Below are 56,848 nucleotides of genomic sequence, written 5' to 3'. Positions count from 1 at the left end.
TTTACATCATCAGAATCAACAACCTGATTGGAAAACAGTGCCTGAAATTGTACAGAATTACCCAAATACACCGATTGAGCAGATTCCGGTTCTCGATATCCAATTGACATATGTGCACAGAAGAAATATTAATAATTTTGTAAATCACTTGAGATCAGCTCTCAATGTGAAAGAGTTTATTGATTCAGAAAAAAAAATAGTCAAAAAGACACAAACCAAATACCGTGAATATGGGAATTACATTGATGAGTTGTTTCATCAAAATGGTGATTTGACATTTGTTTGTTTAGAGTTTGGTTTAGTTAGTGGTGCACTGCAAATTACTTTTCCAGACCAAAAGACCATGAGCTTAGTAGAGCTCAAAACCAAATTTCTCAACAATGCGAGAAATGTAGACCCACTGAGACGAGCAATCGGGTATATTGGTAAGTGGGAATGGTCAAATGCAAAGAGTGGGTTGTATTATCGAATCATATTTATTTTTCCAACCCAAGATGTCGGGGAGATGAATGCTCTTCAACACGCTTTAAACTTTTATTGGTGTGAAGAGATTACGCATGGACAAGGTCTATGTCACCATGCTCATATTGCAACTGCCCCAGCAAAATTTAAAAAAAGTTTTTGTCATATCAAAGCAAGTAACGACAAAGAGCGAGAGCAGTTTAAAAAAAGGGTGATTGGTTATCTGACCAAATCTGAAAAATATTATGATCCGCCTGAGTTAAAGCAAACGTTGAAAAGTCTATTGGTCAATAAGACTTCAGATCGAGATATTAGCTTAACGTTTAAATCGAAGTCCAGAAAATAAATTAACTTTAGCTGATCCATGTTGAGTAATTTACTGTAATTCAGGCTATGCCAGTCTTGTCGATTCGTTGTTGAGTCGTGGATCTGGCTTAACAGGTTATTAATATTATTATATCTAATATTAATTATATAATTATCAATATCTTATTTTTATATTGAGTGATTCTTTACTCATATATATGGGTGAACAATTAAAAGATTACAGACATGGTTGTGATATGAATCCTAACATGATGAGTATCACGACATGAATTTGACTACAGTTATCTGGAATGAATCTAATCTTTGCACTGCGATTGAAGACTTTGTCTATGACGTCTGTTTCGAACAGATGAGTGAACAACAGTTCAAACAGTCACTCAGTATATTATATGAAGCCTTTCAACACTTCTATTCAGTACAGCTTCACTACGTTGAATCCATCCAATATTTTATTCAGTGTAAGTACTGGATTGATTACTTTCTGAATGGGCAATCTGCGTCATACATCTTAAATTTTAATATTCAGCAAGTTCAAACCCTATGGTGTGTACTCAGCCAATATCGAAATGAATACTGGAAAGAGCATGCCCGTTTTATCCAACAAGAAGAGCAGAATCGAAATTCACTACATCAGTATCTGACTAAACTCATTACCCACTATTCTGAGCTATTATTTGTACGTGTCGATTTAGGTTATCTCAAAGAGCAACAGGTTGATATTGGTATTGAGAATGTTCAACAGCATATGAGTATTTTAAGAAATCGTATCGCAAATCAAGATGGATGTTTCATGGGTTTACGGGGTTATGCATGGGCATTAGAGCAGGGGGGAGATAAAGGCTATCATTGCCACTTATTGCTGATCTATGATCCATCTAAACGTCAGAATGACTGGTATCTCGCGGATCAGGTTTGGCAAATGTGGAACAGTATTACGGGCAATATTGGCGTGCACTTTAATTGTAATACTACGGAGCATAAGCAGAAGTTTATGCGGAATGATCGTTTAGGGGTAGGACCTATTCGATGCAGTAATTCCGTGGAGGTAGCGAATGCACTGAATGCAGCCATGTATCTGGTCAATCCTGAAAAGTATGCACAGCATTTACGGGCCAAGTTGCCTCGAATGCGCAGCTTTGGTACGGGTCAATTTGAAGTACATTGGCGTAGAGGTGTTGCACAAACTTTGCAGCAATGTGGATTCTAAATTAATTCACCATTAAAAAGTTACGGCACTCCTAAGTCTATGAAGTAAATAACTTAGGATGTGTTTTACCATGACGACTTACAATGAATCTCAAACATTTTGTGAAATTGAAAACTTTATTCAAGCAATCTTAGCCAATCAAATCAGTGTTGAACAATTCAAACAGCAGATCATTCCGTTGATTAAGAAATCCAGACGTTTCTTTGTGGACGGGAATAATTACATCGCTGCCATTATTGTGTTTAAGTATCTTGAGCAAATCATCTTTAAAGCTAATGCGTTTAAGTTCTACGATTCTATTCAAGACTTACCCGATCATGTGGTGGAAGGTTTTATAAAATATGTACAAGATCAAGCTGGGTTGATTGAAGCGGATTATCAAGCCGATCAGAAGCAGCATAAAGCCGAGGTGAAGAAGGTTGAACGCTTTCTATTGGAGTGTATGCAGCAGCAGGATCAATTGACCATCTTTCCAATTTGTTTAGGCATTAAACCTGAAGCGCTATCTGTGATTCGACTATATGATCTTGATCTTTACCTCAGTGCTTTCCTAAAGTTAATTCGATCCAGAGATACTGAGCTGTTTCGTTCAATTCACTCTGTGATTTGGCAGATCAAACATGATCCAGAACAGGGCTACTATGTTCAGTTATTCTGTATCTATGCTGGACAAGTACAAGCTGTCACCTTAACTGATCATGCCCGTAAAATTGGTGAACAATGGATGGAAATCACCAATGATTATGGTGCAGTGCAGTTTGAAGAACATGATCAAAAAAGATTATCAGTGAATTGTTATGATGACAAACAGATTCAACGTGCTTTGCAGATTATAAAAGCTCGTATGAATAACCATGCTAGAAATTATTATTTAAGAGTGACAAGGCATCGTAGAAAGACCTTTGATTGTCAGCGGATAGGCCTGAGTTTGGCTTAAAGAAGATGGAACATGTTGTTCTAACATGTATTAATGGGTGGTCTTATGGGAATGAAGGTTATTCCCATAGACACAGAAGAGAAAACAAAGCTGCCTTATTGTTCATGATTAAAAATTATAGGTATAGGTCAATCCGCTGTTGGTGGTGAGGGTCACTTCACGCACATTTTCAGCAGCGCAACCGAGATACACCTGCGCTACTGAGCCATAGCGCATATTTTGATAATCATAAAAGCCTTTGGTTCTACAATTGCCACGGTTGATTGATACGTTGGTTAAACTGGTTGGATCATTATTCAGGGACATGATATTGAGCTTATCAACATAGCCTGTCATGGAGTATTGTGATTCATCACGACGGACATGGACTTCGAATTCTTCCTGTAAAGGCGGTTCCTGTGACAGTTCAGTCATTTGCTCAGCATCAGCGCCATTTTCTAAAAATGATTTATCGGTAAAGGGCACATGCTCAGTGCTATCCGTATTGCTTGTTTCAAGTGTTTGCGTATTTTGCTCTGCTGCTACTTTTGGTTCTACTGTTGCTTGAGATTCTTTGGCTGGACTACATGCGGTTAAGCCCAGTATTAATACACTGGATAACAGCATCGGGTGAATCAGTTTCATGGCTGAATTCCTAAAAAATTGTTTATTTCATCTATGAATAAAGTCGTTGTTCGTTCTTTATGTTTATTTGCATTTACCTTTGTGAACTGATTGCACCAAACGCGGTTCTGTTTTATCTGCATCTAAACGTAGGCAAATGGCTTTCTTGCTTTTGATGGAATTAGAAATCAGTTCTTCGCCCTGAATTGGATTACTCCCACCTGCGTTATAAACTTGATAGCGTTTGCCTGTGGTGCTCTTAAAACTAAAGGCATCACCTGATTCACTAAAGCCTTCGATCTTTTTAACAATCACAGTTGCTGAATTGGATTGTGCAAACAGTGAGGTACAGATCAGACTGAGGCCACAGGCCAAGATGAGTTTTTTCATGTGTTCGGTTCCTATGGCTTAGTTCTTAAAAATCGTGACAGGCCAAACCACCGCTTTACCGAGATTGTAGGCATAGCTGTAATGTGCGGTACTGCTGCAATTCTTGAAATACACTGAGCAAATCAGTGCGATCAGCACATAGCCGATAATTAAATAGTTTTTCATGTGTTTCCCCAGATACTTGAATTTATGACTGACATTGCTGAACAGCGTGTGCCATCACCACATTAAAATCTTCAGGTGGTTGCATGCTTTCTCGAACTGTGACATCCGCCATTTTTTCCATAAATTCAGGCGAGTAATGTGCTTCGACTTTGTCGTAAATACAGCCACAGGTAGATCGATCTAAACCACTTGCCTGACAACCTGCTTTAAAGTCACGTTTGACCTTGCTGTCACAGGCAGTCAGCAGGGTGCTACTGAAGGCAATGGTGATTACCCCAAACCAAGTTTGATATTTCATTTCTGTTCCAAATCATTGTTATCTATTGTTCTAAAGTCATACGGATGGGTTTATTTATGCCAGCCTGCCAGATAAATCAGCAGCCATAGTCCGCCAAGCACAAAAACAAAGGGGCCTAGCATCGCCACGACGACGACAATTAAAATGAGCTGTGCGATCAATTTCATAATGTTGTTCCAGCACAAAGCAGCCCCTGAATGAAAAACTCAGTGGTTGAACAGTGCGGTGAAATGAATCAGTGCACAGAAGTTAAATAAAATGTAGGAATCGGAATGCAATACCGAAATCGGAAAGTGGGTATAAATGAAGCGAGTGCAGGGGAAGAAAGCACAGTAAATTGAATCATGATAGATGACTCCTTGGAATTATAAGAAGTTCTACCGAATCACTGTCAATTGATTATGGTGGCAGAACGAGAAGGGGTTGACAGACTGGGATCCAAGGAACCAGCACGCACAAGGCGTCCCCCTCCCGTCCTACCGCAACAACAGGGGGACACGAGGGTTCCACGACATACAAAATTACTTTCATATACCGTGCTGGATCTGCGGTCTGTCAAAACCGACTGGCAATGTAGGCCAGCCCTTGCATCATAATCGCTGATAAAAATCAGGTCAATTGATCCCTTTATCAAGTCGTTAAAATTGATTTAAAAAAGCATCGATTAAAATCACATTCTAAAAAAATACAGATACATATCATCTGAATGAGAAGCATGTGGCTCCTTCAAAACAGCCCTATGCAATAACCCAATTCACGTTTTGCCTGCTTTCACCCAAAGCAGGCTTTTTTTATTTCACTCATTTTTATTACAGGAATTATTCAGATGAGTTTGCCATGTCCTTATTGTCAGTCCCGAGACACGGTACTGCTGGAATCCCCACAACATCTAGTCATCAACAGCAATTCACCTTCAGCGCAAAACAATGTGATGTCACCTTTGGCATTGGCGACCTTGGGCATCAGTGTTTCTAAAAGTTTAAATATTCCCCCGATTGCAGGCGCCCTCGTCGGGGTGTTGATCGGAGGTATTTGGATGCTGATGACCGAGGATGAAGTTCAAGACAGTTTGCATCCTGTCTATACCCATCATTATTACTGCAATGACTGTGACCGCGATTTTAGTCCAAGCATCCGTAACTAATTTTTAAATGAATTTATCCAATGACCTTTTACAGCAATTCAACTTTTTATAGGAATTAAAATCATGGCACATCAACTTGAACAAATGGCGTATGTTGGCGAAACCCCTTGGCATGGCTTAGGTAATCAACTTAGCCAAAATCAGCCGATTGAAGTCTGGGCACAGCAGGCAGGCATGGATTGGCGCATTGAATCTTCTGATGTCAGTTATATGGCTAAAAATGATCGAGGCCAAAGCATCATCATGCCGTATGAAGAGCAACGTGTTTTATATCGTTCTGATACCCATGCACCGTTGTCCGTCGTCAGCCAACGTTATCAAGAAGTACAACCCAAACAGATTTTAGAATTTTATCGTGATTTGACCGAACAATCAGGCTTTGAACTGGAAACCGCGGGTGTACTGAAAGGTGGGAAGAAGTTCTGGGCATTGGCACGGACAGGGCAGACTTCAGCACTCAAGGGTAAAGATGTCAGTAATGGTTACATCCTCTTAGCCACAGCCTGTGACGGGACACTTGCAACCACAGCACAATTCACCAGTATTCGTGTGGTATGTAATAACACCTTAGCCATTGCCTTAAAGGGACAAAACTCAAGTGCAGGTGTAGTCAAGGTGCCGCACAGTACCAAGTTTGATGCCGAGAAAATTAAGCAACAATTGGGTATATCCGTGCGTGCATGGGATGAACACATGTATGAAATGAAACAGCTCAGTCAACGTAAAGTCACACAGACTGAAGCAGCAGCCTATTTTGATGCCGTGTTTAACAATACCAGCTTAAGCCCAGTGGAGCAGGACGAAGGCATTATTCAGTTCTATCGTAATGTCGCCACCCAAGCCAATTCAGCTACCAAAGCTGAAAACAAGACTGAACCCAATGGACGCGCCATGTCGAAAGTCATGACCATGTTTAATGGGCATGGACGTGGGGCAGAACTCAGTTCAGCTAAAGATACCGCTTATGGTTTGCTGTGCTCAATTACTGAATTTGCCGATCATGAACGTCGAGCCATGAGTCAGGACCATCGTCTGGATTCCGCATGGTTTGGTGCAGGTGCTGGACTTAAACAACGGGGGCTGGAACAGGCTTTACGCATGTTGGCCTAATTTAAACGCACCTATTATTAGCCTAAGCTGATTCATTGCCGTACCGCCATACTTAAACGTTCAACCTACAAAATGACCTAACGACTTTATTTAAAAGCTGTGTCTTCGGACACGGCTTTTTTTATGCCCAAAATTTAACAATCACAGGAAATCGCTATGAACTCAGCCGTAATTCATGCAAACAACGCAACACTGAATATCCACACCAATCGCCCAAAGCTGTTTACCGCAAAACGTTTTGTCGAGACTAAAAATATGACTCAAGCCGAATGGTTAGAAGTCCGTAGAAAAGGGATCGGTAGCAGTGACTGTGCCGCAGCCTGCGGTCTCAATCCCTATATGTCGATGTTGGAACTATGGATGATTAAGACAGGACGCATTCAACAAAGCATTGAAGAAGATAGTGAAGGCCATGCACCTTTGTACTGGGGTAAACGGCTTGAGCCTTTAGTGGCTGAATACTACAGCATGCATACCAAGTACAAAGTGCGTAGAGTCAATGCTGTATTACAACACCCTGATCCAGACAAGCATTTTATGTTAGCAAACTTGGATTACTCAGTTGTTGGAGATGCCGATGTACAAATACTGGAGTGTAAAACCGCAGGGGAGTATGGTGCCAAGCTATGGCGAGATGGTGTGCCGTTATATGTCTTATGTCAGGTACAACATCAATTGGCGGTGACAGGTAAAAAGGCAGCCCATATTTGCGTATTGATCTGTGGACATGAAACCCGAATCTTTAAAGTCACTCGTTCTGAATCGGTGATACAACACATCATTAATGCGGAACGTTACTTTTGGGATTGTGTGGAAAAGGATACTCCACCTGAAGCGGATGCCAGTGAATCGGCAGCTAAAGCTTTACAACTGCTTTATCCCGAACATGTACCACTCAGCACCACGGATCTATCTGAAGATGAGCAAGCCAATGAACAGTTTGAACAACTGATCCGAGTACGCAATCAAGTTGAAAAGCACCAAGAGCAATTTGACCTACTTAAACATCAGCTACAAGCCAAGATGCAAGAAGCTGAACGTGCAACCTTTAAAGCAGGTTCAGTGACGTGGAAAAAGTCTAAGGACACTGTCAGCTTAAATGCAAAGGCTTTATTAGACTCACACCCTGAATATTTAAATCAGTTTCCGCAACATAAATCAGGGACACGGCGTTTTCAGATTTATGCCAATGGTGGATAAGTCAAATTTTACCCACATCAACATCACTCAGTGCAAACAAGCAAGCTCATATCAGCCCATGCCCACAGGATGGGCTTTTTGATGCTTATTCAATTTAAATAAAGAGGAAAGCAACATGATCAAAGGTTTAGCGATTACTCCGCCAATACTTGGGCGGATCAGTATCGGCAAGATGGTCGAGAAAAATGGTAAACGCGTCCCTGAAAAGGATGATCAATTCACCATTACAAGCCAAATCCAAAATAAAGAGGGCTGGGTCAAACATCCCTTAGATGAGCAGCTTCGTGCCAAAGCATCCAATCAAAAACTCAGAAGCATACCCGTGCGGATGATCTTTAATGATCCTGAACTTAATCTCAGAGCTGAATACACCTTATTCGACCGTCAAACAGGTCGTCCCGTGTGTATTGGCAATGGTGAAACTTGCCAGCGACTGACCAATCAAGGGATTGAGCATCATCCTTGTCCATCGCCTGACCTATGCTCATTGGCACAAGGTGGCTTATGTAAGCCTTATGGGCGTTTATATGTGAATTTGGATGAGTCAGATGAGCTAGGTACTTTTGTTTTTAGAACTACTGGTTTTAACAGCATTCGGACTTTGGCGGCACGACTCAGTTACTACCATGCTGCATCGAATGGTTTGCTTTCCTGTCTACCTCTGCAACTCACTTTAAGAGGTAAGAGCACCACACAAAGTTATCGTACGCCTGTGTATTACGTGGATTTAACACTACGTGAAGGTATTCATTTACAGGAGGCAATTCAAACAGCTAAGGAGATTGATCAGAAAAGTAAGTTGAGTGGTTTTAATCAAGCAGCTTTAGATCAAATGGCACGGCAGGGTTATGGTAATGCACAGTTTGAGTTGAATGCTGAGGAAGGTTTGGATTTAGTTGAGGAGTTCCATGCAGAAGAATCGTCTAAAGCTGAGCAACAGCCTATTGATTCGAATGCCAAGAGTATACCTAAGCTCAATCAAGATGATGGATTTGTACAGGATATGCAAAAAGGCTTACATGGGAGTGTGAGGGCAGTGAATTAGTTAATTTTTACAGACCTCCTGATTATTTGAGCAGTAACGCTCGCATTATTGATTTGGAGTAAACTTCATGAATGCGTTTGTTGGACAAACTTTTCAAATGAATCAATTGATTAGTATTAAAGATGTCATTAAATTTGTTGGTGTAGGTAGATCAACAATCTATGAAATGATGGATGAATACTCACCTTACTATGATCCGACTTTTCCGAAGAAAGTAAAAATCACCCAAAACCGTATCGGTTGGTCAGCTTATGAGATTCATCAGTGGATTGAAAGTAAGTTGGCGAGCCGTGAATAATTAGGGAGCAAAAGCTCCCTTATTTTTTTATTTGGGAATGACTATGCATTCCTCGAAGATTTGAATTAATCCATCTAAGTGTCCATAGAACCCTTCAACATTAGCTTGAATCCAACGTTCCTGAGATTCTATTTGAGACCAATCAACACCATAACCACAATAGGCGAGAAGATGTTCAAAGAAAATGCGCTGAGTGCGTCCATTACCTTCGCGGAAGGGATGAATGACATTAAGTTCACAATAAAAATCGGCAAGCTGCATAATAAGCTTTTGCTTTTTAAGATGTTGAAAATAGTTTGGAGATTGAAGTTGTTTAAAAAGCTTATTGGCTTCAACTTCAATACGACTAAAAGTACAAAAGCGTGTATCACCTTTTGAAATATCAACTTGCCTAAGTTCACCAGCCCATTCATAAAGGTCTGAAAATAAGGAGTAGTGTATGTTTTTTAGGTATTGGAGATCGTAAGGCGGTTCAGTATATTCAATGTGTAAACTGGCATATTCAGATAGCTCTAATTCGGCCTGCTCCAAAATTTTTTCATCTTGGATATGTAATTTGTTTTTGAGAATACTAGAGTTTGGATAACAGTAAAGACTATCTCCCATTTCACCATATTTATCCATCAAATCACCAAATTATGATTCTGAAAGCTTTTTATACTTTTGTAGGATTTGATCTTTGCTTAAAGTTGAAGTAGTTGTTGAAGGAGAAAGACCTTCAAGTTTTAGGCTAGCCCGATAATTCTGTAAGCGTGTTGCTTGAATATATTTTTTTTTCTGTTCAATTGTCTTAAGCACGTTGAGGCTCCTTAAGTCCAAAAATTTTAATCAGTATATCAGATTTGACTTATATCAAATGGCGGCAGTCAAAAAATAAAAATGTTGTTGTGGTTAAATTTGATTGCGACAGTTTATGTCTTTATCCAACCAATTTCTGCTGAAATATCTTTAATTTTCGGTACACTAGTCATGTTTTATTCTTTTCATCGGACTTCTATAACAATGACCCACGTACAACTGCAACAATTACAAAAACAACTTTGGAATATTGCCAATACTTTGCGCGGCACCATGGGCGCCGATGAATTCCGTGATTACATTCTGGGTTTTATTTTCTTTAAATATTTATCAGAAAAATCGGTGAACTTTGCCAATGAATTGCTGGATGGCGAAGACCTCAGTTTTCTTGAATTGGATGAAAGCAATTCTGAGCATGTGCCATACATCGAAGAAATTAAAAAGAATGCCATTGCCGAAGTGGGTTATGCGCTCACGCCAAAACAGCTATTCCATACCTTAGCCGAGCGTGGTCGTCAGGGCGAATTTATTCTAGATGATTTAACTGCAACCTTAAAATCAATTGAACAAAGCACTTTAGGCACCGACTCTGCCGATGACTTTGCCAATCTGTTTGAAGATTTGGATCTAAACTCGACCAAGCTTGGCAATAATGCCAGTGACCGTAATGCACTGGTGGCGAAAGTCCTCAGTCATTTAGATGATATTGATTTTGATATTTCCAATACCGAAGCCGATGTACTGGGTGATGCCTATGAATACCTGATTGGCGAATTTGCCTCAGGCGCAGGCAAAAAAGCGGGGGAATTTTATACCCCGCAAACGGTATCGACTTTACTGGCGAAGATTGTCACCCAAGGCAAAGAGCGTTTACGTTCAGTCTATGACCCGACTTGCGGTTCAGGTTCGTTATTGCTACGGGTAAAACGTGAAGTGAAAGATGTCGATATGATTTACGGTCAGGAGATGAACCGTACCACTTACAACTTGGCACGCATGAACATGATTCTGCATGATGTGCATTTTGCCAAGTTCGACATCAAGCAGGAAAATACCTTAACCCGTCCGCAGCATTTAGATAAAAAGTTTGATGCGGTGGTGGCGAATCCGCCATTCTCTGCAAAATGGTCTGCCGATCCGTTATTTTTACAAGATGAGCGCTTTGCTGCGTATGGCAAACTGGCGCCAAGCTCCAAAGCCGATATGGCTTTTGTACAGCACATGCTGTATCAATTGGATGACAATGGCACCATGGCGGTGGTGTTACCGCATGGCGTATTGTTCCGTGGTTCGAGTGAGGGCGTGATTCGTCAGTATTTGATTGAACAGATGAACGTGGTGGATGCCATTATTGGTTTACCCGCCAATATTTTCTATGGCACCTCGATTCCGACCTGTATTTTGGTGTTGAAGAAAAACCGTGAGCATAGCGGCAATATTTTGTTTATTGATGCCAGCAACGAGTTTGAAAAGCAGAAGAATCAAAACAAGTTATTGCCTGAGCATTTGGATAAGATTGTTGCGGCATTTGAGAAGCGTGAAAATATTGAAAAGTATGCGCATGTGGCGAATTTGCAGCAAATCAAAGACAACGATTACAACCTGAATATTCCGCGTTATGTGGATACCTTTGAAGCGGAAGCCGAGATTGATTTAGATTCGATTGCAAAACAGCTTCAAGTTTTGGAGCAAGACAGCCAAAAGACCGATGCCATCATTACGGATTTCTGTAAAGAGCTAGGCATTGTTTCACCGTTTGCGGAGGTGAAGTAATGGCTGTACCAAAGTTACGGTTTAAAGAGTTTGGGAGTGAATACATAACCACTACCTTTGAGAAATTGGAGGGGTTTTCAATACAATCTGGAAAGTCTGATAGTAAAGAGGATAGTGGTGAGTTTCCTTTTTATGGTTCAACTGGAGTGATTGGATATAAGGACTCCTATGATTATTGTGATGAGGCAATTTTAATTGCTCGAGTAGGAGCAAATGCTGGGTCGCTTTATCAAGTGAAGGGTAAATATTCTGTATCAGATAATACTTTAATGCTTTGCACATCTGATAAAACGAATTTGAATTATTTACGAGAGTTATTAATCAAGTTTAATCTCAATCAATTGGTGTTTGGCACAGGGCAGCCTCTGGTTACAGGAGGTATGATTAAAAAAGTTAGCATTGCCATACCTTCGTTAGGGGAACAAACCAAAATCGCCTCTTTTCTTTCCGCAGTTGATGAAAAGATTAGCCAACTTACGCAAAAACATGAGCTGCTCAGCCAATATAAACAAGGCATGATGCAAAAGCTGTTTAGTCAGCAGATTCGTTTTAAAGCGGATGATGGGAGTGAATTTGGGGAGTGGGAGGTTATTCAAGCAAATCAAATTTTTGAAAACTACTCAAATAAAAACCATGATGGAACCTTAACAATCTTAGCTGCAACGCAAGATAAGGGTGTTGTTCCAAGAGATGAAATTGATATAGATATTAAATCATCTGATGCAAGTGTTTTAAGCTATAAAATAATTGAAAAAGGTAACTTTGTTATTAGCTTGCGTTCATTTCAGGGTGGTATTGAATATTCTAACTATCATGGTATTTGCAGTCCTGCTTATACTATTTTGAAATCAATAAAACCGATTGCATCAGGTTTTTATAAAAATTACTTGAAAACAAATGATTTTATTCAACGTCTAAGTGCAACAGTTATTGGTATACGTGATGGTAAACAAATTAGCTATCAAGCATTTTCAACTCTAATGATTGATTATCCAAGTGTAGAAGAACAAACCAAAATCGCCTATTTCCTATCAGCCATTGACCAAAAAATTGAAGTCGTGGCACAGCAAATAGAACAAGCCAAACAGTGGAAAAAAGGCTTGTTGCAGCAGATGTTTATATAGGTTTTGTTATGAAAAAATCCAGAGAACTTATAGCAATACATTCATCTAAACATAAATGGTTGCAAGATTTAGAAAGATTATTAAGTCAAATTGATCAACAAACTAATCAGTGTGGAGATACGCTGATTGAATGTAGTAAATCGTTTATAGAAGCGATAGCTAAAAATATTATTTTAAAACTTAGACCGTATGAAAACGCTAAGGATATTAATTTATTGGATTTAGGGCGCTTGTTTAAAAAAGCTAAGGAGTGCATTTACGAACATTCAGCAATTGAAAATGTAATGCCAAAAAGCGACATAGAAAATTACTTTTCAGCACTTAATCAATGGATACGTTTTCTGGGGGAGATGAGAAATAATGTTGGTGAGATATCTCACGGCAAAATTCTTCCAAAGAGTTATTCAGTTGGAGTGGAATTAGCTCAGATTATTGCACAAACAACAGATCGATTATCATATATATTGCTTCTTCTTCTGCTTAAAATTGATCTCTCTTACACACAAAGTTACCGTTACGAGGAGTATCCTGAATTTAATAATTTTCTTGATGAGCAATTTGAATTGCCTAGTGGTTTAAGTTATAGCAAGGCATTGTTTGAGCAAGATTATGATGCGTACTCAGAAGAGTTAGATAATTATCTTGATGCGCAAGGTATCGAAGTTGCTTAAATTTTTATTATAGATAATCAAGATTGACGTGAATAATTTAAAAGATTAGAGGGTTAAATGACAGTACAAAGTGAATATCAACTTGAAAACGAACTAATTGATCAACTCAAACAACTGGGTTATTCATCAGTGACGCTCAAGGACGAAAGCCAGCTACTGTCCAACCTGAAAACCCAGATTGAACGTGCCAATGGACTAGCGCCACTATCTGATACAGAGTGGAAGCAGGTCATCAGTTTTTTAAACACAGGCACAGTGTTTGAGCGAGCCAAGAATCTACGTGATCTGTTCCCAGTCAAATTTGATGACGGCAGCAGCAAACACATCTTTTTTCTCTCGGATGACCCAAGCAAGAACATCTATCAGGTGACCAATCAAATCACCATCGATCACCGCGACTATAATGGTCGTACCAGCCGTTTTGATGTGACTTTACTGGTCAATGGTTTGCCTTTGGTACAGATCGAGCTGAAAAAACGCGGCATGGAAATCGCCGAAGCCTTTAATCAAACCCAACGCTATATTCGTGAAGCCTATTGGGCAGGGCAAGGGCTGTTTGGCTTTATTCAGCTCTTTGTGATTAGTAATGGTGCCAATACTCGTTATTACTCCAACGGCACCACAGGCATCGAGTTTGCCTTTCCATGGGCCGATGTCACCAACAAACACATCAATGAAATTGTCGACTTTGCCGAAGCTTTTTTCAATCAGCAGCATCTGACCCAAATGCTGACTCAGTACATGGTGCTGCTAGAAACCACCAAAAGCCTGATGGTGCTGCGTCCCTATCAGATTTATGCAGTACAGAAAATTGTTGAGCATGTGCAAAACTCCGATCAGAACGGCTATATCTGGCACACTACAGGTTCAGGCAAAACCCTGACTTCATTTAAAGCCAGTCAGATCATCATGCAAATGCATGATGTGGAAAAAGTTCTGTTTGTGGTCGATCGTAACGACCTCGATACGCAAACCTCACGCGAATTTAATGCTTTTAAAGCCGACAGCGTCGACAGCACCGATAACACATCGACCTTGGTAAAACAGCTCGATCAACGTCATGACAAACTGATTGTGACCACCATCCAAAAGCTCAATCGGGCCATCAGCACTGAACGTTATTTAGAATCGATTGATTATCTTAAAAATAAAAAAGTGGTCTTTATTTTTGATGAATGTCATCGCAGTCAATTTGGTGAGACCCATCAGAACATCAAAAAATTCTTCAGCAATGCACAAATGTTTGGTTTTACCGGTACGCCTATTTTTGAAAAGAATAGCCAAAGCAAAGCAGGTTTAAAACTGACCACAGATTACCTGTTTAATGAATGTTTGCATAAATACGTGATTGTCGATGCCATCCGTGACCGTAACGTATTGCAGTTCCAAATTGATTATCGTGGCAAATACACCGCCAAAGGCATGGCGACCAATGAAAGTTATGAGGAAGATGTAGAAGGCATCGATACCAAAGAACTGTATGACAATCCGCAACGTCTTGAAATGATTGCCCGTTACATTGTCAATATTCACGATACCAAAACCCGTAATCGTGAATTTACCGCAATGTTCTGTGTCAGTTCGGTCGAAACACTGACCCAATATTATGACCTCTTTGAAAAGGTGCAGGCTGAAAAGCAAATTGAAGATGAAGCACAAGGTCGGATATTTAAACCGTTGACTATTGCCACCATCTTTTCCTATGCGGCAAATGAGGCTGTACCGACTGATGACTTAACTGGCTTGATTCACGAAGAAGCCGCAGATATTCCAAGTCAGGTCAACTCATCCAGTCGGGATAAGCTGGATCGCTACATTGCGAATTACAATCGACAGTTCAAAACTAACTACAATTCTGGTGATCAATTTTATGCGTACTACCGCGACATTGCACAGCGCGTAAAAAACAGGCAGATTGATATTCTAATCGTGGTCAATATGTTCCTGACTGGCTTTGACTCTAAGCCGTTAAATACCTTGTATGTCGATAAAAACCTAAAATATCATGGCTTGATTCAAGCATTCTCACGTACCAACCGTGTCTACAACGATAAAAAACCATTTGGCAATATCATCTGTTTCCGTAACCTAAAACGTGCAACGGATGAAGCGCTGGCACTATTTTCCAATAAAGAAACGACCAAGATCGTCCTTGTTCCCAGCTATGCGGAAATCGAAAAGGATTACCAAGCAGCGGTGAGCAAACTGTTTGCCTTAACGCCCAATTACCAATCAGTCGATGATCTTGTTACTGAAGAACAGCAACTGGAATTTATTAAAGCTTTCCGTGAAGTGATGCGCTATAACGCGCAATTACAAACTTTTATTGAGTACGATCAAGACCAAACACAACTGGATAAACAGCACTTTGCCAACTTTGCTTCCAAGTATGCTGACTTATGTCGTGCCGTTAGAAAGACCACCAAGAAAGAAAAAGTATCGGTACTGGATGATGTCGATTTTCAACTGGATTTACTGCACAGTGACCGCATTAATGTTGGTTATATCATCAACCTTCTACAACTAGTCGTGGATACAGACTCAGAGGACAAGCGTAAGAAGTACCAAGCGCAAATTTACGATTTAATCAGTAGTGATATTAGCTTGCACGATAAGCAAGACCTGATTCAAAAATTCATTGAAGAAAACATGCCGAAAATGATCAATGGGCAAAGCGTCCAAACGGCTTTTGCTGCATTTTGGGATGCTGAAAAAGAACAGGCCTATCAGCATCTCTGTGCCGAGGAAAACCTGAAACCAGAAGCGATGAAGCAGGTTCTGGAACATTATGAGTTCACCAAACGCTTACCACGGAAGGAAGAACTGAAAGACTTGCCAAACTATAAGGTTAAGCTGTTTGAGCGGGAGAACGTGTTTAGCAATTTGCTGGTCAAGACACGCCAGTTGATTGAGAAGTTTTATGTAGGGTTTTAACTCGCTAAAGAAGTAAAGCACTTTAGTAGTGCTTTACATCGTTGGGTGTGTGCATTTGTTCTAACATTTTTAAGACGGTAGCAGAGAATGGTTGCCAATAGTTCCATGAACGATATTTTTCATTTAAACGGCCACCACTTACATTCCACGATTGCTTTAGAATCGCAATGATTTCGGAGGTATAAATACAACTCACGGATATCGATTTGGTCATTTGAAACTTAAAGTGGAACAAATGAAATAGATCAACAAGGGGTAAATAAGGGTAATCACTTTATTAAATTTATAAGAAATTTTAATGGGTTAAATTATGAATTATGCTGCCACCATCCACAGCTACTTTACTAAATATGGCTATGTATTACGTTATTGATAGCTGGAATGTTAAAGTCTCAAACGTGTTATTATTTTATATAAAATTATGAAATATATAGAAATATAGGTTTATTTTTTGTTTGTTTTTTTAATCAAAATTATGAAAAAACTATAACAGTAAGAGAAAATAATTTAATAAAAATGGTGTGCTTTTTTAATTTGCTGTGTTGTAACTAAATTTTTATATATATTTAACTAGACATTAATTATTCAATTCAAAAACTTTTCTTTAATCTGGCTTGGAGAATGGAATTGCTTGTTACCCGTTATAAGCCTTGGATCATGATCATACTACTGGTTTTGCTCGTCAGTTTTGCTATATATCGCTGGTGGCAAGGACCATTGTTACCTAGTTATGAAGTCGTATCTAGTCCATTGATTCAGACAGTTGTTGCTTCAGGACGGGTAGAGAAAGTATCTCGGACTCAGATTGGTAGTGAAATTACAGGGGTTGTTCTTGAGCGCTTGGTTCAAGAGGGAGATCGGGTCTCTCGAGGGGATGTTCTTTTAGTACTGAAATCTGATGAAATTTCAGCGCAGGTGCGGCAGGCAGAAGCTGAATTAAAGGAACTCGCAACCACTAGACGTCCGCAAGCAGAAGTCGATTTAGCGAATGCCAAAGTGCAATTAGAACAGGCTCAAAGAGAGGCGGTACGCAGACGAAATACCGAATTAGGAATATTATCAGCAGAGGAAAGGGAGAAATCGATAGAGGCAGAAAAACTCGCCCGTAATAATTTGGAATCAGCTCGATTAAAAGTTGCTTCACTTGCCCCAGATAAAGTTGAAGAGACAAAATTACGTGAACGACTCGCTGCATTACAAGCGCAACTCGCCAAGACCAAAATTCGCGCAGAAGTTTCAGGTATTATTTTAACCCGTAATGTTGAGCCAGGGGATTTGGTACAACCGAGTCAGACTCTCTTCACTATTGCACTGGATGGCGCGACTGAAATACGAGTGCCATTTGATGAGCGAAATTTACCACTGCTGGCTTTACAACAAAAAGCATCAGTGATTACGGATGCCTATCCAGATCAACCTTTTCCTGCCCATATTAATTTTATTGCCCCAAGTATTGATGCTCAACGTGGCACAATAGACGTTCGATTAACAGTTGATCCAGTCCCTGATTTTTTGCGTCAAGACATGACGGTATCGGTAAATGTTGAAACCAACAAGCGCGAGCGAACCCTGGTCATTCCAAATGATGCTTTAAGCAGTATAAGTGGAAACAAGGCTATGGTTATTTTAGTAAGAGATAGAAAAATTCAACGTCATCCCATCACACTGGGTTTACGTGGTTTGGTCATGTCGGAAGTTGTAGCTGGATTGAAAGAAGGTGATCACGTCCTTACCGATGCAGAATCAGTGCTTAAAGATGGAACTCGTGTCCGAATAGAGAAAACTAAACCTGTTTTCCAGAGTCAAACGGATCAGAAAAATAGCAAAAATGAATTACCGGTGAAATTCGATTGAAAAACTTTTTTAGGCGACTTTGGACCGAGTGGACCATCGCAATCAGTTTTTTGCGAGAGGGTCGCACACAGTCGATGATGATTACCATTGGCGTCGCGGTGGGGGTAGCCGTCATTGTGTTCATTAGCGCCTTAATTCAGGGTTTACAATCGAATATTGTAGAAAGAACTTTAGGGACACAGGCGCATATTCGTTTGCTCTCACCAGATGAGGTGAATCGTATTGTGCCACCAGCAGCAGGAATACTTCAGTTGTTACAAGAAGATAAGCGTGCACAACGCTTACGTTCTATTAATAATTGGCAGCAGATTACTGGGACTTTAGATCATTTACCGGTGTTGACTGCGGTTTCTCCTGTGGTCTCAGGTCCTGCATTTGTACAGCGCGGAGATGCGATTCAATCTATTGCATTGGTTGGTATCAACCTTGAACGTTATCAACAGATTATTCCGTTGAAGCAATATATGGTGAGTGGTGAATTACAGGTCAGTGCGGATAATGTATTAATTGGGCGTCAATTAGCCAAAGATTTGGGTGTGCAAGTTGGGAGCAAATTAAGATTAGATACCGGGCAACAGAAAAATGCAGTTGTGAACATCTCTGGAATATTTGAATTGGGTGTGCGTGAATTGGATGCGCGCTATGTCTATCTGGATTTGAAACAGGCGCAATCTTTACTTAATTTGCCGGGTGGGGTCACCGTGATTGATCTGACGATCCAAGATATTTTTCAGGCGGATCAAATTGCCTCACAAGTTGGACGCCTGACAGGATTAAAAGCAGAAAGCTGGATTGAAACCAATGCTCAATTAATGAATGCGATTACCGCTCAAAGTCTTTCTACAAACATGATTATTGTTTTTGTAGGGATTTCAGTCGCTTTTGGCATTGCCAGTGTGATGTCGGTGAGTGTGGTGCAACGGACTCGGGAAATCGGTATTTTACGTGCGACGGGGGCGACACAAGCACAAATTTTAAGAGTTTTCTTGTTTCAGGGAGCAATTTTTGGTCTGCTTGGTTCGATGCTTGGTAGTGTAGTCAGTTATGGTTTGATCTGGGGATTTAATCAGTTTGGTCCCGGCTTGTTTTATATTTCGATTTCAATCAAGCTTATCTTGTCGGCATTATTCTTGGCGACAGTGACAGGTATTTTGGCTGCTGCAATACCATCCCGTCGGGCTGCTGCACTTGATCCTGTGGAGGCAATTCGTCATGTTTGATCCATCTCAGGAAGTACTGCGTTTAGAAGCATTGCGAAAGTCTTACAATGTTGGGCAGCCTAATGAAGTGGAGGTATTACATGGAATTGACCTGTGTATTCAACGGAATGACTTTGCTGCATTAATTGGTCCTTCTGGTTCAGGCAAAAGTACTTTACTGAATATTCTCGGCTTATTAGATCAGCCTAGTCGTGGTGAGTTGTACTTGTTGGGGCAGGCTACAAGCCGTATGGATGATACGGCTCGGACAGCATTACGAGGCAATAGTATAGGTTTTGTGTTTCAGTTCCATCATCTTATACAGGCTTTTACTGCCTTACATAATGTACTCATGCCATTAATGCTGAAGCAAGGTAAGCCAGATCAATCTGCGTTGCAATATGCCCATGAATTATTGGCCGCTGTAGGGTTAGATAAGTTCGCTGACCGTAAACCCAATGAGCTTTCTGGAGGGCAGCAGCAACGCGTAGCGATTGCACGTGCACTGATTACTCAGCCTGCACTATTGTTGGCCGATGAACCGACAGGTAATCTGGATACTCAAACTGCTGCGGAAATGTTTGAATTATTTCGTAAAGTACATCGCGAACATGACTGTGCAGTCTTATTGGTGACTCATGATCCTAGATTATCGGCGACCTGTGATCGAACCATTAATTTGGTGGATGGGAGAATTCAGAGTGATTCCAAACACGAGATGGAATGAGCCGGAATGTAGATCACTCTTCTGGTAAAAGCAGTTCAAAACATTGAGTAGACCTCAAAATTCTAGCACGATATAAGAACAAACTTGTAAATCGATAAATTATAACCCTGTGTAATTTGAATAAAATATTTTTCAGATTTAGTTCACTAAATCTAATCTAGAGAAAAAATGAGTACAAGATTTTTCAATATTAAGAGTATTAAAAAAACAAAGGTTTACTGCTTCTGATCATTTCTTTTTGGCTGTACTAAGCGGATTAATTCGCACAATACAGCTCGTACAGCTTTTGCATCAAACTTAAGACCTTGGGATCACTCAGACGATAGAAAATCTGTTTACCCTCACGTCGTGTGCTGACCATGTCAGCCTTACGTAGGATAGTCAGTTGTTGTGAAAGTGTAGGTTGATGAATGTCAGTGGATTCTTCAATTTCCTGAACATTCATTTCCCCATCCACCAGTACACATAAGATTTTCAGGCGATCAGGATTGGCCAAAACTTTCAGGCATTGGCTGACGAAATCGACTTGAGAAAAATCAATTTTGGCATTTTCAGCAATCATATCCATAAATGTCCTCACAACTTTTGATGTAGCCCGTGCAGTTTACATAATTTACCATAAAACTGCTTGATTAATATTTTTTATTATATAATATAAAAAAATATATTATGTAGGGATTAATTCATCATGCATGACTTCCTCATCGCATTTATTGGCGGCTTAATGCTCGGGCTTTCCGTGGTTGGCTATCTTTACGTCAATGGCCGTATTGCAGGAATCAGTGGTTTGATTGGGCAAGTATTAAACTCAAAAACCATGTTTAAAACACCTGCAATCTGGTTTTTATCAGGCTTGATTCTCACACCGTTTATTTATGGTCTGTTTGTACAACCTGAAATCGAATTGAATGCCAGCCCACTGATGATGATTGTGGCAGGTCTGCTGGTGGGTTTTGGGACGCGCTTAGGTTCGGGCTGTACCAGTGGTCACGGAATTTGTGGCATCAGTCGCATGTCTAAACGTTCTTTCATCGCGACCATGACTTTCATGTTTGCAGGTTTTGTCGCTGTTTATATTATCCGTCATATCACAGGAGCATTCTAAAATGAAAAATCTGTTTGCCTTTTTATTTGGTGCACTGTTCTCTGTGGGGTTGATGGTATCGGGTATGTCCAATCCGGAAAAAGTACTCGATTTCTTGGATCTGTTTGGTGACTGGGATGCTAGTCTGGCCTTTGTGATGATGGGCGCGATTGCGGTGGCCTTTATTCCTTTCCAGAAAGTATTACGTACGGCACAACCGAAAACAGTATTTAATGAACCTATTGATTTACCTAAAAATAATCAGATAGACAAGAAGCTGATCACGGGTGCGGTTTTATTTGGTGCAGGTTGGGGCATTGCCGGCATCTGTCCGGCACCAAGTTTTACCTTGATCGGTTTGGGCCACTATCAAGTGCTCTATTTTATTGTAGCAATGCTGGTGGGTGTATGGATTCACCGTAAATGGTCAGGAGCTTAACGATGTCAAACTTACCTATAGTAAAGGATTTTTTTCACGAAGATACCAATACCTTCAGTTATGTTGTACGTGATCCTGCGACCAAAGCCTGCGCCATTATTGATAGCGTTCTGGATTATGATCCGGCATCAGCAAGTACATCCACTATTCATGCCGATAAAATTATTGCCTATATTAAAGAGCAGGGTTTAACGGTTGAGTGGATTCTCGAAACCCATGTACATGCTGATCATCTGACTGCTGCACAATATCTCAAAGCTGAGTTAAGTGGCAAAATTGCCATGAGCCAGAAAATTGGCATTGTACAGGAAACCTTTGGTGCGATTTATCATCTGGATATTAAACAATGGAATGCCCAGCAGCTCTTTGATTATTTATTTGAAGATCATGAGTCGTTCCAAATCGGAACATTGAAAGCCTATAACATTCCAACACCGGGACATACGCCTGCTTGCCTGAGTTATGTCATCGGTGATGCCGTGTTTGTGGGTGATACCTTATTCATGCCAGATTATGGAACAGCGCGCTGTGATTTCCCGAAGGGAAGCGCATCAATCCTTTTTGATTCAATACAAAGTTTGTATCAACTGCCTGAGAAAACACGTGTATTTCTCTGCCATGATTATTTGCCAGAAAAGCGCGATACCTATATGTGTGAAACGGATATTCAGACTCAAAAAAATCAGAATATCCATATTCACGACGGCACGACCAAAGATGATTTTGTTGAAATGCGTAATAAGCGCGATGCGGGTTTAAGTATGCCCAAACTGATTTTACCTTCGATACAGATCAATATGAAAGCAGGACAATTCCCTGAACCCGAAGAGAATGGTGTTTCTTATTTAAAACTTCCACTGAATTACTTCAAATAGGCAAATTTTAAGATTAAACAACAAGTTTTGTTTAATTGGTTTGGTAATAGAGGGGGGGCAGTAGCGATGTGGATGCTAATACTTGAAGGACTGGCCATCGGTGGTTTGCTTGGGTTAACCGGTGCTGGTGGTGGCATTCTGGCCGTACCCGCACTGATGGCAAGTCAAGGATGGACGGTCGCACAAGCTGCACCTGTTGGCTTGCTTGCAGTCACTTTATCTGCCTTGGTTGGAACATTTGAAGGCTTATTTAAGAAGATAGTACGCTATCGGGCTGCGCTTTGGATTGCACTGATTAGCATTCCTTCAGCACGTTATGGTGTGCATCTGGGAGGAATAATTTCTCCTGTATGGCTTACCTTAGCATTCAGTTTAGTCATGCTCGTGGTTGCTTACCGGATTTTTTTTAAAAAAGTGAATGACCATACAGGTGTGCTGTGTAAAGTTAACCAAACAACTGGTCGTCTGATTTGGAACATGAAAACTGCATTGTCTCTCGGTGCCATTGGTGTCGTGGCAGGTTTATTGACTGGTTTGCTTGGGGTAGGTGGGGGATTCGTGATTGTTCCAGCACTGAGTAAAGTAACTGATCTTGATATGCGCAGTATTGTTGCGACCTCGTTGATGATTATTTTCCTGATAGGTGGTGTCAGCATTTCAGCTCATATTTTAGATGGTTTTCAATACCCCGTTTCGGTCACGCTGACTTTCGTTTTAGCTTGCATGGCTGGGATGTTGATTGGTCGAAGTTTGATGCCTTTAGTTAAGAATAGTCAAATCCAAAAGGTTTTTGCCATAACTGTCATAAGCGTAGCATTTTATTTAATTTCTACAGTCATCATAACTTAATACAAGCAAGAGATTAGAGCCAAATTTAAAAACTGCATTTTAAAGACATGAATATTTAATCAGAGACCAGATTTCTAAAGATCGGAAGAGGTAAAGAGTAATGAAAACAGCAGAACAATTAATTTCAATGGCAAAAAACCGAATTCAAGAAGTGACGGTCGCAGACTTACTTGAAGCCATGAAAAACCATAAAACCATTCTGATTGATGTTCGGGAACCAGATGAATTTCAGGCGGCAGCGATAGACCGAGCCGTGAATTATCCTCGTGGTGTTTTAGAAATGAGAATTCACCAGCATCCTGTGGCGAGCCATCATTGCGATACCTTGCAAGCACTAGAACATCTTAAAGATCAGCCGATTTATTTGATTTGTGGGACGGGTGGCCGATCAGCTCTGGCTACAGATACTTTACAGAATATGGGATTTACTCAGGTGAAATCTGTTCAGGGTGGATTTCAAGCATGGCTAGAGCAGGGTTATCCAGTAGAGAAATAACTAGATTTCTATTTTAAGTCTAACTTAAGTTTATGGACATTCAAGTGAGAAAATCATGAAGTACAAAGAATTAACTCAAAATATTTCAGGCAGTTTAAAGACATTAGCGCAGGATTCTCCTGATTTAATGAAAAGTTTTAATCAATTGTCACAAGTTGCAATGCGAGATGGTGTTATTGATCCTAAAACAAAAGAACTGATTGCCTTAGCGATTGGTGTTGCAGCACGATGTGATGGATGTATCGGTTTTCATGTCAGAACCCTAGTCAAAATGGGAATGACATTGCAAGAATTAGAGGAAGTGCTTGGTGTTGCAGTTTATATGGGGGGCGGTCCTTCATTGATGTATGCCGCTAATGCATTGGAAGCATTTAAAGAATTCACAGCTTAATTTTTTCAATCATTGGGAAACGATTTGAATCAGCACAGGGATAATCTTTATTCGCAAACACAGGATCTGTATGGCATTTCGCCCAATCATTTTATTCAACATATAGCAGATCAGGTTCCAATTGTGGGAAAAACTCTTGCTATAGCAGAGGGTGAGGGGAGGAATATCCTTTATTTGACTAGGAGCAGTTTGTTAGATGAGGGATGTTCCTAATGTGAGTTGAGAATCCGAAAAGAAGCTTTAGCTTCTTAATTTAATTGACACCGTTTCAGAAATACCTAAATGGGAGGTTTTTTGATTGATTCAGGAGCTTTTCTTATTTATTGGTACTTGTAGTTAATCATATATTCCATATTGCGTATATTCGAATATTCATATATAAAAGGCTGTCTGTTTAAGAGATTATACTCATGGATCAAATGCCAAAAGTTCAAATTTACCATAATCCTGCCTGTGGCACGTCTCGTAACACTTTGGCGCTTATTCGCAACACGGGGATCGAACCAGAAGTAATTGAATATCTGATTACGCCACCATCAAAAGATCAGCTGATTAAAATGATTCAGGACTCTGGTTTAAGTGTTCGTGATGTGTTACGCAAAAATGTAGATGCTTATACTGAACTTAATTTAGACGATGCGAACTGGACAAATGAGCAATTGCTTGATGCTATGCTTGAACATCCCATCCTGATTAACCGTCCTTTGGTCGTGACAGATTTGGGCACTCGTTTATGTCGCCCATCTGAAGTAGTGCTAGATATTCTACCTTTGCCGCAATTAAAAGCTTTTGCTAAAGAAGATGGTGAAGTCATCATTGATGAGCAAGGCAGACGCTTAAAATAAAAGGTGAAACCCCTAACGCTGTTGGACTTTGTATCAGTGTAGAGCAGGAGATCTAAATGGAGAACATTGTCGCAATTTTTGCTTGGTTAAATGATGTTCTACTTAAAATGACCTGGCTCTCGGATGGTGTGCGCTGGTTCGTTGAAAATGTATTTGGTTTATCCGTTGCAACCCGGTTGGGTGGTAGTGTCCATTTCTTTATTTATGATGTATTCAAGATCTTTATTCTGCTTTCAGTGTTGATCTATACATTATCTTATATTCAAAGCTATTTCCCTCCAGAACGTACTCGGCTGATTTTAGGTCGGATGACAGGAATCAAAGCCAATATTATGGGGGCATTACTCGGTACTATTACGCCATTTTGTTCATGTTCTTCGATTCCGTTGTTTATTGGTTTTACCCGTGCAGGACTTCCGGTAGGCGTCACTTTTTCCTTTCTGATTTCATCACCACTTGTTGACTTGGCTTCAATTATTTTATTGGCGAGTATCTTTAACTGGAAAATTGCATTGGTCTATGTGTTACTTGGATTAGTGCTGGCAGTCATCGGCGGGTCATTAATCAGCTACTTGAAAATGGAAAAGTATGTGGCTGAATTTGTGACTCATCATCAAACAATCTCAGGTGACGATGAAGATTTCAGCATGACTGCAAAAGAGCGGCGTACATTTGCTTGGGAACAGGTGACAGACATTTTTAGTAAGGTCTGGCTTTATGTCTTGATAGGTGTCGGGATTGGTGCGGCAATTCATAACTGGATTCCTGAGCAGTGGATTACTGCCTTACTTGGTCAAGAACACTGGTATTCCGTACTGATTGCCACGATTGTCGGAATGCCAATGTATGCGGATATCTTTGGCACCTTGCCGATTGCAGAAGCACTTGTGACTAAAGGCGTTGGCTTGGGGACGGTTTTAGCGTTTATGATGGCGGTCACCGCACTTTCTCTGCCATCGCTAATCTTGTTAAAACAAGTGGTGAAAACCCGTTTATTGAGCCTGTTTGTAGGGATCGTTTTTGTGGGAATCTTGATTGTTGGTTATAGCCTGAATACTTTGGGTTATTGGTTTTTATAAAAAGTGTGGAGAATAAAGATGCAAATTAAAGTTTTAGGAACAGGTTGTCGTAAATGCAAAGCCTTATTGGCTGCAACTGAAGAAGCAGTAAAAAGTACGGGTGTTCAGGCAGAAATTGAATATGTAACTGATATGATGCAAATTGCTGAAACAGGGTTGTTAAGTACGCCAGGTCTGATCATAGATAATCAAATCGTTTCAAGTGGCAAAGTTTTGGAACCACAAGCCATTGTGGAGTTGATTGAAAAAAATAAATAAGTGTATGTGGAAAACTGTAAAAAAGACCTGTGGCATAAGCCACGGGTCTTTTTTATTTGTGTCTTGAGATGTTAAGAAGTTGTAAATTTTTCCCTTTCTGGCAAGCATATACGGATATGGGTATACTTTTATAATGAGTACTCTTTACTGAATATATGGATATGTGTATATTTGCATAATAGAATGGGAGCAGTTATGGACCACGTTCAGTTTTTTAAATGTTTATCTGATGAAACACGTCTCAGTATTGTCATGCTTATCGCAGAAAACGAAGAGCAATGTGTTTGTGATTTGACAGATAAACTCCAGTTAAGCCAACCAAAAATTTCACGGCATTTAGCCCTGTTAAGATCAAGTGGTTTGCTGAATGACCGTCGGCAAAAGCAGTGGGTGTATTACAGTCTTAACCCACAACTACCTGAATGGTGCTTTGAAATTCTGAATACACTTAAACGTAGCAATATTCCCGTGTTATTTGATCCCTCAGCTCTATCGATTCAGAGCCATTGCGAGTAAGTTTTTATGAAATTTTTGTTTCTGTGCACGGGTAACAGTTGTCGCAGTATTCTTTCTGAAGTTCTGTTTAATAGTCGAGCGCCTGAAGGTTGGGTAGCTTATAGCGCTGGAAGTAAACCTTCTGGCCAAGTTCATCCGTTAACTATTCAGACTTTACAGAACCTGGGTTTGTCTACCGAAGGTTTGTCGAGTAAAACGATTGATGCCTGTGAACAGTATCAGCCCGATGTCGTCATCACCGTGTGTGATGCGGCAGCACAAGAAGCTTGTCCGTTGTATTTAGGAGGAGCAATCAAAGCACATTGGGGTCTATCTGATCCATCACATTTAGATTTGCCTGAACAAGAAAAATTACAGGCATTTTTAAGTACTGTAGAACATATCAACAAACGCTTAGATGCACTTTTTGCATTAGATACCCAACACATGAGCCGTCCTCAGCTTATTGCTGAAATCAATCAAATTTCCCATCTTTAAGCGAGCAGATCATGTCTAAACCAGGATTATCCTTTTTGGATCGTAACCTGACGCTATGGATTTTTGTGGCTATGGCATTGGGAGTTGCGATTGGGGTGGTATTTCCACAAGCATCCGTCGCATTGGATGCAATGAGTGTAAATTCAGTCAACTTGCCAATTGCGATTGGTTTGATTTTGATGATGTATCCACCATTAGCCAAAGTAGATTATGCAGCTTTGCCCAAAGTATTTCAGGATAAAAAAACATTAGCGCTCTCTCTGATTCAGAACTGGCTGATTGCGCCAGTGCTGATGTTTGTATTGGCGATAGTCTTCTTGAGTGATTACCCAGAATACATGACAGGTCTGATTCTGATTGGCTTGGCGCGTTGTATTGCCATGGTACTGATCTGGAATGGACTGGCATGCGGGGACAATCAATACGGTGCTGCATTGGTCGCATTTAACAGCATTTTTCAGATTCTGTTCTTTAGCAGTTATGCCTGGTTCTTCCTGACCTATCTGCCGCCATTTTTTGGGTTAGAAGGGAATGTCATCAATGTTGATTTCTGGACCATTGCCAATGCTGTCCTTATCTACTTGGGGATTCCATTCCTGATGGGCTTCCTGACGCGTCTATCTTTAGTGAAAGCCAAAGGTCTGGACTGGTATCAGAATCAGTTTCTACCCAAAATTGGTCCACTCAGCTTATTGGCCTTGTTATTCACCATTGTAGCCATGTTTAGCTTGAAAGGCGGTGATGTAGTGAGTTTGCCAATGGATGTGTTGCGGATTGCAATTCCATTGACGCTTTACTTTGTCGTGATGTTCTTTGTCAGCTTTTTCATGAGTAAGTGGATGGGGAATGACTATCCCAAAACCACCGCAATTTCATTTACCGCAGCAGGTAACAATTTTGAGTTAGCGTTGGCCGTTGCGATTGCTACCTTTGGTTTGGCTTCACCAATTGCCTTTACTACGATTATTGGCCCATTGGTTGAAGTGCCCGTGCTGATTGCACTGGTTAGCGTATCCTTGTGGCTGAAGAAAAAATATTATCCAAATTCTTAAGAGGCAAAGATGACACTCCCTAATCTTGAATCTGATCTTTTACCGACACCAACTTTTGCGGAAGTGCAGGCTAAAGAACTAAGTCACCCACCACGTATCTTATTGCTATATGGCTCAAACAGAGAGCGTTCATATAGCCGCCTAGCTGTGATGGAAGCTGGGCGAATTCTTGAGCGTTTTGGTTGTGAGGTTAAAATCTTTCATCCCAAAGGTTTACCTTTACCTGAAGATGGTGATCTGGAACATCCAAAGGTTAAAGAGCTGCATGAATTGTTGGCTTGGTCTGAAGGCATGGTTTGGTGTTCGCCTGAGCGGCATGGTTCGATGAGCTCAATCTTCAAAGCACAGATTGATTGGATTCCACTTGCTGCAGGAGCAATTCGTGCTACGCAGGGTAAAACACTGGCTTTGATGCAGGTGAGCGGTGGATCACAGTCTTTTAACAGTGTAAACCAGATGCGAATTCTTGGGCGCTGGATGCGGATGATCACGATTCCAAATCAGTCTTCTGTTCCTAAAGCCTTTTTGGAGTTTGATGAGGAAGGACGGATGAAGCCTTCATCGCTATATGATCGTATTGTTGATGTAATGGAAGAGCTATACAAGTTTACTTTGCTGACTCGCGGTCAGAGTGCCTATTTGACCAACCGTTATACGGAGCGAAAAGAATCGGCTGAAGAACTGTCTAAACGAGTCAATCAGCGTAATCTTTAAAGCTGATTCGTCATGGTGTGAGCAGGGTAACGGATGGCTCGATCGTTTGTTTAATCGTAAGCATCCGCTGAGCCCCACTTTTCTAACTCATTAATACCACGATAGTGTCCAATAAATTTTAAGAGGACACTATCGGAGTGCTATTTGGTCAGAAAACAGGAGTTCACAGGATACGTGAAACGTTATTTTGATTGTATCAGATGATGTTGAATTGGCGGGTAACGATCTTAAGTACAACAGGTCATCTAATGTCTAGATTGTCTTTTTTGATGCTTTAATCATAATGGCTGTCAATAAATAAAGAGTTTAAACCTGAGAATTAGAGCAATCCTGCTTATTTTTCCTTAAATTTTAAATCAATTTGATATTCGTCCTGAGTCACTTTGATTTTATAGTTTTTATATTTACGTTTACTTGGTGAAAGGGCAGAGTTAGTGACTTCTTTATGGAATTCGCTGTCAGACATAAAAAAATAATACGCCTTATAGCCTAATAAGATCTTGTCAATTTTTTTATCTTTTTTCTCAGCATTACGAATGAGTTCATTTAAATAGTCTAAGCTGATTTTGTCTGACATTTATAAACTCGCAAATAAAAGTTGCATTATCACACGAGATATAATCGATTTTTATTACAAATTGATGACAGTTGCATTTCGGGTACTTTGGGTAGATGCTGCGTTGAGTATTATTGAACTAAATGTTGTAGATCAAATCTTATTGGATAGATTTGGAGGAAAAACTATTAAAAAAGCTTTTAATGCTGAGTCTAAAGGTTTTTGATTTACAGCCTATAGTGTCGTACAACTCAGTATAGACAGAATCTGTTCGCTCATCAGATTGAAATTGATTGAGTAAATCACCACGGATTTATGAGTCACTAGCGATATTCTTTGTACCGCTCATATCTTCAGTGTTACAGCATCTAATGAGTTTATTTTACAAATGATTTTAGATGCAATTGTGGATGGTATCTAGTACTAGGGATCAATACACCGATCAAGCCGATTAAATGCCCAATACAACTTGATAAGGTTTAAATCCTTCAAGTACAGCTTCAGAAACCAACTGGATAAATGCTTCAGTTTTTCCATAAGCCATCCATTGATCTAGGGCCTCATAGTAGGCCAATCGGTTTTCAACTGTTATTACACAAGGGGGATAACCAGCTTTAAGCAATTCAAGATTCATCAATAGACGTGATGTACGGCCATTGCCATCAATGAATGGATGAATACCTACAAAATCAGCATGTACTTTGGCTGCACGTTCGATAGGATGAAATTTATGTGCGTCATTACTATACCAATCAACTAGCTGAGCCATCTTGTCATTTAATAATGTGTAATCAGGCGGGGTAGACGTGGCACCAGAGATTAGGACATTTTGTTGGCGATAGCGGCCAGCATTATCATCATCAATATTTTTTAAAATGAGTTGATGGATATTGCGAATTTGCCATTCAGAAAATGGTTCTTCTTTTCGAATAATATCTTCAACGTAATAAATAGCGTTTCTATGGTTAATTGCCTCGAAGTGTTCTCTTAATGCCTTCCCACCGACAGTTATGCCTTCTAACACGACTTTTGTTTCTAGCAATGTAAGTGTATTGCCTTCAATTGCATTCGAATGATAGGTCCAGCGAACAATAAGATCTTCTTGTAGATTTTTTACAATTGCAGGAGAAAGAGGACGATGCTGATCTAATTTTGTTTTTAAGGCATCTATATTGTCAAACATAACTTTCACCCTGAAGTTGTACTCTTGAATGATACATGAAAAAAACAAATATAAAAAAGTAATGTTATAACATATCTTTTAATATTGAATGCATACGTGTTAAAATCGGGACACCATTTCAAATCCTGTTAATGGATTTGAACAAAATAAATTTTGTGATTCAATGCGCTAAATCTAATTTGGGTAAAAAGTGGGTACAGGTAAAACGCTATTGACTTTATGGTTCACTAAATCAATAGCTTAGGAGTTGAGTTCAATTGACGCCATCACAGCTACTTTACTAAATATGGCTATGTATTACGTTATTGATAGCTGGAATGTTAAAGTCTAAAACGTGTTATTATTTCATATAAGATTTTGAAATATATGAAAATATAGGTTTATTTTTGTTTGTTTGTTTGTTTGTTTGTTTGTTTAATCAATATTATGAAAAAATTATAACAGTAAGAGAAATTAATTTAATAAAAATGGTGTGCTTTTTTAATTTGGTGTGTTGTAACTAAATTTTCATATATATTTTACTAGACATTAATTATTCGATTCAAAAACTTTTCTTTAATCTGGCTTGGAGAATGGAATTGCTTGTTATTCGCTATAAGCCTTGGATCATGATTATACTACTGGTTTTGCTCGTCAGTTTTGCTACATATCGCTGGTGGCAAGGACCATTGCTGCCTAGTTATGAAGTCGTATCTAGTCCATTGATTCAAACAGTTGTCGCTTCAGGACGGGTAGAGAAAGTATCTCGGACTCAGATTGGTAGTGAAATTACAGGGGTTGTTCTTGAGCGATTGGTTCAAGAGGGAGATCGGGTCTCTCGAGGGGATATTCTTTTAGTACTGAAATCTGATGAAATTTCAGCGCAAGTGCGGCAGGCAGAAGCTGAATTAAAGGAGCTCACAACCACTAGACGCCCGCAAGCAGAAGTTGATTTAGCGAATGCCAAAGTACAATTAGAACAGGCTCAAAGAGAGGCGTTACGCAGACGAAATACCGAATCAGGAATATTATCAGCAGAGGAAAGGGAGAAATCGATAGAGGCAGAAAGACTCGCCCGTAATAATTTGGAATCAGCTCGATTAAAAGTTGCTTCACTTGCCCCAAATAAAGTTGAAGAGACAAAATTACGTGAACGACTCGCTGCATTACAAGCGCAACTCGCCAAGACCAAAATTCGCGCAGAAGTTTCAGGTATTATTTTAACCCGTAATGTTGAGCCAGGGGATTTGGTACAACCGAGTCAGACTCTCTTCACTATTGCACTGGATGGCGCGACTGAAATACGAGTGCCATTTGATGAGCGAAATTTACCACTGCTGGCTTTACAACAAAAAGCATCAGTGATTACGGATGCCTATCCAGATCAACCTTTTCCTGCCCATATTAATTTTATTGCCCCAAGTATTGATGCTCAACGTGGCACAATAGACGTTCGATTAACAGTTGATCCAGTCCCTGATTTTTTGCGTCAAGACATGACGGTATCGGTAAATGTTGAAACCAACAAGCGCGAGCGAACCCTGGTCATTCCAAATGATGCTTTAAGCAGTATAAGTGGAAACAAGGCTATGGTTATTTTAGTAAGAGATAGAAAAATTCAACGTCATCCCATCACACTGGGTTTACGTGGTTTGGTCATGTCGGAAGTTGTAGCTGGATTGAAAGAAGGTGATCACGTCCTTACCGATGCAGAATCAGTGCTTAAAGATGGAACTCGTGTCCGAATAGAGAAAACTAAACCTGTTTTCCAGAGTCAAACGGATCAGAAAAATAGCAAAAATGAATTACCGGTGAAATTCGATTGAAAAACTTTTTTAGGCGACTTTGGACCGAGTGGACCATCGCAATCAGTTTTTTGCGAGAGGGTCGCACACAGTCGATGATGATTACCATTGGCGTCGCGGTGGGGGTAGCCGTCATTGTGTTCATTAGCGCCTTAATTCAGGGTTTACAATCGAATATTGTAGAAAGAACTTTAGGGACACAGGCGCATATTCGTTTGCTCTCACCAGATGAGGTGAATCGTATTGTGCCACCAGCAGCAGGAATACTTCAGTTGTTACAAGAAGATAAGTGTGCACCACGCTTACGTTCTATTAATAATTGGCAGCAGATTACTGGGACTTTAGATCATTTACCGGTGTTGACTGCGGTTTCTCCTGTGGTCTCAGGTCCTGCATTTGTACAGCGCGGAGATGCGATTCAATCTATTGCATTGGTTGGTATCAACCTTGAACGTTATCAACAGATTATTCCGTTGAAGCAATATATGGTGAGTGGTGAATTACAGGTCAGTGCGGATAATGTATTAATTGGGCGTCAATTAGCCAAAGATTTGGGTGTGCAAGTTGGGAGCAAATTAAGATTAGATACCGGGCAACAGAAAAATGCAGTTGTGAACATCTCTGGAATATTTGAATTGGGTGTGCGTGAATTGGATGCGCGCTATGTCTATCTGGATTTGAAACAGGCGCAATCTTTACTTAATTTGCCGGGTGGGGTCACCGTGATTGATCTGACGATCCAAGATATTTTTCAGGCGGATCAAATTGCCTCACAAGTTGGACGCCTGACAGGATTAAAAGCAGAAAGCTGGATTGAAACCAATGCTCAATTAATGAATGCGATTACCGCTCAAAGTCTTTCTACAAACATGATTATTGTTTTTGTAGGGATTTCAGTCGCTTTTGGCATTGCCAGTGTGATGTCGGTGAGTGTGGTGCAACGGACTCGGGAAATCGGTATTTTACGTGCGACGGGGGCGACACAAGCACAAATTTTAAGAGTTTTCTTGTTTCAGGGAGCAATTTTTGGTCTGCTTGGTTCGATGCTTGGTAGTGTAGTCAGTTATGGTTTGATCTGGGGATTTAATCAGTTTGGTCCCGGCTTGTTTTATATTTCGATTTCAATCAAGCTTATCTTGTCGGCATTATTCTTGGCGACAGTGACAGGTATTTTGGCTGCTGCAATACCATCCCGTCGGGCTGCTGCACTTGATCCTGTGGAGGCAATTCGTCATGTTTGATCCATCTCAGGAAGTACTGCGTTTAGAAGCATTGCGAAAGTCTTACAATGTTGGGCAGCCTAATGAAGTGGAGGTATTACATGGAATTGACCTGTGTATTCAACGGAATGACTTTGCTGCATTAATTGGTCCTTCTGGTTCAGGCAAAAGTACTTTACTGAATATTCTCGGCTTATTAGATCAGCCTAGTCGTGGTGAGTTGTACTTGTTGGGGCAGGCTACAAGCCGTATGGATGATACGGCTCGGACAGCATTACGAGGCAATAGTATAGGTTTTGTGTTTCAGTTCCATCATCTTATACAGGCTTTTACTGCCTTACATAATGTACTCATGCCATTAATGCTGAAGCAAGGTAAGCCAGATCAATCTGCGTTGCAATATGCCCATGAATTATTGGCCGCTGTAGGGTTAGATAAGTTCGCTGACCGTAAACCCAATGAGCTTTCTGGAGGGCAGCAGCAACGCGTAGCGATTGCACGTGCACTGATTACTCAGCCTGCACTATTGTTGGCCGATGAACCGACAGGTAATCTGGATACTCAAACTGCTGCGGAAATGTTTGAATTATTTCGTAAAGTACATCGCGAACATGACTGTGCAGTCTTATTGGTGACTCATGATCCTAGATTATCGGCGACCTGTGATCGAACCATTAATTTGGTGGATGGGAGAATTCAGAGTGATTCCAAAAAATGATATAAGCTCAGTGTGAATGTGAATCACGTATCTGGGAAAAGCAGTTCAAAGCATATACCTTCTGCGCTATTAATCGCCTGATACATCCCTTGATGAAGCGTCATAATAGATGCCACAATGGATAGTCCCAAACCACCTGTTTGATGATAACTTTGTCTACTGGAACTGCATTGATAAAATCGCTCAAAGATATGCGGCAAATGTTCCGGGGCAATTTCTAAACCACTGGTCACGACCGATAGCGCAATCATAGGCAGTTTGTTGATGATCTTTCGATAGCTATGCACATAAATAGTCCGGCGCTTGCCGCCATGAATCAGGGCATTGGAGAGCAGATTATACAGAGCTTGTTGTAACTGTTCTGGATCTGCCAATAGCTCAGTTGCCTCAAGCTTTAAAACAAAATTGCAGTGTTGTTCTTCGGCTTGATACTCAAAAATGCTGAAGATATTTTCTATAAAGGATTGAAGTTGGATTTTTTGTCTGTTTAAGCAAACCTTCTGCGCATCTGCACGTGCCAGAAATAACATGCTGTCAATCATTCTTTTTAAGCGTTGATAGTCCTCTAGGTTGGAAATCAGCACTTCCTGATATTGTACGGGACTGCGTTCACTCATGAGTAAAATTTCGGTTTGTCCTATTAAATTATTCAATGGTGTTCTAAATTCATGCGCAATGTCTTCTGAAAAACGATTCAGCTGGCTATATCCCAGCTCAATACGGTCGAGCATGGCATTGATATCGGAGGCTAGTTGTGCAATCTCTTGAGGGGGATAGGGCAGATTGAGTCGCTGTTCAAGTTGCTGAATATTTATCGCATGGGTTTGTTCTCGCAGGGTTCTTAATACTTTTAATCCCAGATGGCTAGCAATAGCACAAAGGATGAAAATCGCCAAGATACCTGTGAAAACATAAATGACAAGGCTCTTTTGAAAAGGTGCAATGATGCCTAAACGTTCAGACCACTGTTTGCCTGCAATTAACAGATACGGCTGGCGATTAATTTGAATAGTTTTCCAGGCAATGCGGGTGGGATAAGCATGCGCCGATAAATCTTGGAATTGAATTTGGGGCTGATGGGTAAATTCAGGTAGAGGAATGCCAAGAGGATTAATGCTGATCAGCGCCTGATCACCCTGAATCAATAAAAACAAATTATCCTGATTTCCCAACATGTTTTGATACAGCTTCGGGCGAGCGATAATCTGTTCAATATTGCTACTGTCTTGTAGTAATATTTCCAGTCGCTCAATTCGCTCAATCAAAGCCCTATCTTGCTGAGCAATTAAAATCTGGTTGATACCCAGATAGGTCATAAATGCTACACCGCACAAGACCATTGCAGCACACCCTGTAACCAAGAGTGTTAATCGGAGTTCTAGCGAACGAATCGGTTTCAACATTATTTCTCTGCCGAAATTTTATAGCCCAAACCGCGAACAGTATGAATTAACTTTATATCATGTCCCTCATCAATTTTACTACGTAAACGCCTTACCGCTACATCAATAAAATTGGTATCGGTATCAAAATTGATCTGCCAGACTTCAGAAGCTATTTGCCTGCGCGTAATAATTTCATTCGGATGGCGCAGCAGAAAGCGCAAAAGGTTGAATTCTTTTCTACTGAGTTCTATCGACTGCTCGTTACGCCAGACTTTATGATGGATCAAATCCAATTTCAGATTGGCAATTTCTAATTGGTTTTCCTGTGCATACTGCTGGCGCCTAAGTAGACTTTTAATTCGGGCCAGTAATTCAATATAAGAAAAAGGCTTGGCCAGATAATCATCGGCGCCCAGTTCCAAACCTTTGACCCGATCAATCACCTGATCTTTTGCTGTAAGAAAAATGACCGGAATTTGGGAAAATTGTCGCAAGACTTTCAGGACTGCCCAGCCATCAATATCGGGCAACATTACATCTAATATGACTAGGCTATATGCATGCATCTTTAACTTTTCCAAACCTTCTAGTCCTGAATGGACGCATTGCGCCTCATAGCCAGATTCATTTAACCCTTTAACCAGATATGAGGCGATCTTCGCTTCATCTTCGATAATTAGAATACACATTTTGTTCAGACTCATTTTAAAGATGACAACTTTGTAATGTGATTGTCATCCTTCAAATCATTCAGGTTGTATAAGATTTTTAAAACTTAATTCAGGGCAATCATGATGAACAAACTCAAAGGGCTTATTGCAACAGTAATGCTGATGAGTAGCAGTACTTTTGCACAATCCGTTCAATTCAATCAAGTTTATTCACTTGATTCTCAGTCAGCACGAACTCTTACGGATGCTGCGGTGACTGCGTGTCAAAAAATACAGCACAATATCGCTGTGGTGGTGGTGGATCGGGGCGGAAATACGTTAATGGCAAACAGGCATGAAACTGTCGGACCGCATAATTTGGGCGCAGCTGAAAAGAAAGCCTATACCGCCTTATCGACCAAAACGGCGACTATGTTGTTAAGTCAAAATGCCAATGAAAACAAGGATGCAAAAAATTTAACCACCTTATCTAATCTACTGCTGTTGGGTGGCGGCCTACCTGTGAGTTATGAAAATCAGGTGGTCGGTGCCATTGGCGTTGCCGGAGCAGGGGGTGCAAAAAATGACCATTACTGCGCTGAAACAGCTGTTAAGTCTATTTTCAATCCTTAAGGAATTCATCATGTTTAAAAAATTATTGCCACTTTCAACACTATTGTTGACCTCAATGACTTTCGCACAAACTAACCCTTTAAGTGTGCATGTGTTGAATCTAGAAAATGGTCTACCCTCAGCTCAAGTCGAAGTGGTACTCGAAAAAAGTACTGGGAATAAATGGGTGAAGTTAAATCAGCAATATACTGGTCCTAATGGCCGTATTACTGGATTGTTTCCTGAAAATCAGAAGCTTGAAGCCGGTATTTATAAAGTTACTTTTAAAACTGAGGACTGGTTTAAAAAAAATAAGCAAGATACTTTCTTTCCTGAAGTTCCTGTAATTTTTAAGGTAGATGGAAGTGTCAGCCATTATCATATTCCTCTACTTTTAAGTCCTTATGGATATTCGACTTATAGAGGTAACTAAGACTTAACAGGGCTAGTTTAACTAGCCCTTTTATTCGTGCTGAGTCCGTAAACTAGAGAAAAATCACAAAAAATTCATGATTGTATTGTTATTCTTTTAGTCAGATTAAAGTCGATAAAGCTTATTGACGCTTCGTGATGATTAAAAACGAGAATGGTATGAATCAATTTTCTGAAGAGGACTTATCCAGAATTATAGAAATGGCTTGGGAAGATAGAACTCCTTTTGAAGCTATTTTATGTGAGTATGGTTTAAATGAAGCGGCGGTGATCCGCTTGATGCGGCAAAATATGAAAGCATCGAGTTTTAAAATGTGGCGTGGACGCGTCACCGGCCGAAAAACCAAACATCTGCAACTGCGTTCACCCGACGTGATACGGGCCTATTGTTCACGGCAATACAAGCGTTTCTAAGCGTTTGATTTTGACCGCTGTCTGGACTCACGTTTACATCGTTCAGAACAGTATCTGACTTCCTCCCAGCAGCGTTGCCATTTTTTGCGCCAAGTAAAAGGACGCAAACAGTGCATACAGATTTTTTCAGGAAAATGCTGTTTTTTCATGGTTTATAACTCATCAATCCGGCTAAGAAGTTGCTGGGCATGGCTGATAATCTGAGGCCGATCTTTAAGCTTGTCCAGCTGTCGATAGATCATGCACATACGTGGATGAGTACGGAATGTCGCTTCATGCCGGATCATGAAATACCAGTACAGGCTGTTGAAAGGACAGCTGTCCGGTTCGGTACGGGTTTTGACATTGTAGCTACAGTGCTTGCAGTAATCCGACATCTTATGGATATAATTGCCCGAAGCCCCATAGGGCTTGCTGGCCATTAAGCCACCATCGGCATGCATTACCATGCCCAAGGTGTTCGGTAGTTCTACCCATTCATAGGCGTCGGCATATACTGCCAGATACCACTCACTGATCTGCTGCGGGTCTACACCCGTTAACAGGGCAAAATTTCCAGTCACCATCAAACGCTGAATATGATGTGCATACGCATGCTGAAAAGTATTACGGAAACACTCAGCCATGCAGTTCATCTGAGTGCGGCCAGTCCAGTAAAATTGTGGCAACGGGGTTGAGTACTGCAGCGCATTGCGGCTGGCATACTCCGGCATGTACAGCCAGTAAATTCCGCGGACATATTCGCGCCAGCCGAGGATTTGCCTGATAAAACCTTCCACTGCATTCAGTGGTGCATGACCGGCATAGTAGGCCGTTTCTGCGGCATCACAGACTTCTCGCGGCAGCAGCAAGCCACAGTTTAGATAAGGCGAGAGCAGGCTGTGAAACAGCATGTCTGCACCCTGAACCATGGCATCCTGATAATCTCCAAAATGCGGCAAACTGTGGGTAATGAAATGCTCCAGTGCAAGCAGAGCATTGCTACGTGTGGTGGCCCAGCGGAAGTTGTCAAGGCTGCCAGCGTGAAGCGGAAACTCGCGCTCAACCATTTGCATTACATCCAGATCAATCTGATCGCGTTCAAAATGAAGTGTTGGAGGCAATGGTGGAGTGCCTGACCATGCCTTGCGATTGGCGCTGTCATAGTTCCACTGTTGTCCAAGCGGCTGCTGTCTCTGCATCAAATAACCGGTCTGTTTACGCATTTCCCGGTAAAAATATTCCATGCGCAACGTCTGGTAGCGACTGGCAAAGTGGCGGAACTGCTCCAGACTACAGAAAAAACGGTCGTCATTCAGGCACTGTACGGGCAGTTGTAGCCGTGGGCTCCAGTGCTGTTGAATCTGCTGCTGCAAGCGGTATTCTCCGCATTGGGTCATGACTAGTTCTGTGACAGGGAACAGTTGTTGCTGTCCCTGCACAAAATCTAGCAGGCTGCGAATCGGACTTCCGGACTGAAAAGCATGATAACGTACACGCCAGCCCTCGGCCTTGAGCTCTTTGGCAAAATGACGCATGGCGCTAAAAATCAGGGCAATTTTTTGCGGATGATGCGCGACATACGTGGCTTCCTCAACCACTTCGGCCATCAGGATCACATCCTGGGTACGGTCCAGCGCTTTGAGCGTAGCAAGCTGATGATGAAGCTGGTCACCCAGAATTAAACCGAAACGCATACCTATCTCAGAACCAGTGAAAGAGAGCGCAGTGTAAAGCCGAACAGTTCAATTTTTTGTGAAAATAAAGATCAACGCGCATGTTGAATCAATTCAACTCGACCAGATGACCAGCTGGCATTGCACAGGAATCATGATTGCTGCAATAAAAGACTGTCCATCTCTGTAATGCTACAGCCCATTGATGAAATTCACATTGCATCATTCCTTAATGCATAGGTGGTGTGAAAATTATGTGATTTTAATCAAAAAGATACAAATTATTATGGTTGTAATTCAGGCAGCTTGCACCTAGTATCTGCTTAGAAGTTACTCCATGTAAGCTTCCTTAGTTTTGTCCCATACACTCCTATGTATGGGATTTTTTTTAATCAGTGGATGTCATGAGCATGCATTCAAAAGCGTATATTTTTAGACAGCAACAATTACTGGTGGATGAGCATTTCCAGTTGCCGCATGTAGAACGACTGCAGCATGACCTGAACCTGTTGGAAAATGGCGCGATCATTGCTCGTGACCTGAAAGAAGACGAACCGATACCGGAAGGTTATCAGCTGGTTCCGATCCGGCAACTGGTGCAAGTCTGGAGCATACCGCAGTTTGAACAGGCCAGCCGTGCGGTACAGTTACTGGAATGGCGCCGTAACCACCGCTTTTGCAGTAAATGCGGTCACGCCACCCAGCAGCATACCAGCCAGTATGCCATGGTCTGTCCATCCTGTTGCTATAACCAGTATCCGCGGGTAAATCCTTGTGTGATTACCATCATTACTCGAGGTGCAGATGAAATTTTGCTGGCAAGAAATGCCCGCAATAAAACCCAGATGTACAGCCTGATTGCAGGCTTTGTTGAAGTTGGAGAAACTCTGGAAGAGGCAGTACGCCGCGAAACGCTGGAAGAAGTGGGGCTACAAATCAAAAATATTCAATATCTGGCCAGCCAGCCGTGGCCTTTTCCCAGCAACCTGATGATGGCTTTCAGGGCAGAGTATCACTCGGGTGAGATTCAGATTCAGGAAGATGAACTCAGCGACGCGCAATTTTTCAAGTATGATCAGTTACCCGAAATTCCGTTCAAGGGTAGTATCGCTTATGCCATGATTCAGCACGTGATGCATGAAACGCCTGTTGCAGATGACAGTAAAGAATGGCTTTGAAATTTAAAAAGAGAAATGTTTGAATATTTAGATGATAATTTCAGGCTGAAATAAGAACGGAAATCTAGAAAAGGAACTCTCAGCACTTGCCACGGACTTTGCCCGTTTTCACTCTATAGACTGAAATAAAGAGCTTGGCAATGATGGTGCTGCATAGTTTTTTAGTGTGGTATCATCGGTTCGACCATGTGAATGTGCTGTATTTTACAGACCTCTATAAACAGATGCCGTCCTGAATAGGTTGGGAATAATTTAGATAATCTTGAAAATTTTTCCACTTGAAGAACTTTGGAAAAACATATCAAAGCTAGGTCGAATATCTTCACCATCCACGGTAATATATTTGACATGGGAACAAGGCTGGCTAGCACTAAAATGGCGCTCAACCGTGGCCTGAATAGAATATTTGATACCAAATTGGTCTTTTACATTTAGATTTTGTTTAAACATTAGTTTACCTTTAACAAGACTATGGCAGAGCGGCTATTCAATTAATTAAGCAATATATTATTTTTTAAATAACTTTTTGATTTAGCTTAAATAATTGATTTAAAGACGTATAAAATGTACGACCATCTAAATTTAAATCTACCTCAATTCCTGATTCCAGAAGAACTCTTTTACCCACTTCAATTTCTTTAAAACCTTGACGTGTATTCTGCATTTTATTTAAGGGAATTAAAGAAACGATAATTTCGGTACCATTTTTAGATTTTGCAATTAATTCATTAACTTTTAACAATTTGTATCCTATTTTTATGATTTTTTTCCAATATGGAAGAACAACTTTTTCTTTAAAATTAAAAAAGCACTGAGTAGTGCTTTTTCAACTCGTATTAGTGCTTATATAGCAACAATATTGACTGCATTCGGTCCTTTTTGACCTTGAGCAATACTAAATTCAACCTGTTGGCCTTCGAATAATGTTTTAAAACCTGAGTTAGCAATTTCACTAAAGTGCGCAAAAACATCTGGACCTGATTCTTGTTGAATAAAACCAAAACCTTTAGTTTCATTGAACCACTTAACGGTACCTTTAACAACATTTGAGTTTGACATAATAAATCCTACTGATTTTTTAATAATTTTTAGTCATTTTATTGACTGCATATAACTTTGAAAATAATAAAGAATGAAACTTAAAATCTGAAAAAAACGAAGAATTATGAATAAAACGACGATACTTAAGAGAGATTTAATGAAACAAGACTTTTTTCTAGTTGAGTTAACTATACCTTAAAAATAAAATTAATCAAGTTTTTTTATATGCATATTTAATTGCCTTATAAAAGATGATTAGTTCAGGAATTAATATGTTGATCTAGTTGACTTTTTTAAATAATACTATCGACAATATTGCTACATTGAATCTAAAAAACCAATTTACCGCTTTAAAAGGGGATCCAAGAAAAAATGATTTCCCCCATTTTCTCAGGCTGTAAGATTGAAATTTCGCCTACATTCATCCTGCATTTAATCTTCACAGTTTGTTCACATCGACTTGGGTTATCTTAATCCTGAGATCTAACAGGGCTAAAAAATGAAGATGCGATTTAAGTCTGCTTTTGCAGCGATAGCACTGTCTATCATCAGCTTTACAACGACTCAAGCAGAAACTGCTGCGCCTCAGGCAGTTGAACGAGTAGATATACAGAAGTATGCCGGTAAATGGTATGAAATTGCGCATTTACCGATGTATTTTCAGCGTAAATGTATAGCTAATATCACGGCACAATATAGCGTCAATGCCGATCAAACCATGGGCGTTTTAAATAGCTGCCGGATTGAAAATGGTGAAATGATCAGCTCTGAAGGGGTGGCCTATCCGCAAAATCAGGGCAACAGCAAACTGAAGGTCAGCTTTTTGCCGCCAGGTTTAAGATGGATTCCGTTTACCAAAGGGCATTACTGGGTATTACGCGTGGATCCGGAATATAAAGTTGCGCTGGTCGGTGGACCAAGTACCAAATACCTGTGGATTTTATCGCGCGAACCGCAACTGGATGAAGCCACCTATCAGTCCTATCTGGATACAGCAAAATATTATGGTTATGACATCACAAAACTCATCAAATTGCCGCATTAATCTGTTACCCTTTTGCCGAACTGCTTAGTCTCTCTACAGTTCGGCTTTTTTTATTTCACTTCACATAAAATTCATATCTGACTGATTACACTCATCAAATAGAATAAAGACAACCGCGTAAAAGTAGGATGAGTCCATGTTGAAAAGCTTGATGCGATGGATAGACAGTTGGTCCATACACACATCGCCTGAAACGCTGACCGCTGAAAACAGCCAGATTCAGTGGCTCCGGATTTTGCCCTTTATTTTGTTGCATCTGGCCTGTTTCGCCGTGTTCTGGGTGGGGGTGTCATGGTTTGCGCTGGGCTTTATGCTGGCGTTCTACCTGATCCGCATGTTTTCCATCACCGCTTTTTTTCATCGTTATCTGTCACATAAAACTTTTCAAACTTCGCGTCCCGTACAGTTCCTGTTTGTGCTGATGGGTACCATGAGTGCGCAGCGTGGCCCGCTCTGGTGGGCGGCGCACCACCGTTATCACCATCGCTATACCGATACCTTGCAAGACCCGCATTCCTCCACGCATGGTTTTTGGTACAGCCACGTTGGCTGGTTTTTAAACGAATATAACTTTGCCACGCGTAAAGAAGTCATTAGAGATTGGCTGAAATATCCGGAACTGATCTGGCTGGACCGTTTCAGTTTAATTGTGGTGCTGCTGACCGCGGGCGGGATTTATGCGCTAGGGGAGTGGCTGGCCACGGCTTTACCTCAACTCGGCACTTCCGGCCTGCAATTGCTGGTCTGGGGATTTGTGGTCTCCACTGTGTTACTGCTCCATGCCACTTTGTGTATTAACTCACTGGCGCATCATTATGGCAGCCGGGATTTTGACACTGAAGATCACAGTCGCAACAACTTATTCTTATCCATCATTACCTTAGGCGAAGGCTGGCACAACAATCACCATTATTATGCCGGCAGTACCCGGCAGGGTTTTTACTGGTGGCAGATTGATGTGACCTATTACCTGCTGAAACTCATGTCTTTGTTCGGGCTGGTCTGGGGACTCAAGCCGATTCCGGCACGGGTCTATGAAGCCAGTAAAATTGCCCAGGCTCGGAAACAGAAAAAAGCCGCTACGGCAGGCACTCACACGATTCAATCGAAGGAATCACCATGAAAATTGCGATTATTGGTTCAGGTATTTCCGGTCTGTATGCCGCCTGGAAACTCAGCAAAGTGCATGAAGTCACGGTCTTTGAAAAGAATAATTACTTTGGAGGCCATACCGATACCCATCAGCTGAATATAGACGGCGAACAGGTCGCAGTAGACAGTGGCTTTATTGTGTTTAACGAGCACAACTATCCACTGTTCTGCGCCATGCTGAAAGAACTCGGGATTCAATCGCAAAGCAGTGACATGGGCTTTTCGGTGAACAATCAGGTCACGGGCTTGCAGTACAATCCATCGAAAAAATTCTCGCTGCTGTTTAGACCGCAAAACTTTTTAAAGGCTGATTTTCGCGCGATGTTGTCGGATCTGTTCCGCTTCTATGCCGCCAATAAAGATCTGGATGTGGAGCAGGTTTATGCACAGCTCAGTATTGATGAATATCTGAATCAGCATGGTTATTCTGAAGCCTTCCGTCAGGAACATCTCTATCCGATGTGTGGAGCGCTGTGGTCCTGCCCGGTGGAGCAAGCCGGACAGATTCCCTATAAATTTGTGGTGAGCTTTTTCCAGCACCATCGCATGTTGCAATTAAAAGACCGGCCGTTATGGCTTACGGTCAAGGGGGGATCAGCTCGCTACGTTCGTGCGATTCAGTCCCAGGCGAATATTACCTTCCGCAAGATGGGTGTTCTGCATGTATCCCGCAGTGCCAATGATGTACTAGTTGAAACAGCACAGGGCACCGAACGTTTTGACTGGGTCGTGTTTGCCAGCCATGCTGATGATAGTCTGAAATTACTGAAAGACCCTTCTGCGCAGGAACTGGATGTACTCGGTAAGTTCCGCTATCAGGATAACCGTATGGTGGTGCATTCCGATACCCGCATCATGCCCAAATCCAGACGCCAGTGGGCCAGCTGGCATGTGCATGTGACGCCGAGTCAGGCTGCTGAACATACCCCATTCCAGCACAGCGGCATTCATTATGGTTTCAGTTACTGGATGAACCAGCTGCAGAACCTGAAATGCAAAACCCAGGTCTTTGCCACCCTGAATCCTAATTTTGCCCTGGATCCGAAAAAAGTCTGGGTAGAGCGGTATTACCGCCATCCGGTGTTTGATGCCCCGGCGATTGAAGCACAACAACGCTGGAGCGAGGTTAATGCCCAGAACCGGACTTCATACTGCGGCGCCTATTGGGGTTGGGGCTTCCACGAAGATGGGGCGCGCAGCGCAGCCTGGGTGGTCGATCAGCTATTGCAGCAGACTGAGCAGGTGGCCTAGGAGCACATGATGCAGATCTATCCACTGGCGATCGCCGCTGCCGAAATTCGGCATCGCCGTTATTTGCCCAAAGCCCATGCTTTTGAGACCCAGCTGACCTATTTATGGTTTGATCCGGATCAACTCTCGACCTTTACCCGAAAATCCTGGCTGTGGTCCTCTAGCCGCTGGAATTTCCTGACCCTGGATGAGCGTGACTTTCTGACCATGGAATGTGGTTCGATTCGGCAGAAGGTCGCACGCCAGCTGATCAAGCGGGAAAACTATCTGTTATCGCATGCCGCTTCCATCCGGGTGCTGGCTTTGCCGCGCACACTCGGCTTTCGCTTTAATTCCGTGGTGTTTTATCTGGTCTTTGGTGCCACCGATCAACTGCTCTTTGTCCTCAGCGAAATCACCAACACACCGTGGAATGAACGTCAGGTCTATATCCACGACTGCCGGAACAATACAGCTGAACATGCTCCGTACCAGAGCCACCAGTTTGATTTTAAAAAGGCTTTCCATGTATCGCCGTTCATGCCGATGGCACTGGATTACCGCTGGCGCTTCAGCTTCTCCGATCAGCAGAACGTGATTCATATGCAGCTGTTTGAGCAGGGCGTGCTGCAATTCGATGCCACGATGCAATTTTCCCTGCAGGCCATCACGGTTCCTTCACAGCAGCATCGCTATGCTGTGCTGAAAGTTCTTGAACCCTTCAGGATGATCAGCGGAATTTATTTGCATGCCTTTCGTTTATGGAAAAAGAAAATTCCGTTTTACCGGCATCCTAAAAAAGAAAAAGGAAACACATTGCAATGAAAACACTATTCATGGGAGAGCAAAGCACACTGCCGGTAGTATTACGGCATTTGCTGAAATTACGGCATGGTCAGCTGATTTTTAAAGGCGTCTGGAACGGGTCGGTCGGGGAAAACAGCGATCTTGAGGCTGTGATTCAGGTGCATGATGCCCGTCTGATGGAACTGTTGTTCCGTAATGGTGTGCTCGGTGCAGCAGAGGGTTTTATCCGCGGTTACTGGAGCAGTGAAGATCTGGTCAATGTGATCCGCATTTTGGCACGTAACCGCGATGTGCTGGATCTGATGAATCAGAATGCAGTGGCCAAAGCCAGCCAGTTACTGTTAAAGGTCTGGTATAAATCGCGCAAGAATTCGATTGATGGCAGCCGCAAAAATATTGCCGAGCATTATGACCTGAGTAATGACTTTTTCAAGCTGTTCCTGGATTACAGCATGATGTATTCCAGTGCGGTGTTTAAAGAGCCGGGCATGAGCCTGGAACAGGCTTCGGATTATAAAAAAGAGCTGATCTGCCAGAAACTGCAACTCAAACCGATGGATCATTTGGTCGAAATTGGCAGCGGCTGGGGCGGTTTTGCCATTTATGCCGCGCAGCAGTATGGCTGCAAAGTCACCACCATCACCATTTCCAGAGCACAGTATGATGAAGCCGTGGCCCGGGTCGCTGCAGCCGGACTGTCACATCGTGTGACTGTGCAGCTGAAAGATTACCGTTTACTGGAAGGCAAATACGACAAGCTGGTGTCGATTGAAATGATCGAAGCCGTAGGTGAGCAGTATTTATCCACCTATTTCCAGAAATGCCGTGAGCTGCTGAAACCGAATGGTCTGGCCCTGATTCAGGCCATCACCATTGAAGATGCACGCTATGCCAAAGCCCTGAATACCGTGGACTATATCAAGCGCTATATTTTCCCAGGCAGTTTTATTCCCTGTATCAGTGTCATGACCCAGACCGCTTCCGAACAAAAACTGCGTCTCAAACATCTGGAAGATATCGGCCAGAGCTATGCCCAGACCTTGCACCACTGGCGTCAGCGTTTCTTGCAGCAGCATGATCAGGTCCTGCAACTCGGCTTTGATGAGCGTTTTATCCGCATGTGGGATTTTTATCTGTGTTATTGCGAAGGTGGCTTCCGCGAAGGCGTGATCAGTGATGTACATCTGCTGTTCGAAGCCAGTGCCTACTAAGCCAAGATAAAACAGGAGGGACGAAATGCTGCTGAATTTACTGATGCTGAATGTCTTTATCATGCTCTGTAGCTGGCTGCTGGTGACCTATAACCGCAGAGCAGGGCTGGTCGATGTCGCTTGGAGTTTCAGTATTGCCCTCAATGTGATTATTGCCGCTTGGGCGATTGACAGTGCACCGATCTTGGTTCGCTTATTTCTGGGACTGGCGAGTGGGATCTGGTTTTCACGGCTGACTTGGCATCTGTTACGGCGCTATGCCAGTGAAACCCAAGAAGACACGCGTTATGCCAACATGCGCCGAGCGATGGGGGATTATCAGCATCTTGGTTTTCTGATGTTTTTTATATTTCAGGCAGGTTTGGCTCTACTGTTTTCTTACCCAATGCTGAAGCTGGTAAGTATCTCGACCGAGCAATGGAATGACTGGACTTTGGTCACTGTGATTGTGGCGGGCATGATCATGCTATCCGCTTTGATAGGCGAAAGCACTGCCGACCAACAACTTTACCGTTTTAAGCTAGATCCACAGAATCAAGGTAAAACCATGGATCAGGGACTCTGGAAATATTCGCGCCATCCGAATTATTTTTTTGAATGGCTGCACTGGTTTGCCTATCCGGTCCTTGGTCTGGCAGCAGGTGCCTATGGATTATGGATTTATCCGCTGCTGATGTGGCTGTTTCTGTACTACATCACCGGGATTCCCTTTAGTGAACAACAAGCGCTGGCACATCGCGGCGACAACTATAAAGACTATCAACGACGAACTTCAATGTTTATTCCGTGGCCACCCAAACAGTAGGTAAATACATGGACTTTATGATTCAACAATCTTTAAAACTGGTCGAAAGCGGCAAGCTGCCCGATTCAGTCATTCGCGCCGGCATTCGCAGCCTAAGCAAAAAACGTCTGGCACAGGAAGGACGCTTTGACCCGGCACTGGCAGCTCGGCGCTATATGGATGTGCTGCATATGCTGAAAAACAGCGAGATTGCCATCGAGACCGAAAAGGCCAATGAACAGCACTATGAACTGCCCACCGCATTTTTCCAGGCGGTGCTGGGCAAGCGTCTGAAATACAGCGCTAGCCTGTTTGAACATACTCATACCACCCTGGATCAGGCGGAAGAAGCCGCACTGGCCAGCTATTGCCAGCGTGCACAGTTAAAAGATGGACAGGATATTCTGGAAATTGGCTGTGGCTGGGGATCGTTGAGTCTGTATATGGCCGAGCATTATCCCAAGGCCCGCATTACGGTGGTGTCGAATTCCTCGACCCAGCGCCAGTATATTCAGGAACAGGCGCGTCTGAAAAAACTGCAGAACCTGACGGTGATCACCTGCGACGTCAATGTACTGCAACTGGAACCCGCGTCCTTTGACCGCGTAGTTTCGGTGGAAATGTTTGAACACGTACGTAATTACCAGAAACTGTTTGAAAATATCAGCAGCTGGCTGAAAGCGGATGGTCTGCTCTGGTGCCATATTTTCTGTCACCGTTTCCTGCATTATCCGTTTGAAGTGAAAAATGAATTCGACTGGATGTCGAAATATTTCTTTAGTGGCGGACTGATGCCGGCAGCTTCGACCTTTCTACATTTCCAGCAGCATTTGCAATTAGAGCAGCACTGGCAATGGGCCGGCACGCAGTATGAACGCACCGCAAATGCCTGGCTCGAGAACATGGACCGGAAACAGGACGAGCTGCGCCCCTTATTTGAACAGACCTATGGTGTAGATGCCGCCATCTGGTGGCAGCGCTGGCGGATTTTCTTTATGGCCTGTGCCGAGCTGTTCGGTTATGACCATGGACGTGAGTGGGTGATCGGCCACTTTCTGTTTAAGAAAAAAGCCATATAATTGAACGATGAATCGGATGGGCCAGCGGGGAATATAGCTAATGTTAAGGCTGTTTAGGAACAAGCGCGATCATCCTCTGGGTGAAGTGTTTAATCGCTACTACTGGCTGCAAATCGGATTCATTGCCCTATCTGTGGTGATCGGGATTGCCTGTAGTGCCTGGGTAATCAAGGGTTCCTTGCTCAGAACTGCACTGGAACAGGAAATGTCACACTACTGGCAGCGGCTGGAACGTAATCCGGCTGCTGAACTGCCCGACACCAAAAACCTGTATGGTTACCGCTGGAACGATGTCCCGCCGCTCCAGTTTCGACACATGCAGCTTGAGCAAGGGGTGAACCGGCATTTTGTCGATGGCAAGGAGCGCATGACCGTGTATGGTGAAAAAGACGGACAGCATGTGCTGCTGGTGTTTGGCGAAAGCAACGTCAACAAGCTGGTCTGGCTGTTTGGTCTGGCACCGCTGATGGTCAGCCTGTTCGTACTGTATAGCGTATTGTGGTGGTGGAACCGTCGGGCCCGACGTTATTTTTCCCCGATTACCCGTCTTGCTAATGCGCTGGAGCATATTGACTGGGAACATCAGAAAAATCAGGCTTCGCCTTTTCAGGACATCCGCACCGACTCCAATCTGGAAGCTGAATACCTCAAGCAGGCGCTGGAAAAATATCATCAGGTATTAAGCGAATTTATTCAGCGTGAGCGTGAATTTACCGGAGATGTCAGCCATGAGCTGCGCACGCCACTGACCATTTTAAAAGGCAATGTGCAGCTGTGTCAGGCACGCTATGGCGACAACAAGTCCTTTACCCGCCTGCATAACACCATTGAAGACATGCAGCTGCTGGTCGATACCTTGCTGGCTATTGCCCGCAATACCACCAATACTTTAACTGCTGAACCGACCATGCTTTCAGAATGTCTGGACAATCTGGTGCAGGATCTAGAGAGTGTCAGTCATAACAAAGGCATGCAGATTGACCTGCAAAAAGACCTCGATGAACAGCCGCGTAAACTTTATCCATCCATGACTAAAATGGTGTTTGGTAATATTCTGCGCAATGCACTGAACTATTCACAGGGCACAGAAATTGATGTGATTCTGGAAAAAAATAAAGTGCTGATTGCTGACAATGGGGTCGGCATGCCTTTACCTAACAATTCTAAGGTTCAGGAACTGTCTGGCCAGCAGCTACAACTGGAAATCAAAGGGCATGGCATTGGATTGCAATTGGTGCAAAAGCTATGCAAACAGCTAGGTTGGCGTGTGGAGCTGTTTGACAGGCAATATTATCTTGACACTCATCAGAATGTTGATCTAGCAATGACCACTGGACTGATTGTCGTTGTGTACCTAAATTAGGCTTCATCTTCGAAAGCAATCTTTAAACCAATCCCGGATATGGTGTGAATCAGCTTTTGTTCAAAGGGTTTATCGACCATTTTGCGTAAATTATAGATATGACTGCGCAGAGCATCACTTTCTGGCTCTTCGTCACCCCAAAGCTCCATCATAATTTCCTGTTTGGTCAGTACTTTAGGAGAGTGACGCATCAGTAGCTTCAAAAGTTTAAACTGAATTGGAGGCAATTCAATGTTCTGGCCAGCTCGAGTTAGCTGCTGTGTTGCGGGGTCCAAAATTAGGTCATGAATTTGCAGACGACTGTTGGATACTTCACCCAGGGAGCGTTTGATCAGGGCCTTGACCCGAACCACCAGCTCGTTAAAGTCAAAGGGCTTGACCAGATAATCATCCGTGCCGGAATTGAAGCCTTTGAGTTTATCATCCAAGGTATCCCGAGCGGTAAGCATCAAGACAGGTAAGTCCAACCCCTCTTCATTGCGTAACCACTCGCACAATTCATAACCAGAACCATCAGGCAAATTAATGTCTAGTAGCAAGATATGGTAGCGTTGCTGTTTCAGTAATTGTCTAGCAGCACTCAGATTGCGGGCATGATCGACCACAAAGCCATGTTCTTCCAGAAACTCGCATAGGGTAGAGGCCAGTTCATAATGGTCTTCAACCATCAGGATAAAATGTTTCGACATAGCGGCAGATACTAATTTAATAATTGCTGTTTTAATTTAGCACTAAATGGCTGGGGACCCAGCCATATATTAAAATATTGTTGTGCCAGAGGATGTTTAAGCTGCCCTAAACCTTGCTGGTTCAAGGATAAGCTCAGGGTCTGTGTAGCATGGTTGTATTTTAAACGGTATAGGTCGCCTGATCTGACCGGACGATACAAATCGGTGATTGGTTTGAATAGAGCATGTATTTTTGCGTCTTTAACATTACGTTTCAGTAAATGTGTGGCCGCACGCTTAAATGCCCATTCCGGAATATTCTGTGTATAGGAAAAGTCCATCTGTATATTTTGTTTTTCCCAGAATTGGCTACAGTTTTGGGCAAAATAACTGGCCATACCGACCTGTTTTTGACCCACCATCAGCGGACCATTGCCGCATTGATTCAGGCTTTGTGCCTGTGCCCATGGACTGAAGCTACATCCCATCACTAACGCCGTGCTGATCGCTATTTTTTGAAAGGCAGTAGCCATGAGTAGACCCCTCCAACATAAGGCAGGGAACGGTACAGGCCGTTCGCAGGGTCCCAGAAATCCTGCTGGAAAATAATCTTGTTGTTTTCGTTGATCTTGATTTCACTGATACCGTAAGAGTCCATACTGCGGGTCGTGCCGAATATTTTAAAATCATAGGCCATATGCCAGTGCACATAGGCAGAGTCCTGATGATAAGAAGCGTTTAACAGCTTGACGCTGACCTTGCTGACCCGTTTGTTCATGCCTTGAAAGTGCTCCAGCAGATTTTGACGCGATGAAAATTGCGACAGAGTGTCGTTAATAAAAAGCTGATCTGCATACAGTGCTCCAGCATTTTCAACGAATTTAGGTGTGCCCAAGGTATTAAAGGCTGAGGTAAAGCGGAGGCCGATATCCTGAGCTTTAGCCTGATCCAGCGCTATCCCCTGAATACCATTTCTGGATTGGGCGTAATCGTCTGAATAACTGGGAATACTTTTACATCCGGCTAACAACAGAAGCGGCAAGGATAAGGCTGTAGCAATTAGTGTTTTTACAAGTCTCATCATCAGTGTCCGTATGAAGTGTATGTTTATACCTTAGGCAGCACAGCGTGAATAGAATGTGAAATAGACGTTATAGATGAGCAATTGAATAGAATTTTTCAAATCAAAGATTAAATGTTTAACTTTTTTCTTCGGCCATTAACCAATTAATGATATTCATAACATCACGATTTTCATTATTTTTTCTGACCATTGCATAAAAATTATAGTCACAATAGATAAAATCAAAAGGGGCAATGATCTTTCCATTTAACATTTCTTTTTCTACTAGAATTTGAGGTGCTATGGCAATTCCTAACCCAGACACGGCAGCTTCTATCATTAAATTCAGACTATCAAAATAACGGTCATTGGATTTTGGGCAAAAGCTTATTTGAAACTGATCAAACCATGTATGCCATGCACTTTTATTTGAGTGGGTATGAAGTAATGGATAGTTTAAAAGATCATTTACGGAATGAAGAAGATTTATTTCACGATTACAAATAGGACCCATGTTATCGGGAAATAACAGATATTTATTCAAAAAGTTAGGAAGTAGATGATTCTCACTGATGCTATTGATCAATATGTCAACTTTCTCTTTTTCTAATAATTTTAACTCATTACATGTCATTAATTTGATATGGATATTGGGATAAATGACTTCGAGCTTTTCTAATCGGGGAATCAGCCAATTTGCCATAAAACTATGAGAAGCGCCTATTACCACCTCTACCTCTGATGTTTTATTTGTTAACTCAAAGACACATTGTTCTAAACGATTAAAAAATTGCGTACAAACGAGCGATAATTCTTCGGCGTCCGCCGTCAGAGAGATGGTCGAGGAATGTCGAATAAACAATTTTTTATCTAACCATTCTTCTAACTGCTTTATTTGATGACTAATCGCACTATGGGTGACACACAATTCTTCCGCAGCTAAGCTAAAACTTTTATTTCTAGCAACTGCTTCAAATGATTTTAAAGCATTAAGGGGAGGGAGTGTTCTGCGTTTCATGTTGTAAAATTTTCTAACATCATCAGCTCAAAATATATCAATTATCAGAAAAATGAAAATATTTTAAGATGAAAAAAATGGATACAGTAAGAGATATGAGATGACAACCCCTTATACAGGTAATGGTCCTGATGACTTGGGATTTTTTGGTAAATTTGGTGGATGTTACATGCCAGAGAGCTTAATGCCAGCACTTCAAGAATTAGAGCAAGCCTTTAATACTGTTCGGCACAAACCTGAATTTTGGGCTGAATATCAGCAGATTTTAACGGACTTTGTTGGTCGTCCTAGTCCTCTTTTTTTTGCAAAAAACCTAACAGCTTATGCAAGCGGCGCTCGAATATATTTCAAGCGAGAAGATTTGAACCATACGGGTGCGCATAAGATTAATAATTGTGTAGGGCAAATCTTATTAGCCAAATTTATGGGTAAAACCAGAATCATTGCAGAAACGGGTGCTGGGCAACATGGTGTTGCAACAGCAACGGTTTGCGCGCTGTTTAAGATGAAATGTACCATTTTTATGGGAGAAACAGATATTCAGCGGCAACAAATGAATGTTGAACGTATGAAATTACTCGGTGCTGAAGTCAGAAGTGTTCAAAAAGGTCGTGGGACTTTAAAAGATGCGATGAACGAAGCATTACGTGACTGGATTAGTCATGTTAATACAACCTATTACCTGTTGGGTACTGGCGCAGGCCCTCACCCATATCCGACGATGGTCAGAGAATTTCAAAAAATTATTGGTTTAGAAGCCAGAAACCAAATACTGCTCAAAGAAAATAAATTACCGGATGCTTTGGTTGCTTGTGTTGGTGGTGGATCAAATGCATTGGGGTTGATGCATCCCTTTCTAGAAGACCTGAATGTCAAAATGTTTGGCGTTGAGGCAGGTGGAAAAGGAACAAATAGTGGTGAACATGCCGCCTCTATTTGCAAAGGTCAAGTTGGTGTGCTGCATGGCAATTTAACCTATTTATTACAAGATTTAGACGGGCAGATTTTAGAAGGGCATTCTATATCGGCTGGCTTAGATTATCCTGGTGTCGGCCCTGAGCATGGTATTCTGTTTGAAACAGGACGTGTGAGATATACGGCTATAACCGATCAAGAAGCTGTAAATGCATTTCAGCTTTTAAGCCAACAGGAGGGTATTATTCCTGCGCTTGAGAGTTCCCATGCAATTGCGTATGCGATTCAACTTGCTCAAGAAATGCAGCCAGAACAGATCATTATTGTCAATTTAAGCGGCAGAGGTGACAAAGACTTAAACACGGTCAAAAAATATCTTGCAGGAGCTACAGCATGAACCGTCTAGATCAAAAATTAGAGCAATTGAAACTGGAAAATCGAAGTGGTCTGGTCTGTTATTTTACTGCTGGAGATCCTAATTTCGCAGAAAGTTGTCGTCTGTTGAGCCAATTAGGTCAAGCTGGGGCTGACATTATTGAAGTTGGCATTCCATTTTCTGATCCAGTGGCAGATGGGGAAATCATTCAAGCAGCGCATCTTAGGGCTTTAGGTTCAGGTCAAACGGTGAAACAGACCATTGAGTTGGTAAAAGTAATCAGGCTGCATGATGACCAGACACCAATAATTTTCATGACTTATTTAAATCCGATTATACAATATGGTTTTGAGAAACTTATCGCCGAAACAGAAAACCTTATAGATGGAATATTGATTTTAGATGTTCCATATGGATATCGAGAAAAATTTGAGGTGCAGTTAAATGAAAAAAATATGCATTTAATTGCAATGACCGCGCCGACGACACCAGTTGAAAGGTTGGAGCAAATTTCAGCACGCGCGACAGGGTTTTTATATCATGTTGCAGAAAATGGCTTAACAGGAGGAGACTTCAATCTATCTAATCTTGAGAAAAAGATTGCTGAAATCAAACCTATTTTTAATATTCCTGTTGCAATTGGCTTTGGGATCAAAAATGAAAACCACGTTAAAGCCTTAGCCAATAAAGTAGATCTTATTGTTATCGGTTCAGCGCTCGTCGACACTTTTTTTAATAAAGGAATGAACGCAACTTTAGAAAAAGTCACAGTTTTTTCACAAATCCTGAGAGAAAATAAATAATAAGCCAGCTCCTTTGATAGGTATTTGCGTATTCTTTAAAACCATAATTAAATATAAAACAGTATTTATCTTAGTCTTCTCCCGAGAGGGAGATGGAACTTTATACGTGGATTTTTTTCTAAAAGTGATCGCTTTTAAAAATCACTATTATCATATAGATGTGACATGCGTTTTTGCTTTGTTTCTAGATAAGCTTTGTTAAAGATATTTAAACCAACTTTTAAAGGAATACGTTCAACAACATTAATTCCTAAATCAGTTAAAGATTTAATTTTAAGGGGATTATTTGTAATGAGTTTTACATTCTTTATTTTTAAATAATCTAACATAATGGTACACATATCATATTTACGAGCATCTGCTGGTAAATTTAATAATAAATTGGCTTCAAGAGTATCATGTCCTTGATCTTGAAGTGCGTAAGCTCGAATTTTATTGGTTAGTCCTATGCCGCGACCTTCTTGGCGTAAGTATAAGATCACACCTTGACCTGCATCATTGATCATTTTCATAGTTGAATGTAATTGTGGACCACAGTCACATTTCAGTGAAGCAAAAGCATCACCTGTTAAGCATTCTGAATGAATTCTAACAAGTACTGGTTGATTAGAAATAGTATTCATGCCTTTGGCAAGAGCAATATGTTCTTCACCAGTACTTTGGTCTTGAAATGCTATAATTTCAAAATTGCCAAATGCAGTAGGTAGTTTTGATTTTGAAACAAATTCTATAGCCATTGAAGAATACACCTATATAAATTTATATTTGATACGATTTACTTAATCTATCTTAAAAGCATCGGCTAAATTTTTTACAATTATAAATTTCAGCGTTTTACTCTCAATTAAAGAGTATGTATCTGATAGTGAATTTTATGTGAAATGTTATTTAGAATATTTTTATTAGCGTTCTGCTTTGTTGCAAAAACACTCAAAAGCTGAGGCTTGTCTAAACCATCAATATTTAAGATAAGTTGGTTTTTTTTGTATAGTTAATTAAATTTATTAGATTTCTTTCATAAGTCATTTTTCACTCAGCTCCAAGTTATAAATTCCAGCAATTAGATTGAATCTTAATGCTAGTCTTTTGCCTCGATTGCGATATCGCTCAGCAAGAATTTTGAAGGTTTTCAAACTGCCAAATACATGCTCAATTCCAATTCTTC

65 protein-coding genes and 3 pseudogenes (1 of these 68 cut by a window edge) are annotated in these 56,848 nt (G+C 41.4%); 46 read left to right on the top strand and 22 right to left on the bottom strand.

Features of this window, described 5'->3' with window-relative positions; genetic code table 11:
• The 3 genes from FB6_RS15500 to FB6_RS15490 form a co-directional block, all read left to right on the top strand.
• Positions 1-808: the 3' portion of a hypothetical protein gene (locus FB6_RS15500; protein WP_174560785.1), read on the top strand. Its footprint begins 350 nt before the window's first position; 808 of the gene's 1,158 nt are visible here — the last part of the coding sequence; its start codon lies off the left edge, out of view; the stop codon is at positions 806-808.
• Positions 809-1,054: 246 nt separating this feature from the next.
• Complete coding sequence (locus FB6_RS15495; protein ID WP_174560784.1) at positions 1,055-1,996, top strand: YagK/YfjJ domain-containing protein; 942 nt, start codon at positions 1,055-1,057, stop codon at positions 1,994-1,996.
• A 70-nt stretch (positions 1,997-2,066) separates the two neighbouring features.
• Positions 2,067-2,933 carry a hypothetical protein gene (locus FB6_RS15490; protein ID WP_174560783.1) on the top strand — a complete coding sequence of 289 codons (867 nt, stop codon included), beginning with the start codon at positions 2,067-2,069 and terminating at the stop codon, positions 2,931-2,933.
• Between the two features lie 108 nt (positions 2,934-3,041).
• Here the strand turns inward: FB6_RS15490 and FB6_RS15485 are convergent, their stop codons facing one another.
• From FB6_RS15485 to FB6_RS15470, 4 genes are all read right to left on the bottom strand, one after another.
• A complete protein-coding gene (locus FB6_RS15485; protein WP_114392454.1) occupies positions 3,042-3,557 on the bottom strand; it encodes a hypothetical protein in 516 nt (171 codons plus the stop codon).
• Positions 3,558-3,620: 63 nt separating this feature from the next.
• On the bottom strand, positions 3,621-3,926 hold the full coding sequence (locus FB6_RS15480; RefSeq protein ID WP_174560782.1) for a hypothetical protein: 306 nt from the start codon (positions 3,924-3,926) through the stop codon (positions 3,621-3,623).
• A gap of 18 nt (positions 3,927-3,944) precedes the next feature.
• A complete protein-coding gene (locus tag FB6_RS15475) occupies positions 3,945-4,091 on the bottom strand; it encodes a hypothetical protein (RefSeq protein ID WP_004984451.1) in 147 nt (48 codons plus the stop codon).
• A 22-nt stretch (positions 4,092-4,113) separates the two neighbouring features.
• The gene (locus FB6_RS15470) at positions 4,114-4,389 is read right to left on the bottom strand and encodes a hypothetical protein (protein WP_114392449.1); all 276 of its coding nucleotides are present in this window, start codon (positions 4,387-4,389) and stop codon (positions 4,114-4,116) included.
• Positions 4,390-5,215: 826 nt separating this feature from the next.
• Here FB6_RS15470 and FB6_RS15465 point away from each other — a divergent pair.
• From FB6_RS15465 to FB6_RS15445, 5 genes are all read left to right on the top strand, one after another.
• Entirely contained in the window at positions 5,216-5,533 is a 318-nt protein-coding gene (locus FB6_RS15465; RefSeq protein WP_114392445.1) for a hypothetical protein, read from the top strand.
• Between the two features lie 63 nt (positions 5,534-5,596).
• Positions 5,597-6,643, top strand: a complete 1,047-nt coding sequence (locus FB6_RS15460) for a DUF932 domain-containing protein (RefSeq protein WP_114392443.1) — start codon at positions 5,597-5,599, stop codon at positions 6,641-6,643.
• Between the two features lie 156 nt (positions 6,644-6,799).
• The gene (locus FB6_RS15455) at positions 6,800-7,843 is read left to right on the top strand and encodes a YqaJ viral recombinase family protein (RefSeq protein ID WP_058869073.1); all 1,044 of its coding nucleotides are present in this window, start codon (positions 6,800-6,802) and stop codon (positions 7,841-7,843) included.
• A 115-nt stretch (positions 7,844-7,958) separates the two neighbouring features.
• Positions 7,959-8,888 carry a recombination directionality factor gene (locus tag FB6_RS15450; RefSeq protein WP_058869074.1) on the top strand — a complete coding sequence of 310 codons (930 nt, stop codon included), beginning with the start codon at positions 7,959-7,961 and terminating at the stop codon, positions 8,886-8,888.
• Positions 8,889-8,955: 67 nt separating this feature from the next.
• The gene (locus tag FB6_RS15445; protein WP_067670005.1) at positions 8,956-9,186 is read left to right on the top strand and encodes a helix-turn-helix transcriptional regulator; all 231 of its coding nucleotides are present in this window, start codon (positions 8,956-8,958) and stop codon (positions 9,184-9,186) included.
• Positions 9,187-9,213: 27 nt separating this feature from the next.
• On the opposite strand, the gene FB6_RS15440 is transcribed toward FB6_RS15445, so the two are convergent.
• Positions 9,214-9,810, bottom strand: a complete 597-nt coding sequence (locus tag FB6_RS15440; RefSeq protein ID WP_114392441.1) for a putative adenosine monophosphate-protein transferase Fic — start codon at positions 9,808-9,810, stop codon at positions 9,214-9,216.
• A 12-nt stretch (positions 9,811-9,822) separates the two neighbouring features.
• Entirely contained in the window at positions 9,823-9,984 is a 162-nt protein-coding gene (locus FB6_RS15435) for a YhfG family protein (protein WP_004694826.1), read from the bottom strand.
• A gap of 204 nt (positions 9,985-10,188) precedes the next feature.
• Here FB6_RS15435 and FB6_RS15430 point away from each other — a divergent pair, with 204 nt between their 5' ends.
• From FB6_RS15430 to FB6_RS15400, 8 genes and pseudogenes are all read left to right on the top strand, one after another.
• On the top strand, positions 10,189-11,757 hold the full coding sequence (locus tag FB6_RS15430; protein ID WP_174560781.1) for a type I restriction-modification system subunit M: 1,569 nt from the start codon (positions 10,189-10,191) through the stop codon (positions 11,755-11,757).
• A pseudogene (locus tag FB6_RS16770) lies at positions 11,757-12,182 on the top strand (restriction endonuclease subunit S); the annotation flags it as partial. The gene FB6_RS15430 and the pseudogene FB6_RS16770, both read left to right, overlap by 1 nt.
• Positions 12,177-12,881, top strand: a pseudogene (locus FB6_RS16765) (restriction endonuclease subunit S); the annotation flags it as partial. The pseudogenes FB6_RS16770 and FB6_RS16765, both read left to right, overlap by 6 nt.
• Before the next feature lie 8 nt (positions 12,882-12,889).
• Positions 12,890-13,552, top strand: coding sequence for a hypothetical protein (locus tag FB6_RS15420; RefSeq protein WP_016658953.1), 663 nt, complete (start codon positions 12,890-12,892; stop codon positions 13,550-13,552).
• 57 nt (positions 13,553-13,609) lie between these two features.
• Positions 13,610-16,486, top strand: coding sequence for a type I restriction endonuclease subunit R (locus FB6_RS15415; RefSeq protein WP_174560779.1), 2,877 nt, complete (start codon positions 13,610-13,612; stop codon positions 16,484-16,486).
• 627 nt (positions 16,487-17,113) lie between these two features.
• The gene (locus FB6_RS15410; protein WP_174560852.1) at positions 17,114-18,340 is read left to right on the top strand and encodes an efflux RND transporter periplasmic adaptor subunit; all 1,227 of its coding nucleotides are present in this window, start codon (positions 17,114-17,116) and stop codon (positions 18,338-18,340) included.
• On the top strand, positions 18,337-19,560 hold the full coding sequence (locus FB6_RS15405; protein ID WP_174560778.1) for an ABC transporter permease: 1,224 nt from the start codon (positions 18,337-18,339) through the stop codon (positions 19,558-19,560). Before FB6_RS15410 ends, FB6_RS15405 begins: the two co-directional genes overlap by 4 nt.
• Positions 19,553-20,266 carry an ABC transporter ATP-binding protein gene (locus tag FB6_RS15400; RefSeq protein WP_004984479.1) on the top strand — a complete coding sequence of 238 codons (714 nt, stop codon included), beginning with the start codon at positions 19,553-19,555 and terminating at the stop codon, positions 20,264-20,266. The genes FB6_RS15405 and FB6_RS15400 overlap by 8 nt, the downstream gene beginning before the upstream one ends.
• A 256-nt stretch (positions 20,267-20,522) precedes the next feature.
• Here FB6_RS15400 and FB6_RS15395 read toward each other — a convergent pair whose 3' ends face one another.
• Positions 20,523-20,834 (bottom strand): ArsR/SmtB family transcription factor, encoded by a 312-nt coding sequence (locus tag FB6_RS15395; RefSeq protein WP_174560777.1) that lies wholly within the window; start codon positions 20,832-20,834, stop codon positions 20,523-20,525.
• 120 nt (positions 20,835-20,954) lie between these two features.
• Between FB6_RS15395 and FB6_RS15390 the strand changes: the two genes are divergently transcribed.
• The 13 genes from FB6_RS15390 (at position 20,955) to arsH (ending at position 29,341) form a co-directional block, all read left to right on the top strand.
• On the top strand, positions 20,955-21,371 hold the full coding sequence (locus FB6_RS15390) for a YeeE/YedE family protein (RefSeq protein WP_005400072.1): 417 nt from the start codon (positions 20,955-20,957) through the stop codon (positions 21,369-21,371).
• 1 nt (position 21,372) lies between these two features.
• On the top strand, positions 21,373-21,789 hold the full coding sequence (locus FB6_RS15385) for a DUF6691 family protein (RefSeq protein WP_106986400.1): 417 nt from the start codon (positions 21,373-21,375) through the stop codon (positions 21,787-21,789).
• A gap of 2 nt (positions 21,790-21,791) precedes the next feature.
• A complete protein-coding gene (locus FB6_RS15380; protein ID WP_125281767.1) occupies positions 21,792-22,664 on the top strand; it encodes an MBL fold metallo-hydrolase in 873 nt (290 codons plus the stop codon).
• Between the two features lie 66 nt (positions 22,665-22,730).
• Positions 22,731-23,513 (top strand): sulfite exporter TauE/SafE family protein, encoded by a 783-nt coding sequence (locus FB6_RS15375; protein WP_017395158.1) that lies wholly within the window; start codon positions 22,731-22,733, stop codon positions 23,511-23,513.
• 100 nt (positions 23,514-23,613) lie between these two features.
• On the top strand, positions 23,614-24,009 hold the full coding sequence (locus FB6_RS15370) for a rhodanese-like domain-containing protein (protein ID WP_004859470.1): 396 nt from the start codon (positions 23,614-23,616) through the stop codon (positions 24,007-24,009).
• 55 nt (positions 24,010-24,064) lie between these two features.
• Entirely contained in the window at positions 24,065-24,400 is a 336-nt protein-coding gene (locus FB6_RS15365; RefSeq protein ID WP_004988488.1) for a carboxymuconolactone decarboxylase family protein, read from the top strand.
• 410 nt (positions 24,401-24,810) lie between these two features.
• On the top strand, positions 24,811-25,245 hold the full coding sequence (arsC, locus tag FB6_RS15360) for an arsenate reductase (glutaredoxin) (RefSeq protein WP_004988483.1): 435 nt from the start codon (positions 24,811-24,813) through the stop codon (positions 25,243-25,245).
• Between the two features lie 56 nt (positions 25,246-25,301).
• Positions 25,302-26,324: a permease gene (locus FB6_RS15355; RefSeq protein ID WP_106986396.1), complete on the top strand. Its 1,023-nt coding sequence runs from the start codon at positions 25,302-25,304 to the stop codon at positions 26,322-26,324.
• A gap of 18 nt (positions 26,325-26,342) precedes the next feature.
• Entirely contained in the window at positions 26,343-26,582 is a 240-nt protein-coding gene (locus FB6_RS15350) for a thioredoxin family protein (RefSeq protein ID WP_004988479.1), read from the top strand.
• A 195-nt stretch (positions 26,583-26,777) separates the two neighbouring features.
• Positions 26,778-27,098, top strand: coding sequence for a metalloregulator ArsR/SmtB family transcription factor (locus FB6_RS15345; RefSeq protein ID WP_130116368.1), 321 nt, complete (start codon positions 26,778-26,780; stop codon positions 27,096-27,098).
• Positions 27,099-27,104: 6 nt separating this feature from the next.
• Positions 27,105-27,575 (top strand): arsenate reductase ArsC, encoded by a 471-nt coding sequence (locus FB6_RS15340; RefSeq protein WP_106986395.1) that lies wholly within the window; start codon positions 27,105-27,107, stop codon positions 27,573-27,575.
• An 11-nt stretch (positions 27,576-27,586) separates the two neighbouring features.
• On the top strand, positions 27,587-28,627 hold the full coding sequence (gene arsB, locus FB6_RS15335) for an ACR3 family arsenite efflux transporter (protein ID WP_130116367.1): 1,041 nt from the start codon (positions 27,587-27,589) through the stop codon (positions 28,625-28,627).
• Between the two features lie 9 nt (positions 28,628-28,636).
• Positions 28,637-29,341 (top strand): arsenical resistance protein ArsH, encoded by a 705-nt coding sequence (arsH, locus tag FB6_RS15330; protein ID WP_174560776.1) that lies wholly within the window; start codon positions 28,637-28,639, stop codon positions 29,339-29,341.
• 334 nt (positions 29,342-29,675) lie between these two features.
• On the opposite strand, the gene FB6_RS15325 is transcribed toward arsH, so the two are convergent.
• Together FB6_RS15325 and FB6_RS15320 are read right to left on the bottom strand one after the other, a co-directional pair.
• Positions 29,676-29,918 carry a hypothetical protein gene (locus FB6_RS15325; protein WP_125625057.1) on the bottom strand — a complete coding sequence of 81 codons (243 nt, stop codon included), beginning with the start codon at positions 29,916-29,918 and terminating at the stop codon, positions 29,676-29,678.
• Between the two features lie 430 nt (positions 29,919-30,348).
• Positions 30,349-31,080, bottom strand: coding sequence for a Fic family protein (locus FB6_RS15320; RefSeq protein WP_174560775.1), 732 nt, complete (start codon positions 31,078-31,080; stop codon positions 30,349-30,351).
• A gap of 578 nt (positions 31,081-31,658) precedes the next feature.
• Between FB6_RS15320 and FB6_RS15315 the strand changes: the two genes are divergently transcribed.
• Genes FB6_RS15315 through FB6_RS15305 form a run of 3 tightly spaced genes read left to right on the top strand, consistent with a single transcriptional unit; the run spans position 31,659 to position 34,802 of the window.
• The gene (locus tag FB6_RS15315) at positions 31,659-32,885 is read left to right on the top strand and encodes an efflux RND transporter periplasmic adaptor subunit (protein WP_174560851.1); all 1,227 of its coding nucleotides are present in this window, start codon (positions 31,659-31,661) and stop codon (positions 32,883-32,885) included.
• Complete coding sequence (locus FB6_RS15310; RefSeq protein WP_174560774.1) at positions 32,882-34,105, top strand: ABC transporter permease; 1,224 nt, start codon at positions 32,882-32,884, stop codon at positions 34,103-34,105. The genes FB6_RS15315 and FB6_RS15310 overlap by 4 nt, the downstream gene beginning before the upstream one ends.
• A complete protein-coding gene (locus tag FB6_RS15305; protein ID WP_174560773.1) occupies positions 34,098-34,802 on the top strand; it encodes an ABC transporter ATP-binding protein in 705 nt (234 codons plus the stop codon). The genes FB6_RS15310 and FB6_RS15305 overlap by 8 nt, the downstream gene beginning before the upstream one ends.
• A 23-nt stretch (positions 34,803-34,825) precedes the next feature.
• Here the strand turns inward: FB6_RS15305 and FB6_RS15300 are convergent, their stop codons facing one another.
• Entirely contained in the window at positions 34,826-36,208 is a 1,383-nt protein-coding gene (locus tag FB6_RS15300) for a heavy metal sensor histidine kinase (protein WP_120403232.1), read from the bottom strand.
• Entirely contained in the window at positions 36,205-36,876 is a 672-nt protein-coding gene (locus tag FB6_RS15295) for a heavy metal response regulator transcription factor (protein WP_005177241.1), read from the bottom strand. Before FB6_RS15295 ends, FB6_RS15300 begins: the two co-directional genes overlap by 4 nt.
• A gap of 105 nt (positions 36,877-36,981) precedes the next feature.
• Between FB6_RS15295 and FB6_RS15290 the strand changes: the two genes are divergently transcribed.
• The 3 genes from FB6_RS15290 to FB6_RS15280 all read left to right on the top strand — a co-directional run bounded on the left by FB6_RS15290 (position 36,982) and on the right by FB6_RS15280 (position 38,295).
• Entirely contained in the window at positions 36,982-37,470 is a 489-nt protein-coding gene (locus FB6_RS15290) for a GlcG/HbpS family heme-binding protein (protein WP_171263817.1), read from the top strand.
• Positions 37,471-37,480: 10 nt separating this feature from the next.
• Positions 37,481-37,882, top strand: coding sequence for a hydroxyisourate hydrolase (gene uraH / locus FB6_RS15285; RefSeq protein ID WP_004981585.1), 402 nt, complete (start codon positions 37,481-37,483; stop codon positions 37,880-37,882).
• A 158-nt stretch (positions 37,883-38,040) separates the two neighbouring features.
• Positions 38,041-38,295 carry a TIGR03643 family protein gene (locus tag FB6_RS15280; RefSeq protein ID WP_078194347.1) on the top strand — a complete coding sequence of 85 codons (255 nt, stop codon included), beginning with the start codon at positions 38,041-38,043 and terminating at the stop codon, positions 38,293-38,295.
• Here the strand turns inward: FB6_RS15280 and FB6_RS15275 are convergent.
• Positions 38,292-38,411: a DUF2256 domain-containing protein gene (locus FB6_RS15275; protein ID WP_236162469.1), complete on the bottom strand. Its 120-nt coding sequence runs from the start codon at positions 38,409-38,411 to the stop codon at positions 38,292-38,294. The two genes, FB6_RS15280 and FB6_RS15275, sit on opposite strands and share 4 nt — an antisense overlap.
• Before the next feature lie 36 nt (positions 38,412-38,447).
• On the bottom strand, positions 38,448-39,971 hold the full coding sequence (locus FB6_RS15270) for a cryptochrome/photolyase family protein (protein ID WP_120403231.1): 1,524 nt from the start codon (positions 39,969-39,971) through the stop codon (positions 38,448-38,450).
• A 383-nt stretch (positions 39,972-40,354) separates the two neighbouring features.
• Between FB6_RS15270 and nudC the strand changes: the two genes are divergently transcribed.
• Positions 40,355-41,128, top strand: coding sequence for an NAD(+) diphosphatase (gene nudC / locus FB6_RS15265; RefSeq protein ID WP_174560772.1), 774 nt, complete (start codon positions 40,355-40,357; stop codon positions 41,126-41,128).
• A gap of 252 nt (positions 41,129-41,380) precedes the next feature.
• On the opposite strand, the gene FB6_RS15260 is transcribed toward nudC, so the two are convergent.
• The 3 genes from FB6_RS15260 to FB6_RS15250 all read right to left on the bottom strand — a co-directional run bounded on the left by FB6_RS15260 (position 41,381) and on the right by FB6_RS15250 (position 42,187).
• Entirely contained in the window at positions 41,381-41,578 is a 198-nt protein-coding gene (locus tag FB6_RS15260) for a hypothetical protein (RefSeq protein WP_174560771.1), read from the bottom strand.
• 64 nt (positions 41,579-41,642) lie between these two features.
• Positions 41,643-41,870, bottom strand: coding sequence for a hypothetical protein (locus tag FB6_RS15255; protein ID WP_004761266.1), 228 nt, complete (start codon positions 41,868-41,870; stop codon positions 41,643-41,645).
• A gap of 101 nt (positions 41,871-41,971) precedes the next feature.
• Positions 41,972-42,187 (bottom strand): cold-shock protein, encoded by a 216-nt coding sequence (locus tag FB6_RS15250; RefSeq protein ID WP_004799092.1) that lies wholly within the window; start codon positions 42,185-42,187, stop codon positions 41,972-41,974.
• Positions 42,188-42,668: 481 nt separating this feature from the next.
• Between FB6_RS15250 and FB6_RS15245 the strand changes: the two genes are divergently transcribed.
• The 8 genes from FB6_RS15245 to FB6_RS15210 all read left to right on the top strand — a co-directional run bounded on the left by FB6_RS15245 (position 42,669) and on the right by FB6_RS15210 (position 50,840).
• Positions 42,669-43,214 (top strand): lipocalin family protein, encoded by a 546-nt coding sequence (locus FB6_RS15245; protein WP_174560770.1) that lies wholly within the window; start codon positions 42,669-42,671, stop codon positions 43,212-43,214.
• A gap of 136 nt (positions 43,215-43,350) precedes the next feature.
• Complete coding sequence (locus tag FB6_RS15240; protein WP_174560769.1) at positions 43,351-44,337, top strand: acyl-CoA desaturase; 987 nt, start codon at positions 43,351-43,353, stop codon at positions 44,335-44,337.
• Complete coding sequence (locus FB6_RS15235) at positions 44,334-45,617, top strand: NAD(P)/FAD-dependent oxidoreductase (RefSeq protein WP_174560768.1); 1,284 nt, start codon at positions 44,334-44,336, stop codon at positions 45,615-45,617. Before FB6_RS15240 ends, FB6_RS15235 begins: the two co-directional genes overlap by 4 nt.
• 9 nt (positions 45,618-45,626) lie before the next feature.
• The gene (locus tag FB6_RS15230) at positions 45,627-46,421 is read left to right on the top strand and encodes a DUF1365 domain-containing protein (RefSeq protein ID WP_174560850.1); all 795 of its coding nucleotides are present in this window, start codon (positions 45,627-45,629) and stop codon (positions 46,419-46,421) included.
• On the top strand, positions 46,418-47,614 hold the full coding sequence (locus FB6_RS15225) for an SAM-dependent methyltransferase (RefSeq protein ID WP_120403224.1): 1,197 nt from the start codon (positions 46,418-46,420) through the stop codon (positions 47,612-47,614). Before FB6_RS15230 ends, FB6_RS15225 begins: the two co-directional genes overlap by 4 nt.
• Before the next feature lie 25 nt (positions 47,615-47,639).
• A complete protein-coding gene (locus FB6_RS15220; RefSeq protein WP_174560767.1) occupies positions 47,640-48,419 on the top strand; it encodes a DUF1295 domain-containing protein in 780 nt (259 codons plus the stop codon).
• An 8-nt stretch (positions 48,420-48,427) separates the two neighbouring features.
• On the top strand, positions 48,428-49,477 hold the full coding sequence (locus FB6_RS15215; RefSeq protein WP_174560766.1) for an SAM-dependent methyltransferase: 1,050 nt from the start codon (positions 48,428-48,430) through the stop codon (positions 49,475-49,477).
• A gap of 40 nt (positions 49,478-49,517) precedes the next feature.
• Positions 49,518-50,840 carry a sensor histidine kinase gene (locus tag FB6_RS15210; protein WP_174560765.1) on the top strand — a complete coding sequence of 441 codons (1,323 nt, stop codon included), beginning with the start codon at positions 49,518-49,520 and terminating at the stop codon, positions 50,838-50,840.
• On the opposite strand, the gene FB6_RS15205 is transcribed toward FB6_RS15210, so the two are convergent.
• The 4 genes from FB6_RS15205 to FB6_RS15190 all read right to left on the bottom strand — a co-directional run bounded on the left by FB6_RS15205 (position 50,837) and on the right by FB6_RS15190 (position 53,589).
• On the bottom strand, positions 50,837-51,529 hold the full coding sequence (locus FB6_RS15205; RefSeq protein ID WP_078194299.1) for a response regulator transcription factor: 693 nt from the start codon (positions 51,527-51,529) through the stop codon (positions 50,837-50,839). The genes FB6_RS15210 and FB6_RS15205 overlap by 4 nt on opposite strands.
• 11 nt (positions 51,530-51,540) lie before the next feature.
• Complete coding sequence (locus FB6_RS15200) at positions 51,541-52,041, bottom strand: chalcone isomerase family protein (RefSeq protein WP_174560764.1); 501 nt, start codon at positions 52,039-52,041, stop codon at positions 51,541-51,543.
• A complete protein-coding gene (locus FB6_RS15195) occupies positions 52,017-52,589 on the bottom strand; it encodes a nuclear transport factor 2 family protein (protein WP_174560763.1) in 573 nt (190 codons plus the stop codon). The genes FB6_RS15200 and FB6_RS15195 overlap by 25 nt, the downstream gene beginning before the upstream one ends.
• Positions 52,590-52,707: 118 nt before the next feature.
• On the bottom strand, positions 52,708-53,589 hold the full coding sequence (locus FB6_RS15190) for a LysR family transcriptional regulator (protein ID WP_120403219.1): 882 nt from the start codon (positions 53,587-53,589) through the stop codon (positions 52,708-52,710).
• Between the two features lie 100 nt (positions 53,590-53,689).
• Here FB6_RS15190 and trpB point away from each other — a divergent pair, with 100 nt between their 5' ends.
• The gene (gene trpB / locus FB6_RS15185; protein ID WP_120403218.1) at positions 53,690-54,901 is read left to right on the top strand and encodes a tryptophan synthase subunit beta; all 1,212 of its coding nucleotides are present in this window, start codon (positions 53,690-53,692) and stop codon (positions 54,899-54,901) included.
• Positions 54,898-55,683 (top strand): tryptophan synthase subunit alpha, encoded by a 786-nt coding sequence (gene trpA, locus FB6_RS15180; protein ID WP_120403217.1) that lies wholly within the window; start codon positions 54,898-54,900, stop codon positions 55,681-55,683. The genes trpB and trpA overlap by 4 nt, the downstream gene beginning before the upstream one ends.
• Positions 55,684-55,817: 134 nt before the next feature.
• On the opposite strand, the gene ribA is transcribed toward trpA, so the two are convergent.
• Entirely contained in the window at positions 55,818-56,420 is a 603-nt protein-coding gene (ribA, locus tag FB6_RS15175) for a GTP cyclohydrolase II (protein ID WP_120403216.1), read from the bottom strand.
• 285 nt (positions 56,421-56,705) lie between these two features.
• Positions 56,706-56,848 (bottom strand): annotated as a pseudogene (locus FB6_RS15170) (IS5/IS1182 family transposase); the annotation flags it as partial.

The sequence above is a fragment of the Acinetobacter bouvetii genome (assembly GCF_902753875.1).
GTDB classification, from domain to species: domain Bacteria; phylum Pseudomonadota; class Gammaproteobacteria; order Pseudomonadales; family Moraxellaceae; genus Acinetobacter; species Acinetobacter bouvetii_A.
Note: the sequence above shows the minus strand (reverse complement) of the source record. Positions and strands in the feature narration are given on the sequence as shown.

Coding starts and splice junctions, on each gene's coding strand:
- FB6_RS15495 (WP_174560784.1), top strand. CDS start 1,055: ATGAATTTGACTACAGTTATCTGGAATGAATCTAATCTTTGCACTGCG.
- FB6_RS15490 (WP_174560783.1), top strand. CDS start 2,067: ATGACGACTTACAATGAATCTCAAACATTTTGTGAAATTGAAAACTTT.
- FB6_RS15485 (WP_114392454.1), bottom strand. CDS start 3,557: ATGAAACTGATTCACCCGATGCTGTTATCCAGTGTATTAATACTGGGC.
- FB6_RS15480 (WP_174560782.1), bottom strand. CDS start 3,926: ATGAAAAAACTCATCTTGGCCTGTGGCCTCAGTCTGATCTGTACCTCA.
- FB6_RS15475 (WP_004984451.1), bottom strand. CDS start 4,091: ATGAAAAACTATTTAATTATCGGCTATGTGCTGATCGCACTGATTTGC.
- FB6_RS15470 (WP_114392449.1), bottom strand. CDS start 4,389: ATGAAATATCAAACTTGGTTTGGGGTAATCACCATTGCCTTCAGTAGC.
- FB6_RS15465 (WP_114392445.1), top strand. CDS start 5,216: ATGAGTTTGCCATGTCCTTATTGTCAGTCCCGAGACACGGTACTGCTG.
- FB6_RS15460 (WP_114392443.1), top strand. CDS start 5,597: ATGGCACATCAACTTGAACAAATGGCGTATGTTGGCGAAACCCCTTGG.
- FB6_RS15455 (WP_058869073.1), top strand. CDS start 6,800: ATGAACTCAGCCGTAATTCATGCAAACAACGCAACACTGAATATCCAC.
- FB6_RS15450 (WP_058869074.1), top strand. CDS start 7,959: ATGATCAAAGGTTTAGCGATTACTCCGCCAATACTTGGGCGGATCAGT.
- FB6_RS15445 (WP_067670005.1), top strand. CDS start 8,956: ATGAATGCGTTTGTTGGACAAACTTTTCAAATGAATCAATTGATTAGT.
- FB6_RS15440 (WP_114392441.1), bottom strand. CDS start 9,810: ATGGATAAATATGGTGAAATGGGAGATAGTCTTTACTGTTATCCAAAC.
- FB6_RS15430 (WP_174560781.1), top strand. CDS start 10,189: ATGACCCACGTACAACTGCAACAATTACAAAAACAACTTTGGAATATT.
- FB6_RS15420 (WP_016658953.1), top strand. CDS start 12,890: ATGAAAAAATCCAGAGAACTTATAGCAATACATTCATCTAAACATAAA.
- FB6_RS15415 (WP_174560779.1), top strand. CDS start 13,610: ATGACAGTACAAAGTGAATATCAACTTGAAAACGAACTAATTGATCAA.
- FB6_RS15400 (WP_004984479.1), top strand. CDS start 19,553: ATGTTTGATCCATCTCAGGAAGTACTGCGTTTAGAAGCATTGCGAAAG.
- FB6_RS15395 (WP_174560777.1), bottom strand. CDS start 20,834: ATGGATATGATTGCTGAAAATGCCAAAATTGATTTTTCTCAAGTCGAT.
- FB6_RS15390 (WP_005400072.1), top strand. CDS start 20,955: ATGCATGACTTCCTCATCGCATTTATTGGCGGCTTAATGCTCGGGCTT.
- FB6_RS15385 (WP_106986400.1), top strand. CDS start 21,373: ATGAAAAATCTGTTTGCCTTTTTATTTGGTGCACTGTTCTCTGTGGGG.
- FB6_RS15380 (WP_125281767.1), top strand. CDS start 21,792: ATGTCAAACTTACCTATAGTAAAGGATTTTTTTCACGAAGATACCAAT.
- FB6_RS15375 (WP_017395158.1), top strand. CDS start 22,731: ATGTGGATGCTAATACTTGAAGGACTGGCCATCGGTGGTTTGCTTGGG.
- FB6_RS15370 (WP_004859470.1), top strand. CDS start 23,614: ATGAAAACAGCAGAACAATTAATTTCAATGGCAAAAAACCGAATTCAA.
- FB6_RS15365 (WP_004988488.1), top strand. CDS start 24,065: ATGAAGTACAAAGAATTAACTCAAAATATTTCAGGCAGTTTAAAGACA.
- arsC (WP_004988483.1), top strand. CDS start 24,811: ATGGATCAAATGCCAAAAGTTCAAATTTACCATAATCCTGCCTGTGGC.
- FB6_RS15355 (WP_106986396.1), top strand. CDS start 25,302: ATGGAGAACATTGTCGCAATTTTTGCTTGGTTAAATGATGTTCTACTT.
- FB6_RS15350 (WP_004988479.1), top strand. CDS start 26,343: ATGCAAATTAAAGTTTTAGGAACAGGTTGTCGTAAATGCAAAGCCTTA.
- FB6_RS15345 (WP_130116368.1), top strand. CDS start 26,778: ATGGACCACGTTCAGTTTTTTAAATGTTTATCTGATGAAACACGTCTC.
- FB6_RS15340 (WP_106986395.1), top strand. CDS start 27,105: ATGAAATTTTTGTTTCTGTGCACGGGTAACAGTTGTCGCAGTATTCTT.
- arsB (WP_130116367.1), top strand. CDS start 27,587: ATGTCTAAACCAGGATTATCCTTTTTGGATCGTAACCTGACGCTATGG.
- arsH (WP_174560776.1), top strand. CDS start 28,637: ATGACACTCCCTAATCTTGAATCTGATCTTTTACCGACACCAACTTTT.
- FB6_RS15325 (WP_125625057.1), bottom strand. CDS start 29,918: ATGTCAGACAAAATCAGCTTAGACTATTTAAATGAACTCATTCGTAAT.
- FB6_RS15320 (WP_174560775.1), bottom strand. CDS start 31,080: ATGTTTGACAATATAGATGCCTTAAAAACAAAATTAGATCAGCATCGT.
- FB6_RS15305 (WP_174560773.1), top strand. CDS start 34,098: ATGTTTGATCCATCTCAGGAAGTACTGCGTTTAGAAGCATTGCGAAAG.
- FB6_RS15295 (WP_005177241.1), bottom strand. CDS start 36,876: ATGTGTATTCTAATTATCGAAGATGAAGCGAAGATCGCCTCATATCTG.
- FB6_RS15290 (WP_171263817.1), top strand. CDS start 36,982: ATGAACAAACTCAAAGGGCTTATTGCAACAGTAATGCTGATGAGTAGC.
- uraH (WP_004981585.1), top strand. CDS start 37,481: ATGTTTAAAAAATTATTGCCACTTTCAACACTATTGTTGACCTCAATG.
- FB6_RS15280 (WP_078194347.1), top strand. CDS start 38,041: ATGAATCAATTTTCTGAAGAGGACTTATCCAGAATTATAGAAATGGCT.
- FB6_RS15275 (WP_236162469.1), bottom strand. CDS start 38,411: ATGCACTGTTTGCGTCCTTTTACTTGGCGCAAAAAATGGCAACGCTGC.
- FB6_RS15270 (WP_120403231.1), bottom strand. CDS start 39,971: ATGCGTTTCGGTTTAATTCTGGGTGACCAGCTTCATCATCAGCTTGCT.
- nudC (WP_174560772.1), top strand. CDS start 40,355: ATGAGCATGCATTCAAAAGCGTATATTTTTAGACAGCAACAATTACTG.
- FB6_RS15260 (WP_174560771.1), bottom strand. CDS start 41,578: ATGTTTAAACAAAATCTAAATGTAAAAGACCAATTTGGTATCAAATAT.
- FB6_RS15250 (WP_004799092.1), bottom strand. CDS start 42,187: ATGTCAAACTCAAATGTTGTTAAAGGTACCGTTAAGTGGTTCAATGAA.
- FB6_RS15245 (WP_174560770.1), top strand. CDS start 42,669: ATGAAGATGCGATTTAAGTCTGCTTTTGCAGCGATAGCACTGTCTATC.
- FB6_RS15240 (WP_174560769.1), top strand. CDS start 43,351: ATGTTGAAAAGCTTGATGCGATGGATAGACAGTTGGTCCATACACACA.
- FB6_RS15235 (WP_174560768.1), top strand. CDS start 44,334: ATGAAAATTGCGATTATTGGTTCAGGTATTTCCGGTCTGTATGCCGCC.
- FB6_RS15230 (WP_174560850.1), top strand. CDS start 45,627: ATGCAGATCTATCCACTGGCGATCGCCGCTGCCGAAATTCGGCATCGC.
- FB6_RS15225 (WP_120403224.1), top strand. CDS start 46,418: ATGAAAACACTATTCATGGGAGAGCAAAGCACACTGCCGGTAGTATTA.
- FB6_RS15220 (WP_174560767.1), top strand. CDS start 47,640: ATGCTGCTGAATTTACTGATGCTGAATGTCTTTATCATGCTCTGTAGC.
- FB6_RS15215 (WP_174560766.1), top strand. CDS start 48,428: ATGGACTTTATGATTCAACAATCTTTAAAACTGGTCGAAAGCGGCAAG.
- FB6_RS15210 (WP_174560765.1), top strand. CDS start 49,518: ATGTTAAGGCTGTTTAGGAACAAGCGCGATCATCCTCTGGGTGAAGTG.
- FB6_RS15205 (WP_078194299.1), bottom strand. CDS start 51,529: ATGTCGAAACATTTTATCCTGATGGTTGAAGACCATTATGAACTGGCC.
- FB6_RS15200 (WP_174560764.1), bottom strand. CDS start 52,041: ATGGCTACTGCCTTTCAAAAAATAGCGATCAGCACGGCGTTAGTGATG.
- FB6_RS15195 (WP_174560763.1), bottom strand. CDS start 52,589: ATGAGACTTGTAAAAACACTAATTGCTACAGCCTTATCCTTGCCGCTT.
- FB6_RS15190 (WP_120403219.1), bottom strand. CDS start 53,589: ATGAAACGCAGAACACTCCCTCCCCTTAATGCTTTAAAATCATTTGAA.
- trpB (WP_120403218.1), top strand. CDS start 53,690: ATGACAACCCCTTATACAGGTAATGGTCCTGATGACTTGGGATTTTTT.
- trpA (WP_120403217.1), top strand. CDS start 54,898: ATGAACCGTCTAGATCAAAAATTAGAGCAATTGAAACTGGAAAATCGA.
- ribA (WP_120403216.1), bottom strand. CDS start 56,420: ATGGCTATAGAATTTGTTTCAAAATCAAAACTACCTACTGCATTTGGC.